The following is a 57,671-nucleotide window of genomic DNA, read 5'->3' as shown; positions in this document are numbered from 1 at the left end:
CGAACCTTTGAAGCTGATGCCATTCAAACACAAAGAATTCCATCAGGCGAGACTGTGATTCTTCTTGTTCGATGTGATAGCTTTCCTGAATAAACATCTCCGTCATCTTTTTTAAAAGTTCTGCATATGGAGAAACTTGTTTTGGATCACCGGTAATTCCAATTACACAAACGGCTTCCTGATTAAAAAAAATGGGCAGGTTGATTCCCGCCTTTACCCCTTTCCAATTTTGTTCATCTTGTTTATTGATGATCAGTTTCTCACGGTTTTTAAAAGCATGGATGGCTCCTTCATGGTAGGAACCAATACGACTTTTATCTGTGCTGGCGATAATCGTGCCAACATGATTAATAATGATGATTTCCTCATCAATAAGCTTTCGAACCTCATGAACTAATTTTTCTGCTACAGCTGCTAAATGCATGAGATGTCCCCCTTCGCATAAGATCATAAAAACATAGAGGACTCTCCCTTTCAATAGGGAGAGCCTCATTCAAATTATGGAATCATCCAGGATAGGACGCCATTTTGCAAGAAGGTAATCATACAAATAAGAAGCAATAAGAACAAGCTATGCTTAATCGTGAATCTCAATAATTCTGATTCCCTACCTGCCAACCCTACAGCAGCACAAGCAATGGCAATCGATTGAGGCGAGATCATTTTACCGGTAACCCCTCCTGATGAGTTCGCCGCAAGTGCCAGAACCGGTTCCATCCCTACCTTAAGAGCTGTAACTTTCTGAAGACTGCCAAATAAGAGATTAGCAGATGTATCGGATCCTGTAATAAACACACCTAACCAACCGAGAACCGGTGCGAAGAACGGAAACAAATCCCCTGATTTTGCAAGTGTCATTCCTAATGTTGTAGACATACCAGAAGCATTCGTTACGTACGCAAAAGCCACAACCGAAGAAATCATCAAGATTGGTTTTGTCAACTCTTTCATCGCTTCAGCAAAGGTGTTAAAGAAAACTCTTGTAGACATGTGTGCAATAAACTTCGTAACGATCGCAGCCAGTAATATGGCTGTTCCCGCTGCTCCGAGCAGTTCTATTTTAAAGAAAGCGGCAATCGGTAATCCATTGCTCCCGATAATCTCGTTATGCAGGCCTGGTACTTCAATTTGGAAGGTTAATAGTTTTCCAATTTCATTGATTCCGCTTAGCAACATATTGTCACCTTCATAATGCCCAGAGAGCGCAGGTTTTATCGGATTCATCCCCCATATCGTTATGAAAAGCGTTAACAAAAGGAATGGTGACCACGCATGGAATATTTGCCATTTCGTATACCTTTTTTCCATTTCCATTTCCACTGAATCATTCAATGGTTCAACAGCTGCTGCAGTTTCTTCAGACGCAAACCTGAAGATTGTTTTAGGCTTCCAAAATTTCAGGAAGATTGCTAAAGCAAAAAGTGACACTAGAGCAGAAAGGATATCCGGTAACTCAGGTCCAAGAAAATTCGAGCTAAAATATTGGGTAATTGCAAAGGATAGACCAGAAACCAAGATAGCTGGCATAACCTCAAGCGATCGTTTCCACCCAGTCATTATTAAAATGAGGTACAGTGGTATGAATGCTGAAAGGAATGGCAGTTGGCGGCCGACCATTTTCGAAATCTCCATGGCAGCAATCCCCGTAGGCCCTTCCATAGCAATAATCGGTATTCCAACGGCCCCGAATGCGACCGGAGCTGTGTTGGCAATTAAACAAATGCCGGCTGCATATAGCGGATTAAACCCTAGACCTACTAAAAGTGCAGCGGAAATCGCAACCGGTGCTCCAAATCCAGCGGCACCTTCTAAAAAGGCCCCGAAAGAAAACGCAACCAATAAAGCCTGAAGGCGGCGGTCTTCGGTAAGCGAAAGAACCGAAGATCGAATAATATTAAATTGTCCGCTTTTAACAGTCATTTTGTACAAAAATACGGAAGTGATAATAATCCATCCGATTGGCAACAGCCCGTACACCGCCCCTTGCGAAGCAGACATTATGGCCTTTCCTGCTGGCATTCCATACACAAAAACGGCAACTGCAAGGGCCACTAGCAACGTTGTAAGACCAGCAATGTACCCTTTCATTCGCTTGATCGTAAGCGCCCAGAAAAAGTAAAGAATTGGGATAAGTGCTACAAGAGAAGATACAACTAAATTATCGATAATCGGCGTAAAGTTTTGTGTCCATGTCATTCATTTCGACTCCTTTTACTAAATTTTTTAAAATTTCAGAAATTATGTACCAGGTGAAAACCCTTACATGACTAAATATTCAAAGTCATCAGATGACTTGATGATCATTTATCTAAATTAAATGATAAAAAATATAAAATCAAGATTTATTTTTGATTTTTACTCTTCGACAAGTGAGAAAGATCGTTTGTGTTATATAATATTAAACAGAGAAACTCATAGAAAATAGAGGTGTTTACAACTTGGTATATAAAAAAATAAAACCGAAAAAAATTTATGAAGAAGTCAGCGAAGAACTTTATGAAATGATTCGGTCAGGCACCCTGAAACCTGGTGAACAATTAGACTCCATTCAACAGCTTGCGGAAAATTTCCAAGTCGGACGACCGGCAATCCGTGAAGCATTAAGTGCATTAAGTTCAATGGGACTCATTGAAATCAAACAAGGGGAAGGAACATTTGTTAAAACATTTGACCCTAGCATCATGAATTTCCCCTTAACTACTGCTCTTTTAATGGACAAGGACAATATCAAGCATTTGCTAGAGGTTCGGAAAATCCTTGAGTCGGGAGCCGCTGAAGTAGCTGCAAAGAAACGAACAAATGAAAACCTTGCTGAGCTTAAGGTCAGGCTTTCTGAAATGGAAAAGGTGACTGAAGATGAAGAACTGAGTGATAAAGCTGATATAGCCTTCCACGTTGCAGTCGCAAACGCTTCCCAAAATGAATTGCTCATTACACTGATGCATCACGTTTCAGAATTAATGACGGAAAAGATGCGTGATATTCGGCGGATTGCTCTATATTCCGAAGAAATGACACTTAAACGACTTTACCAACAGCATGCTAAGATTTATGACGCCATTGTCGCACAAGACGAAGCCGGAGCGCGCAACGCTATGCTTTTTCACCTTCAAAACGTTGAGGAATCATTGGATAAAGTCATCCTCACTAATCAGCAAACAAATAATTGATTATTCATTAAATTTCAAAAATACTCTATACAACCAAGGAGAAAATTGGTATATTATTTTGAAAACGATTTCTTCATTTAAAATCTTGGAAATTGGTATTTTCTCAAAACCATTTCCTTTTTCTATTATTTAGTCATCAGATGACCTGTTAACCTATTTGAAAAAGGAGGAGACTAAATTGAAAGTAACTCTCTTTGCAACATGTTTAGTTGATTTGTTTCAATCCAATGTTGGAAAAGCAACAGTAGAACTACTCGAGAGATTAGGCTGTGAGATTGATTTTCCAGAATCGCAGATTTGCTGTGGACAGCCGGCATACAATAGCGGGTATACAAAGGAATCAAAGGAAGCTATGAAAAAGATGATCCAAACGTTCGAGGATGCTGAATATATAGTAACCCCCTCCGGTTCCTGTGCAGCTATGTTCAAAGAATATCCAGTCCTTTTTAAAGGAGATGCCGAATGGGAACCGAAGGCTGCAGCAATAGCGGCAAAAACATATGAATTGACCCAATTCATCGTGAACGTTTTAAAGGTAACTGATGTTGGCGCAACATTTGAAGGAAAAGCGACTTATCATACCTCCTGTCATATGACTCGGCTGCTTAAAGTGAAAGAAGCCCCAGCCATTTTGTTAAGCCATGTTAAGGGACTTGAAATGACACCTCTTCCGGACGCTCAAAATTGTTGCGGATTCGGGGGAACCTTTTCAGTTAAGATGGGTGATATATCCGGACAAATGGTCGAGGAAAAAGTCTGCAATATTGAGGATACCGGAGCTGACTTTTTAATTGGTGGCGATGCAGGCTGTTTAATGAATATCGGCGGACGTATCCAACGGAAGGGTCAACCTATTAAAGTTCTCCATATTGCCGAAGTTTTGAATAGTATATAAAAAAAGCGAGGAGGGAAAAACCATGGCTATGAAAACCAGCTCTGCCAAGTTTAAAGACCGAGTGGATGAAGGAATACATAATGATTTTATGCGACTGGCGGTATCGAGTGCCCAAGAGCGATTACACGGACGACGGTTGACTGCCGTTGATGAATTGGGAAGCTGGGAGGATTGGCGCTCCCTTGGGGAAGAAATCCGACAGCATGTACTTAGCAACCTTGATTTCTATTTGCATCAGCTTGCAGAAAACGTTTCGAAAAGGGGAGGTCACGTCTTTTTTGCTGAAACAGCTGAAGAAGCAAGTGGATACATTAAGGACGTTATCGTAAAAAAGAATGCCAAAAAAGTCGTGAAATCTAAATCGATGGTCACAGAAGAAATTAATTTAAATGCCACTCTTGAAGCTGTTGGACTTGATGTCGTTGAAACAGACCTCGGTGAGTACATTTTACAAGTGGATGATCATGATCCACCTTCCCATATCGTCGCGCCAGCTCTTCATAAAAACAAAAAACAAATAAGGGATGTTTTTAAAGAGAAGCTAGCTTATACGAAAACCGAAAATCCGGAAGAGCTTACCGCTCATGTCCGTGGCATTCTAAGGAAAGATTTCTTAAGCGCCGATATCGGCATTACCGGCTGTAATTTTGCGATTGCAGAAACCGGCTCGATTGGTTTGGTAACGAATGAAGGAAACGCAGATTTAGTCACAGCCCTACCAAAAACGCAAATTACCGTGATGGGGATGGAACGGCTTGTACCTACATTCGATGAATTTGAAGTTCTTGTCAGTTTATTGACAAGAAGCGCGGTAGGTCAAAGGTTGACTAGCTACATTACCGCACTTACCGGCCCTCGTGATGAAGGGGACGTCGATGGACCTGAGGAATTCCACCTTGTCATCGTCGATAATGGACGCTCTTCTATTTTAGGAACTGAGTTTCAATCTGTTCTCCAATGCATTCGCTGTGCAGCCTGTATCAATGTCTGCCCGGTCTATCGCCAGGTTGGCGGCCATTCCTATGGTTCCATTTATCCGGGTCCAATCGGCGCTGTGCTTTCACCATTACTCGGTGGCTATGATGATTTCAAAGAACTACCTTATGCATCAACTCTTTGTGCAGCTTGTACCGATGCCTGTCCGGTAAAAATCCCTCTGCATGATCTGCTAAGAAAGCATCGTGAAGTCATCGTAGAAAAGGAGAAAATGGCTCCATTCTCTGAAAAGATGGCCATGAAGGCCTTCGGAATCGGCGCCGCTTCTCCAATGCTTTATAAGTTTGGTTCAAAAATGGCCCCTTCAGCTATGTCCCCTTTTAAAACGGGAGATATCATCTCAAAAGGACCTGGACCACTTAAAACTTGGACAGAAAGCCGTGAATTCCCTGCTCCTAGTAAAGAAAGCTTTCGGGACTGGTTTAAAAATCGTGAGACAGGAGGTAAACCATCATGACTGGAACTATCCAAAATGAAGTCACGTTTTTAAATAAAATTGCCAAAAACCTAGGAAGAGCTCCTATAACGGAAGGCATAGACCGTCCTATTTGGAAGCACGCTCCCCAAAACGAGGTCTTGAAATATGCGACACCAGATGATCTCGTCAACGAATTACAGGAGCAGTGCAAACGGGTCCATACGCAGTTCCACCTTACTGACTCAAAGCAAGTTGCACACCTTTTAAAACGGGTGATTGAGGAACTTGGAAATGGGCCATTAATCATTCCAAAAGATGATCGATTCTCTGACTATCAGTTAGTTGATGTGTTGACTGAAAAAGATGTCCACGTTTGGGACCATCAAGCAGGGAAAAAAAATATCGCACTGGCAGAAAGTGCTAATGTCGGAATCACATTCAGTGAAATAACACTTGCGGAATCAGCGACCGTCGTTTTATTTAGCAGCAAGAACCACGGCCGTTCCATCAGCTTCCTGCCTGCTTGTCATGTTTCCATTATCCCAAAGAGCACCATCGTTCCGCGAATGACACAGGCAGCAGCAGCCATTCGTTCTAAAGTTAACCACGGTGAAGTCGTTCCGTCCTGCATTAATTTCATAACCGGACCGAGCAATTCCGCTGATATCGAAATGGACCTTGTCGTTGGCGTTCATGGTCCAATTAAAGCCGTCTATATAATTGTCGAGGATAAGTAACTATCAATGAAAAAGGAGAGGCCCTTTTATAGGAGCCTCTCCTTTTCTACATTTCTCTATGTTATTCGTAAATAATACGGTCCACTGTTTCACGGTCAAGGCGTTTGATCACTTCGACAATAAGTTTAACTGCATTTTCATAATCATCACGATGAAGCATTGCCGCATGTGAATGAATGTAGCGCGTTGCAATCGTAATTGCCAACGCTGGAACCCCATTTGCCGTTAAGTGAATGGAACCTGCATCCGTTCCACCGCCTGGCATCGATTCATATTGATAAGGAATATTCATTTCGTCAGCCGTGTTGGTAACGAAATCCCGCAATCCTTTATGAGCTACCATAGATGCATCATAAATAACGATTTGTGGACCTTCACCCATTTTGCTCAACGCTTCTTTATCGGTTACACCTGGTGTATCACCAGCTATACCAACATCAACGGCAAAACCAATATCCGGCTGAATTTTGAACGTTGAGGTTTTAGAGCCGCGCAGACCAACCTCTTCTTGTACCGCACCAATTCCATATACCACATTCGGATGATCGCTATCTTTCAACTGTTTAAGAACATCAATAGCGATTGCACAGCCAATTCGGTTGTCCCAAGCTTTAGCAAGCAACATTTTTTCATTATTCATGACTGTGAATTCAAAATACGGCACAACCATATCGCCCGGTTTAACGCCCCATTCCTTAACTTCTTCCTTGCTTGTGGCTCCAATGTCAATAAACATATCTTTAATCTCAACCGGCTTTTTCCTTGCTTCTGCTGATAAGATATGTGGCGGTTTTGAACCGATAACACCAGTTACATCGCCTTTATTTGTGACGATTGTCACGCGTTGGGCGAGCATGACCTGTGACCACCAGCCTCCTACAGGCTGAAAACGCAAAAATCCTTTATCATCTATTTGGGTAATCATAAAACCGACTTCATCCAAATGTCCAGTAACGACAATTTTCGGACCGTTTTCATCACCAGTTTTCATAGCGATCAAACTTCCCAAGCCATCAGTCGATATTTCATCCGCGAAAGGGGTTATGTATTCAGCCATCACTTTTCTTACTTCACTTTCATTTCCAGCAATGCCTTTAGCATCTGTTAAGTCTTTCAGCATCCTTAATGTTTCATCCAATTGAGCCACGTTATTGCCTCCCTCTTTTTTACACTATAAGAATAATTATACAAAATATCGTTTGCACAAACAATTAGTAACCTTGTTTTTGTCGTTCGTAATTCACTTCATTTTTGCTGACGTATGCACCTTCCACATCCTTAGCGGAAAATCCGAGCAACTCCCCTAAATGTAGATATTCAGCAAAAACCTTTTGAAAAGCAGGCTCTGATAATTGCACACGAAACTCGTTGATGTACCCGTATATCAACGTGAATTGCGCTGTTAAATCAACATGACCCATTTTGAAAGACGATGGAACTTTTGGTACAAAACCCTGTTCAATCCCAAGTGACAAAATAAAGTGAATGCCATCCACGTATTCAGCCAAAATCGTTTCTTTATCCGAAGGGCCTTTAAGACTCCAGAATTTAAAACATCTTGTTTCGTTAGCCAGCTCCCCAAGCTCCACTAAAAGAGCAAGAGTCTTTCGCTCGACCAAGTTTTCTGCACCCAAATCGTGCTTTGTTTCTATATGCTTATCTAAGGCCGCCTGCATATCCATCAATTTTGCTATGTTCACTTTTATCACTACTTTCTACCTTAATCCCTTAAATTATAACAAATAAATGAAACTTATTAAAAACCCATACGTAAAGAAAAGGAATCACTCTGTTTAGGGAGGTAGCTACATGGTATTAATTTTGCGGTTCTTTCTTTTGGCTCTCATCATCTTCTTAATATATACAGCTATCAAATACCTATTAAATCCGAAACGAAAATTAGAGCTGGCACATGAACAGAAAAAGTTCTTTTTGCTCGATGATACAAAGAATATACACAAGAATTTTTTATTGACGTACAATGGGGTCATGTTTGAAGGGGAAAAGTATTTAGGAACGACGGAACGCTCCTTCGAGGTTATCTCCATCTTCATTTGGCCTAAGAAAATAGCCAATTTGAAAGGTTTGAAGCGCAATGACTTTTTAAAAATTGAAGCATCCATAAAAAAACAATATCCGGATGCCATGATTGATTGGAAAAGCCCTGTAAAGGAATTTTTGGATAACTAAAATATTATCGAGTGGTGTAACAACTGCGTACTTAAGAGCCTTGAGGAAAATGCACTCAAGGCCTTTTATTTTTCATGTGAGCGGAAAAATTCTTTCCAGGGAACGACCGTCTGCTTTTCTCTTAATAAATAAAGCAATAAGGTTAATGATAGTAAAATAATGACGATTAATGTCGGGCTAAAGTCTGCAATATAATGGCCAAACACCGTATATACGAAGGCTACAGGAATATTAGTCATGAAGGATAAATAAAAATAGTTTTTTAACCCTTTATTGGATTCCAACAAGCAAAGCGACAATAAATAAAAGTGTATAAACGGAATAAGCCTTAGCACTGCAATTTGCCTGCTATTAAGCTTTCGGTTTCCAAACAGCTTATTTTTAAGACGTAGCAACTTATCCTTCGTTTTCGGAAATTTACCTATTACAAAATAAAAGGCCATACTGGACAATGTCAAACCGATTATGGAATAGATAGTTCCAAATGCTGCACCGAACAAAACGCCGCCAGACATGCAAACCACGATAACTGGAATGAATAAAAATTGCCGTAATAAATGAAAGGTAATAAAGATTAATGGCGCAAACACGCTGCCGGATTGAACGTAGCTCATCACAAGTGTCAGTTTATCATTCATGTTCTCCCCCCAGCTACTCTTTGCTGCTTCTACAAGCATATACACTAAACGAGCTACATATGACTATCGAATTAAGATCTTGATAAGTAACCCTATTTGGATGACCATCAAAACCGGCAGTCCCCACTTAAAGGAGTTATGCCTCGTTTTATGATGGAAATGCCTCATTCCAAAAAAGGTCCCAGTTCCTCCACCTATGAATGCCCAAAACCAGAGTGTCTTTTCACTGATGCGATACTTCCCATTACGTGCTCTCTTTTTGTCGACTCCCATTATGACAAAGCCTACGATGTTAATGATAAACATAAAGGCAAGAATAATCCAAACTCCTTGCATTCCTCTCTCCCCCCTTATGTAAAAAGCCACCCTCTTGAAAAAGAGAGTGGCTGATATCAGTCAGACTTATTTGTCTAATTGTTGTTTAGCAGCAGTTGCTAATTGAGCAAAAGCTTGTTCGTCAGCAACAGCAAGATCAGCAAGCATTTTGCGGTTTACTTCGATACCAGCAAGCTTTAAGCCATGCATTAAACGGCTATAAGAAAGACCGTTGATGCGAGCTGCAGCGTTGATACGAGTAATCCAAAGTTTGCGGAAATCACGTTTTTTCTGACGACGGTCACGGAAAGCATAGTTTCCTGACTTCATTACTTGTTGGTTAGCTACTTTGAAAAGAATATGTTTCGCGCCATAGTAACCTTTAGCTAATTTTATTACCTTTTTACGACGTTTGCGAGTAACAGTACCGCCTTTTACACGTGGCATGTTATTTCCCTCCTATTTAACTCGATAAATCGAACTTATTTAATATTGTCTAACATATGACGAATACGTTTGAAGTCACCTTTGCTTACAAGGCTAGCTTTGCGAAGCTTACGCTTTTGCTTAGTAGATTTGTTAGCAAATAAATGGCTTGTGTAAGCGTTAGAACGCTTAAGTTTGCCGGATCCAGTCTTTTTGAAACGTTTAGCAGATCCGCGGTGAGTTTTCATTTTAGGCATAAGGTATTCCTCCTCATTACAAATTACTTTACAATTACTTTTCGGCTTTTGGTGCTAAGATAATGAACATGCTGCGTCCGTCCATTTTTGGATGTTGCTCGATTGTAGCCACTTCTTTACATGCTTCAGAAAAACGAACGAGTACACGTTGACCAATTTCCTTATGTGTAATAGCACGTCCTTTGAATCGGATAGAAGCTTTTACTTTATCGCCTTTTTCAAGGAATTTAATACCGTTGCGAAGCTTAGTATTGAAATCATGTTCTTCAATCGTCGGGCTCAAACGAACCTCTTTAAGACTGATAACTTTTTGATTTTTACGTGCTTCCTTGTCTTTCTTTTGCTGCTCGAAGCGGTGTTTTCCGTAGTCCATAATCCGGGCTACCGGAGGCTTTGCATTTGCAGCAACTAAAACTAGATCAAGATTTACACGAGCGGCAATTTCCAATGCTTCGAATTTCGTTTTAATTCCAAGTTGTTCTCCGTTTTGGTCAATAAGACGAACTTCACGGGCTCGGATGCCCTCGTTTACCATCGCGTCTTTACTAATAGTTAGCCACCTCCAAAGATATTGGCGAATACGAATATTTGAATCAATTCGGTCACGCTCACAACTCGCTTACAGGATATAATCATAATAAAAAGTGTGGATGCATGCTGCACCCACACTGATAGACTAATTCAGAAAGATCCAAATAATCAAATCATGACCTGTTAACTGCATCGTTTGCGTCAACCAGGTGAGAAGCGGGTGCTTCTTCTTTTCCTCAAACACGTATTCAATTCACTTTAGAAATATATCATAAACACTGATGACTTGTCAAATGCTAATTTATTCGTTTTTCACAACAGAATTAATCTTATCAGACATTTTGTTATTTGACAATACGTTTTTTTAAAGTAATTTAGACAAATAGTATTCGTCATGATACTTTTTATCGAAAAATAATGAGTCCCGCTTCGTTCCTTCTAGTTCAAAACCCATCTTTTTATAAAGGGAAAGTGCTGGTTCGTTATTAGCAATAACGGTCAATTCCAGGCGCCGGATTTCATATTCCAGTGCTTGCTCCTCCATTTTTTGAAACAGCTTCGTACCGACTCCTTTTCCTCTCTCTTGTTCGGAGATGCCGATAACAATTTTGGCAGAATGCTTTGTTCTGCTAAGTTTATTGCCCAACAATATGAGATACCCTATCAAGTCGTCGCCGCTTGCTGCAACGAGGAAAATGGAGCGGGGGTTACTTTCAATTTGCTCGATTTGTCTCTCCAATTTGTTCTCCGTTGCTTTTCTTTCCCCCGGATTGTACAACATGAACCCGGAATCTTCAACATGATTGATCAGAGCTGCCAATTTTCCCGCATCTTGCTTTGTAGCCTTCCGAATCTCCATTTCTCCCCACTCCCTCATATAATTTTTTTTTGAGAATTAGCTGAATCTACTTCTTGGGTCTATTAATTAGAGTCTTTGTTACGGGTTTTCTTTTGCCTTTTTCTTTTTCTCAATAGCATCCCACCCAAATAGAACTATCCAAAACAGCAGGACCGGGACAATAGCATATTGTCGATAATCATCCAGTAACAATAAGATGATGACGACAAGAAATGTTGGCCCGAATAGATAGGAAAATTTCTTATTCATGCTGACCACTCCTCTTCATTGTTGTCTATATTTTCACATGCTGTTGTTATTAATCATGCCTTATGCAAAAGAGAGACACAACAATATGTGTCTCTCTTTTGATGTTAACGACTTACTTCTGCTTTAATCGCTGAAACAAAGTCTTCAAAAGCGACTGTTTCTGATTTTTGTTCACCGTATTTACGTACGTTCACACTGCCTTCTTTGGCTTCATTATCACCAACAACCAGCATGTAAGGGATTTTCTGCATTTGCGCTTCACGGATTTTATAACCAATTTTCTCATCTCGTGTATCCAAATCAACACGGATGCCTTCTGCTTTAAGTTTTTCCTGCACTTCTTTCGCATAATCCAAATGCACTTCTGGTGAGACCGGAATCACTTGTGCTTGGATAGGTGCCAGCCAAGTTGGGAATGCCCCCTTGTATTCTTCGATTAAGTAAGCAACGAAACGCTCCATTGTGGAGACAACTCCGCGATGGATAACGACCGGACGGTGCTGCTTACCGTCTTCACCGACATAGTTAAGATCAAACCGTTCTGGTAGCAAGAAATCAAGTTGAACAGTTGAAAGAGTTTCATCTTTTCCTAAAGCCGTACGTACTTGAACGTCAAGTTTCGGACCGTAGAATGCTGCTTCACCCTCTGCTTCGAAATAATCTAGTCCAAGTTCGTCCATCGCGCTTTTCAGCATGCTTTGTGCTTTTTCCCACATTGCGTCATCATCAAAATACTTCTCTGTATCCTGCGGATCGCGGTAAGACAGACGGAATGAATAATCATTAATATCGAAGTCTTTATATACTTCCAAAATCAAATTCACAACACGTTTGAACTCTTCTTTAATTTGATCTGGACGGACGAAAATGTGAGCATCATTCAATGTCATTCCACGTACACGCTGCAGACCAGAAAGCGCGCCTGACATTTCATAGCGGTGCATCAAGCCAAGCTCAGCAATCCGAATTGGTAGCTCGCGGTAGCTGTGGATGCCGTTTTTATATACCATCATGTGATGCGGACAGTTCATCGGACGCAGGACCATCTGTTCGTTTTCCATCTCCATGACCGGGAACATATCATCCTGGTAATGATCCCAGTGTCCAGATGTTTTATAAAGGTCAACGCTTCCCATTACAGGTGTGTATACGTGGTCATAGCCCAAACGTTCTTCCTTGTCAACGATATATCGTTCAATTGTGCGGCGAATTGTCGCACCCTTTGGTAACCACATTGGCAGACCTTGTCCAACTTTCTGTGAGCTCATGAACAGGTTCAATTCTTTTCCGATTTTACGGTGATCACGTTCTTTAGCTTCTTCTAGGAAACGTAGGTGTTCTGATAGTTCTTCTTTCTTATAGAAAGCAGTTCCGTATATTCGTTGAAGCATTTTGTTTTTGCTATCGCCTCTCCAGTATGCACCGGCGATGCTTAATAGCTTAAATTCTTTAATTTTCCCAGTGGATGGAACGTGGATTCCACGACAAAGGTCAAAGAATTCACCTTGCTCATAGATCGTTACTTGCTGATCAGCAGGAATAGCATCGATCAATTCCAATTTATACTCGTCACCAATTTCTTTGAAACGGGATATGGCCTCGTCACGACTTACTTCGAGGCGAGCAATTTCCAAGTTTTCATTAACGATCTTCTTCATTTCTTTTTCAATCAACGGAAGATCATCTGGAGTTAATGATTCCTCTAGATCAATATCGTAGTAAAAACCGCCTTCGATGACAGGGCCGACACCGAATTTAGCGTTTTTGTAAAGACGTTTGATTGCTTGTGCCATCAAATGTGCTGTACTGTGGCGAAGCACTTCAAGCGCATCTTCTGCATCTTGTGTGACGATTTCAATTGTACCGTCTTCTTCAATTGGACGTTTCAAATCATATAATTCACCATTGAATTTTCCAGCAATGGATTTTTTTCTTAAACCAGGGCTGATGGATGCAGCAATGTCTTCAGTAGTTGTGCCTTTAGCAAACTCCTTCACCGCACCGTCAGGAAATGATATTTTTAGTAATTCAGACATTCAGTTTCACTCCTTCTTATTTTTAAAACAATCTGTTTTCAGTTATGGTATCCGAGCGACAAATCTAATTACAACACAAAAAGCCCGCCCCTGTATAAAACAGGGACGAGCTTAATAATCATAATCATTAACCCGCGGTTCCACCCTCGTTTCACCTTGCTTTTCACGGCAAAATGACACTTGTAACTTGGTAACGGCAGCTTCCCGTCAACTCATAGTCGCAATCTAATTGCTTTCCGAGTCGAAGTTTAAAGGCGGTAAGTGTTCTATGCGAATAGGAAGCTTACAGCCTGTTGGCTCCCCTCTCTGAAAATCGGCGACTAGAATACCCGTGTCCTCATCATAACTTTTGTTTTTAATAGTATGTAGGAAATTATAATTTGTTATACGGTGAAAATCAAGGTTAAATTTCTGTTTTGTTCATTATCACCCAAAAAGATCATTCAAACGACTCCGAAAATGCTGAGAGCGGCAGGACAGTCGCCCGCTCCTCGAAAATCCGCGCCATTGTTTGAATCAGACCTTCTTCCTTGTCGTCGGTATAGATGTACAAGTTTTCCGGGGCAATCGATAACAGCGGGGCAAGTATCACCGTATCGAGAAAAAGTGAACTTTTGGCAAGGAGCCGCCTGTCAATCATACTATTGATTTTTGGTCGGTCAAGCTTGCTGAATTCCTGATCATAGAATTGAAAACCGTCTCGATTGACGAGATGAAGCTTTGGTAATTTCGACTCCTGCCCATGCAGGCAATCACGGAGCGTAGCAATGAAATTTTGATAGTCTTGTTCCAACTTATATTCATCAATCGCCCTGACCACATACTTTTCCAACGTGTGCTGAAAAGATTTTAAACGGAAAGTCGTAAAAGAATCGAATGAAAAAGACACCTTCCCCGCCAAAATGCTTTGAAGCCCTTCCTCAATCAATTGTTTTTCCGTACTGAATAACATCCCCTGACACCTAGCTCTTTCTCCTTCAATAATCGATGATGCAATTTCCGTAATGGCTTCAATTTCTTCGCGTTCTCTATAAAAGAATTTACCGATAATGATTTGTTCAATCACAGGAAGCATCTTTTCTTCCAACAAAAAAGAATGAAATACATCACTGAGCAGAATTAGCCATTTGTCACCTACTGACTCTGTCATATCCACATACATACCTTGTTGTGGAAGAAATCGAATGTATGGTTGAAATTCTGCCCCTAACGGATGGACAGAAACTAAATTCAGTAATTTTAAAGCCTCTGAATCATTTTGAAACGAAATTTGCACTACGACATCCCCCCTTCCCCCTTGCTTCTTTTTTCATGTATATGGGGATAGGGACTTGTTTAGAAGTAGGATAAGGCTTGTAATAGAAAAAAGTGACCTCTAATAAGAGACCACTTTCCACTATCTTCTCCGATTTACACCGTCAAGCTTAACCGGTTCTGCTAAATATTGAATTCTTTCCAATACTCTGGCCGCTTTCACTTCTTCCTTCTCACCGCGCTGTGAAAAGGTTAAGTGATTTTCAAGGCCATTCATGTCAAAATTCGAAGTGAAAAACGTTGGCAGGTTTTCCAGCATCCTAAATTGCAAAATTGGTCCAAAGACTTCATCGCGTCCCCAGCTTGTCATTGACTCCGCTCCGATATCATCCAGCATAAGAACAGGCGCCGTTTTGACCATTTCAATTTTCTCATTGACGGTATTATCGCCAATTGAGCCCTTTAGTTCTCTTAAGTAGTCCGGTACATAGACGATTAGAGAGGAGATCTGCCTTTCAGCGAGTTCATTGGCAATTGCTCCTAATAAATACGTCTTGCCAACGCCGAATTTCCCATAAATATATAAGCCTTTCTGTCTTTTACCTGGCTCATACTCCATAATGAACGACATCGCTTTACCTAAAACGCCTAAACGTTTGTTTTCATCATCCTTTTGTGAAAAGTCTTCAATCGTCGCCTTTAAAATATCCTTTGGCACATATAGACTGCGAATCAATTTTTCGCGTTTTCGCTTTTCATCCTCTGCCAATTTCCGCGGACAGATTTCATAATTCAAATTAAGGGCCTTTCCTTGAACAACCAGTTTGGGATAATAGCCATGCATCATATTGATACAACCATCCAAACTTGGACATTTATCACACTTATTGCTTTGAGAAGTAAATTCATAAAGCTTCCCTAAGTTTTTATCGATCATTTCCTTCGTGACAGTCGAACTATTGGCATTCAAAAATTGCCTCACCTGTTCGTCTTCAAAAATTTCCTGTTTTAACTTTTCATAGCGCTGCTGAAATTGGTCTGTATTAGCCAATTTATTAAGGGAACTATTAATCTTTTCCATCGTTCATTTCACCTCCAGCTTTCCACTGCTTCCATTTCTCCTGAAGCTCGCGTTTCTGTTCATTCAATTCGGGCTGATCCACTTTCTGTTCCTGCTGTGTTTCTTCTTTTTTCTCAAGCCATTCCGGAACCACTTCTTCCCGAATCGTCTTTTTCCGGCCGCCTTTTGCAACGTTTCTGCTTCCCTGAGCCCAATCCTGATATTTCCGGTGCTCATTTTTAGCTAGTTCCATCGCTTCGATGACAGTAGACACCTTCAGACGTGCCCAATGGCCCGCCAGTTTTTCCACATAGCCCTTTGTGAATTTCATATCCGTTTTGAGCATAACATATTCAATTAAGACATTGACGACCCCCGGATTTAGCTTTTGGTTTATCATCACGCCTTCTACCACTTTCAAATCACCGCTGGACGGCTCCGCACCGCCTGATAACTGCATCAGCCGCTCGCGCGGGGAAATAGTCTCCAAATGACGGATTAGCTCTTGTTCCTGCGTTTTCGGTTCATCTTTTTGTGTTCGTTCACGTATCGGCTGCACGCGATTGACAAGGGAAGGCATATCGGCCTGTCGTTCGATTTGGTACCAGTCCCTTGCCGCCTTTCTTAATATTTCCTCATCGATCTCATCATCCAATGAAACGGCATCCATAACTAGTTTTTGCATTTCAAGCGGATCAATGCCATATAAAAAGGCAAGTTTGGCAATCGTACTTTTAATTTTCGGAGTAAAGGCCTTTTTCGGCACGATTGAGGATTTCATTCCGGCTAACAAAAGATCAAAATCAAATAAGCCCTCAAATCCCGATGGCTCGACTCCATCCGCTTGATTGATAAATTGCTGTTCGGGCATCGGTTTCCATTCGTTTTTCGCTTCATCCGTTACATATAAGGAGTCCAAATGATCTGATGAAAACACCTCTGCAAAAGATTTTGTCGCACTTTCATACTGATCCGTTAAAATGTGATCATCGCAAAAGAATCTCTTTAACCGGTTAAATTGTACTTTGCCAATCTTTTTGTATAAGTATATATTCAGCATCCCATCCGTAAAAAACTGCTGAGGGGACAGTGGCGAATTTAATTCGTAAATAAATTCCTTCGCATCACCCTTCGATTTCTTATACACATTCAGCAGACCAATTCCCTCAAGCAAAAGACGTGCTTCGTAGATATCGCCTAATTTAAGGCCAATGGTGTTCATTAATTGATAATGTGAGGAAGCCTCCGACCAAAGCCGATTTTCCTCTAACTCACTCCATAACGTCATGTATAGGCTAATACAGATCGGTCCAATAAGAGGTTGATATAGGCGGGTTAGTATTTTCCGATCATAATCATGAAGCAGCCCCGCAGATGAAACCAAATATGAATCCGCTGGAAGCAATTCTTGCCAATGCATTGACATCTCCATTCAAACCTTTCAAAAGATGTAGTGAAAAAAGAGCCAAAGTAAATCTTCAGCTCTACTTTCTTTCTTTATTTATTAAATCTTTCAACTCATCAATAAAGACATTAATATCTTTAAATTGTCGATATACGGATGCGAATCTCACATAGGCAACCTCATCGACTTCTGCCAGCTTGTCCATTACCATTTCGCCGACATTGTCACTTTTCACTTCTGCGATGCCCTGGTTGCGTAATTCTTTTTCTACATAACTGGTAATTTGCTCCAATTCCTTTAATGGAACTGGACGTTTTTCGCAGGCCCTGATTAAGCCACGTAGGATTTTATCACGACTGAACTCTTCCCGTGTCCCGCCTTTTTTTACTACTATCAGCGGCGTTTCCTCTACCTTTTCAAATGTCGTGAATCGAAAACCACATGCCTCACATTCACGGCGTCGTCGAATTGATTTACTTTCATCGACTGGCCTGGAATCGAGCACTCTTGTTCCATTATATTGACATGATGGGCATTTCATCATTATCAGCTCCGTATTTTATGTAGGACTCCCCTATCTAAATGTTCCCCAAGGAATTACTCTTCTATCTTAATCTTATATTAAAAGGAACGACCAGTACAAGTAAAAAGTGTAACTTCCAACAGTAGGCACTTGTATGTCGGACACTTTAAGGAACCTTATCAGAGTATTTCTGCTTTTTACTAGTCACAATCCTTAGATTAAAGCGGACTAGCTAATTTATTGCATTAAAAAAGAGATGCACCCATGGCATCTCTGTGTATACGTTTTTTATAGGGCACTTATATTGGCTTTTTTCATTTGTACCGGACCTAATCCACGTGGAAGTTCAATGTTTTCACGTGTTTGCGCATTCAAAGCTTCAGCAATATAATTAGCCGCAATATTCGGATCCAAATTACCACATGTATAGACATCAATGCTTGCATAGCCGTGTTCTGGAAAACTGTGAATCGTTAAATGTGATTCAGAAATGATGACAACCCCGCTTACTCCTTGTGGAGCAAACTTGTGGAATGCTACTTCGCGAACCTCTGCACCTGATTTCAAGGCAGCATCGACAAAAATCTTTTCAATCAAATCAATATTGTTCAGTTTTTCAAAGTCACAACCCCAAAGTTCAGAAATGACATGTCTACCCATTGTTTCCATAGTGTAAGCTGTTTCCATATTAAGCTTCCCCCTTACCATGATTAAAAATTACTTAACTTCTAACAACTACCACGGGGGAAAGTTAGTCCAAAGAGGTCCTAACCCTTTAAGTAGCCATCATGCAAACTCTCTTTTGAAGAAGTTCACGATTCATAGTATATATTGTTTGAATTTTTTTTGCAACTGCCATTTTTGAATTTTTGGAAAGATATTGTTTAACCCAAAATATGTAAGAGTTCTCTAAGGGAGTCCTCCTCCTCTGAATCATTTCATGTCAGTTTGTCACTTCGCAAAAAAAATTTTTACCCGGTCTAAAAAAACCGCCAAGAATAAAATTAGAAATCCGCTAAAAATAAACCCGAGCCCGCTAACTCAGCAGACTCGGGTTTATCACCTAATTAGCAGATAATTGAACTTCTGAAGTTTTTTTCAACTCTGAAGCTACTAATTTTACAAGATCCACTACACGGTTTGAGTAACCCCACTCGTTATCATACCAAGCAAGGACTTTCACTTTTCTGTTCCCAATCATCATCGTTGATAGACCATCGATTATTGCAGAGTGTGGATTAGTTTTGAAGTCACTCGAAACAAGAGGTTCTGTCGTGAATTCCATAATCCCTTTAAGTTCATTTTCTGAAGCGTCAATGAATGCTTGGTTCACTTCATCAATCGTTACATCATGATTTAAGTCCACAACAAGATCGACTAAAGAAACGTTAGGTGTTGGTACACGTATCGCCATACCGTGAAGCTTACCTTTTAATTGAGGTAACACAAGAGAGATGGCTTTAGCTGCTCCTGTAGTCGTAGGAATGATACTTTCTGCAGCAGCACGGGCACGTCTTAAGTCTTTGTGCGGGTTATCGATATTATTTTGGTCATTTGTATAAGAATGAATCGTTGTCATTAAACCGTTGTCAATGCCGAATTTTTCATCGAGCACTTTCGCAACTGGTCCAAGGCAGTTAGTTGTACAAGATGCATTGGATATAACAAAATGCTTGTCAATTTCTAGCGCTTCCTGATTGACGCCCATTACAATGGTAACGTCTTCATTTTTACCCGGTGCGGATAAAATCACTCTTTTTGCCCCTGCATCTAAATGAAGAGCCGCTTTAGAACGATCATTGAATTTGCCCGTAGCTTCGATTACAATATCTATATTCATCTCTTTCCAAGGCAATTGCTTTGGATCGCGGTTATTTATTAGTTGTACACGGCGGCCATTCACTACAAGTGAATCATCTTCCGCTACAATTATACCGTCGAATTTACCATGGATCGTATCATATTTTAGTAAATGAGCTAAAGTTTCAGCAGGATAGCTTGCATTAATGGCAACAATGTCCAAACTCTCATCTAATATGGCCTTTCGGAAAACCATTCTTCCAATTCTCCCAAATCCGTTAATCGCTATTCTTGAATTCATTGTTCGGACCCTCCTGAAAATATTAATGTTATACTTATTACCTCTCACATGTAATTAGTATAACATATTTGAGTGGAATTGTGCTAATAAAATTGCGGATTGTTCTTATTTTTTCAAAATAAAAGGAAGAAACCATTAAGGTTTCTTCCCTTTTTCTCATTTATAAGACATTCCAATTGCAAAGTACGGTTTTAACCTGCTTCTTTGTTTCCTCAAGATTCCCATTATTATCAATGACCGCATCAGCTAAAACTTTTTTATCAGCTAACGGCATCTGCGAATGAATTCTTGCCAGTGCATCTGTTTCTGATAATCCATTCCGGTTCATTAAGCGTTCCAATTGAATCCGCTCATCTACATATACTAATAAAGTCTTTTCAACCATGAATGTTAACTTACTTTCGAATAGGAGCGGAATATCCATAAATACCGTTTCTTCTCCTGCAGCGAGTGCCTTTTCCGTTTTTAGACGCATCCAATTCCTAACAGCCGGATGCACGATACTGTTTAAAAGCAATCTCTTTTCTTGATCATGAAATATAATAGACCCTAATTTCACCCGATCAATATTGCCATTTGCTAATAAAATTTCTTCACCAAAAGCTTTTACTACTTGATGATAGGCTTCTTCACCTGGCTCTACAACTGCACGGGAAGCCACATCTGCATCTACAATCGTAAAACCGAGTTCCTGTATATAAAGGCTGACGCTGCTTTTCCCGCTGGCAATCCCCCCGGTGATTCCAATGATTTGTCCCATAAGCTCCCCCTTTTAAATCAATTATTATAACTTAAATACACCAATTAAAATCAATAGTACGCCCGGAAGAAAGGTCAAATGCTGTACAATTTTATTATTCGAAAGCGATTTCCCACTTTGAAGTCCGCTCCAAATGAAGATTGAACTCATTACAGCGATGGATATTGCGAGAATAATCGGTGAAATCCCGATCATAGCTGCTCCAACTCCAGCTCCGAACGCATCAAGCGAAAGTGCAAACCCGAGAACAAGTGCTTCAACACCAGTAATTGTTCCTGATTTATCAAAATCGGCATTCAGTGGTTTTTGTAAAATATTTATGACTAATCCAAGTGATTTAATTTCAAAGTTAAAGATGATTTTTTCATGATATCTCTCGTCGTTCAAATCCTTTTCAGGCTTAAAATACTGGTATACCATCCAGGCACCAAGAAAAATGAGAATGATCCCCCCAGTTTTTTCAGCCGCACCGACAGAAATAAGCTGACTGATGAATTGCCCGATGACCATCGCAATGCCTAGACTCAGTGCCGAACAAAATGAGATGACTGCTATTGACTTTAAGGGAATTTTCATCTTTCGCATACCAAATGTCAAACCTACGCCAAAACCGTCAATACTTACTGCAAAAGCAAGAAAAATAATTTGTAGCCACATCGGAATTATTACTCCTTCCCTTCTCGTTGCTACCCTAGTATATGGAAGGAGCCCATCCGATGTGTGTGAAAAAACATTGACTACTTAAGTGGCTGACACAACGGGCATATATGTGTGCCGCGTCCCGCTACAACTAGCTTTTCAAGTGGTGTACCGCACGTTTTGCAGTTCTCTCCTTTGCGTCCGTAAACATTAAGTTCTTGCTGAAACATGCCGATTTGCCCTTGAGAGTTAATGTACGAACGAATCGTACTTCCCCCTTTTTCCACCGCTTCACCTAATGTTGCAATGATATCGGAATGCAGCTTTTTAATTTCATCTAACGTAAGTGAAGAAGCTTTTCTCTCTGGATGAATCCCGGAACGGAATAAAGACTCGTCCACATATATATTTCCAATTCCAACGACAACAGTTTGATCTAGAAGAACTGGCTTGATCTTCCTATTAGTTCTTGCCAGCTTTGCACTAAGATCCTCGACTGTAAACTCTTCTGATAGAGGTTCAGGACCTAGATGCAATAGTGGCATCTGCTCAAGTTCTTCCCCTTTTGTAAATAAATGCATCGTCCCGAATTTCCGGACATCCCTGTACCGAAGTTCACTGCCATCCGTAAAGGTAAAAATGACATGAGTGTGCTTATCATACGGCTCTTCTTTTGGATGCACTCCGTATTTCCCTTCCATCCTTAAATGCGAAACCATAGCATAATCATCCAGTGTGAATATGAGAAACTTGCCCCGACGACCTATTCGCTGAATGGTCTGCCCTCTTAAAGCATCCTGAAACTGTTCGACAGGTTCAGGTGCTTTAATGATCTTAGGCCAGAAGACGGACACTTCCTTAATTTCTTTTCCAAGTACGAGCTGTTCTAACGTTCTTCTGACTGTTTCTACTTCAGGAAGTTCTGGCATTACTAATCACCTATCTTTTATTATTTGGCATCAAACCATGTTGGCCCGTAAGCATAATCCACTTTAAGAGGCACGTTTAATTCAATAGCATTCTCCATTTCCTCTGGCACGATTTTCTTAAGGAGTTCGAGTTCTTCCGGCGGCGTTTCAAAAATTAATTCATCATGTACCTGCAGAAGCATTCTCGTTTTTAGCCCCTCTTTTTTCAGACGCTTATTCATATTTATCATGGCAAGCTTGATGATATCTGCTGCACTGCCTTGGATTGGTGTGTTCATCGCTGTCCGTTCCGCAAAACTTCTGATGTTGAAATTACGGCTTGTAATCTCAGGAATATAGCGCCTTCTTTGCAGCAAAGTCGTACTATATCCTTTTTGACGGGCTTCATGTATGCTCTCTTCCATATATTCCTGTACACCAGGAAAGCTTCTTAAATACTTCTCAATGAACTCTCCCGCTTCTTTTCTAGTAATGCCAAGGCTTTGTGAAAGTCCGTAGTCACTTATACCATAGACAATCCCGAAGTTAACCGCTTTTGCTTGGCGCCTCATATTCGAGGTGACTTCCTCTGCTGATACATGGAATACATCCATAGCTGTTTTTGTATGGATATCCATCCCAGCCTGAAAGGCTTCTACGAGTCCGCTATCATTAGCGATATGCGCAAGCACACGTAACTCGATCTGAGAATAGTCAGCAGCAAAAATGATCCAATCCTTTTCAGAAGGGATAAACGCCTGCCTGATTTTCCGGCCTTCTTCGAGTCTGATGGGAATGTTTTGCAGGTTAGGATCTGTCGAGCTTAATCGGCCAGTTTGAGTCAATGCTTGGTTGAAACGAGTGTGTACCTTATCTGTTTTCCTATTGACCACTTTGAGCAAGCCTTCAATATAGGTGGATTGCAACTTACCAAGCTGACGGTACAGTAAAATTTCTTTCACAATATTATGCTGGCCCTCCAATTTTTCCAGCACATCAGCTGACGTAGAATAGCCTGTTTTAGTTTTCTTCAATACTGGGAGCTCCAACTTTTCAAAAAGAATGACCCCAAGTTGTTTCGGTGAATTGATATTGAAGGCCTCTCCAGCCAAATCAAAAACTCGCTCTTCGATGGTTTTTAATCGAATAGCTAATTCCTGCCCCATGTTTTTCAGTCGTCCAATATCTACCTTTATACCCTGCCACTCCATATTAGCCAAAATAATGGACAAAGGCAGCTCAAGTTCCGTTAACAAATGGTATTGCTCAAACTCCTGCAGCTTTTCAACCATAGGTTCTTTTAAAGAAAAGATTGCCTTCGCTTTTCTGGCGATATGCTCTCTCAATTCAGCTTCTTCAGGTACCTTGCGTTTTGCCCCTTTACCATAAAAAACATCATCGATTTCAAGTCGTATGGTTCCTTGAGTTTTCGTGATTTCGGCCACTTCATCCACTGACTCTGCAGGATCTAGAATATATGATGCTAAAAACACATCAAAATCAATGCCTTTTATTTCGACTCCTCGATGGCGCAGTGCTACAACCGTGCGCTTTGCGTCAAAAACCGTTTTCTTTTTTGTTTCATCTTCTGCCCAAGATTTAAATACATCTGAAGTCAGCGCCGTCTCTCCATGGAAGTAAAAATGCCCATGTTCATTGCTGACTGCTATTCCAATAATGTCTGCATGATGATAATTATCTTCTAAGATTTCAACATATAAAGAACTTCCATCAGCAAACAACTCTGCTGTCATTTCCGAAGTGTGAACCTCAATTTTTTCTTGTTCAATCGGTACACTTTCTGAAACATCCAATTTATCAAGCAGAGTCGAAAAACCCAGTTCTTTATAAAATGAAATAACCCTATCCTGGTCCATTCCGTTGTACTCGGTCTCGTTGACCATAACTTGAATTGGCGCTTCCCTAGTAATCGTCGCAAGCTCTTTGCTTAACAAAGCAAGGTCTTTATGCTCTTCAATTTTTTCCTTCAATTTTTGACCGCTTACCTCATCAATCGAACGCAGCAGGTTCTCAACCGTTTCAAATTGGTGCAATAATTTAAGTGCCGTTTTTTCACCGACACCCGGTATGCCAGGAATATTATCGGAAGCATCACCCATCAATCCTTTTAAATCAATGATTTGCAGGGGTGAAAGGCCGTATTTTTCATGTATATGCTTTGGTGTATATTCCTCAATTTCAGTGATTCCCTTTTTCGTGATGGAAACCGTCGTACTCGGGGAAGATAATTGGGTTAAATCTTTATCACCGGAAATGACTTTTACCTCAAAACCATCTCTTTCCGCCTGTAGCGACAGCGTACCGATAATATCATCAGCTTCGTAATTTTCCAATTCATACCTTTGTATTTGGAAACAGTCGAGCAACTCGCGGATAAAGGGGAATTGCTCAGATAATTCAGGTGGCGTTTTCTGGCGTCCACCCTTGTATTCTTTATATGTCTCATGTCTGAATGTCGTTTTACCGGCATCAAAGGCCACAAGAATATGCGTTGGCTTTTCTTCTTCAAGAATACGATTAAGCATCATGGTAAATCCGTACACAGAATTCGTATGTACCCCTTTATCATTATTCAAAAGCGGAAGCGCAAAAAATGCGCGGTAAGCAATACTATTTCCATCTATGAGAACTAACTTTTTATTCAAATTCGTCTTCCTCCAGTCATACAGGGTTATGTAGCTTCTATTTATAAACGCAAAAAGCCGTTCATTTTCTTCCTCTATTCTACCATGAGTAGAAGTGGAAAGAAAAATGACGGCGACTAAGCTATTTTGTGTTTCCCATTAACAAGCTAGCATAGGGTGAATCTGATGGCAGAATGATGACCGTTTGATCTCCAATCGTTTTTTTATAAGATTCAAGTGTCCTGTATAGTTTATAGAAATCAGGATCTTTGGAAAACGACTTATTATAAATTTTCGCTGCTTCCCCTTCTCCCTCAGCCCGAATCACTTCTGCATCTGCCTCTGCAGTCGAAAGCAATTCTTTTACTTTTCGATCTGTATCCGCAATAATTCGGTTTTTCTTCGCATCTCCCTTGGACAGGTACTCTTGTGCTTTCGATTCTCGCTCGGAAATCATCCTTTTAAAGACGGATTCTTCGTTTTCCGCAGGCAGATCCGTCCGTTTTATCCGAACATCAGTTAGGCTGATCCCGTAACTGTCCTTTTGTAGCAGTTCGTTAACTTTCTCCGTAATGCGGTCGTTCAAGCTTCCCCTCGATGACTTCTCATCATTAATAATTTCATCATAATTCAACTGGCCCAACTCTGAACGTACCGCCGAATAGATGAACTCTTCCATTCTCGTTTCCGCATTCTCGAGTGTTCTTGCATTGGTAATCAATTTTTTCGGGTCCTCTATCCTCCAGACAGCATAGTTATCAATCAACATCCGCTTTTTATCTTTTGTATTGATTTCAGCCTCCGAAACATCAGAACTCATTTGATATTTTGGCAGGGTTACCACGCTTTGAATGAATGGTACCTTCGCCTTTAATCCCGGGGTTTTATCGATTCTAACCACTTCACCGAATTGGCGGACGACTTTATATTCACCCTCCTTGACGATATACACATTGGTAAAGATAATCAGCAGCAACGCGATAAATATTATGAGGAAAATCCCTATTTTAACATAGCCTCCCCAGTGAAAATTACCTTTCTTCATCTCATTAAAATCAATTACTTTTCCGCTCATTGTTTGGTGCCTCCTTCCCCTGTCGCTTTTTCTTCAGGTACAGATTCATTTTTCGTTTCTTCTTCAGGAATAGGCGTTTTTTTCGTTTCATCTTTTTCTAGAGAGCGAAGTGGTAAGTACTTCATTGTATTTCCATCATCATTCATGATATAAATCTCTGCATTTGGTAATACTTCTTCAAGAGTTTCAATAATAAGACGGTCTTTTGTAATACCCTTATTTCCTTTATATTCACTAAATAATTTTTCAAAAACCGCTACATCCCCACGAGCAGCTTCCGTACGAGCGGCTTTATCACCATTTGCCTGTGAGATAATGGCGTCTTTTTCCCCTTCAGCTTCATTAATACGTTTGTTTTCATATTTATCCGCTTCATTGATTTTCGTATTCGCCGTTTCTCTAGCATCTGTGACATTCGTAAAGGCTTTCCGCACTTCTTCATTCGGTAACTCCACATCCTGGAGCTTAACCGCTGATATTGATATGCCTACATCGTATTTCTCCATTAACTGTGATAGCAGTTCCCGGACATCTGCTTCAATTTGTGCTTTTCCGGAAGTGAGTGCATCATCAATTTTCGTGCTTCCGATAATACTTCTTAAAGCAGCGGAAGTCGTGTCAAATAAAATTTTCTCTGGATCATCTGCATTGTACAGGAATTTTGGAGGGTCTGTAATTTTCCATTGAACCACTAGGTCAGCAAGAACAATATTTTCATCACCAGTAATCATCTTAGTCTCTCTCGGATAATCTGTTACCTCTCCATTTTCCTCTTTGTATCCAAATTTAAGACTGAATGTTTCTTTCGATAGTTTTTCAACCGACTGAATCGGCCAAGGCAGCTTAAAGTGAAGGCCTGGCTCTGTAATCGTCTGCTCAACCTTACCAAACGTCATAATGACAGACTGATCGGATTCATCCACCGTGTACCAGGTCGATATCGCAACTACACCAAAAATTAAAATAAGAAATACTAGTCCTGTGATTGTATATATCCTTTTTAAACTAACGATATGTATCACCCCTTATTTGCCGTTATATCTTATTTACGCAAGGAAGGGTCTAAAGTTTCATAATAATCAAATATTTTCCTTATGAGAATAGTAAAGAGGACAGATAAAGGGGTATATAACAAAAAGAAAAGACAGAGACTTAATGTCTCTGTCTTCGCCTAACTCCTTGGATGAGGGGTTGTACAACCATTGTATCCCGCCATTATGAAGTCAGTTTAAAGAAATTGTAAAGGACGTGTAAATTCACCACTTCCTAAACTTTTCCTTTTAAGCTTTTATTTAGCGTGACCGTAAAGGTCGTACCCGATCCCGGTGTACTTTCTACTTTGATTTTACCTTTATGGACTTCTATAATATGCTTGACGATAGCGAGTCCGATGCCTGTTCCCCCTGAATCACGACTCCTTGCCTTATCAATGCGATAAAACCGTTCAAAGATTCTTGGAAGTTCTTTTTCTTCAATACCAATACCGCTATCTTGGACTACAATATCCACCGTTTGTTCATTTTCAGTGACGTTCACGGTGACCCACCCTCCATTTGGTGTATATGTCAACGCGTTAGTAATCAAATTAATGAAAACCTGTTTGATCCTGTCTGATTCCCCTTCAACAAAAACCGACTCCGAAGAAGCTATTATCTCAAGAGTGACTTCTTTTTCCTTCAATTTACCAATAAGCATCTCTTGTATTTCACCAAGCACATTTGTAATATCCACGACGCCTGCTTTTAAAACAAATTCCTGTTGCTCCATTTTTGATAAATTAAGAAGTTCTTGAATGAGTTCTTGCAGCCGATCACTTTCTTTTAAGATAATGCTTAAGAAGTGCTTCAATGTTTTTTCGTCTTTTAAAGCCCCATCGAGCAACGTTTCTGAAAAGCCCTTTATAGAAGTAATCGGCGTCCTCAATTCATGGGATACATTGGCCACAAAATCTTTCCGCATTTGCTCGAGCCTTTTCAATTCGGTAATATCATGGAAAATAAGGAGAATCCCCTTCCATTCGTCATGAGTACCGATAATCGGAGCTCCGTATATCTCAAAATGCTTACGTTCAAGGGCAAGCGGTATTTTCACTTGGCGTTTTATTGTCTTTTCCGTCCGGAAAATTTCTTCTATTATTGAAATGACTTCTTGATCTTTAATGACTGAGTAAAATACTTGAAACAAAAACGTAGCCGAGTTTACACCGAAGCTTTTTTTGAATTCCCGGTTTATTAAGGTCGTATAGCCTTTACTGTCGATTAATAGAACTCCACTACCGATATTTTCAACCAGTGTTTCCAAACGATCCTGATTCATTTCCCTCGCGGTTTCTGTTTCCTGTAAATTCCTCGCTAATATGTTAAGCGAAGTCGTCAGCATCCCTGTTTCATCAGAATGCTGATCGAATGTCCGAGTTCTATAATTCCCCTTTGCCAATTCAATGGCTGCCATCGTCGCTTCCTCAATCGGCCGGGTATAATAAGTAGTGATTTTACTCGCAAGCATGAGGATAATGATCAAGGCTACCCCTAAACAAATGATCAATATTTGCCACATTTGCTTATTAACTTGGTGGATGGCCTCTATTTCGTTGCTATGAACAACAAATCCTTCAATTTCTCCATCCTTTTCAACCGTTTTCCAATAATAATGGAGATCCGATTCTCCCTCGACAACTTCATATCCTTCTTCTTGCTTAATCCCTTTTTCCAAGATGATTTTTCGAAGGACATTGGCATGGTTTTTATGTAGCTCATTTGAAGATGTTGAATCGTATAAAATCTCTCCACTCGCTGAGAGGATGGTTAAATTGGAATCTAACAGGGGTGTTAATTTTGCTGTTTTCCCTTCTTCCAAAAAGGCTGTGATCCCCCCATGCTCTTGAATATATGTAGAAATGAAAAATGTTTCGTTCTGTATACGCTCATTAAATGTTTTAATATAATAACTTTTGAACAAATGTCCCAATAAAAAGCCAACGGCCATCATGACGACCATCACCAACATGATGAGGGTATAAAGAAGCTTTTTACGATAGGTGGTCATTCTTTTTTGGCTCCTCAAGCTTATAACCTAAGCCTCTGATCGTTTTGATATAAATAGGTTTTCTTGTATCCTTCTCTATTTTTTCACGAAGATGGCTAATATGGACATCAACGATTCGCGAATCTCCCGCAAAATCATAATTCCAAACCGCACTTAAGAGCTGATCTCTTGTTAATACTCTTCCTTTATTCTTTGCAAGGTATAAAAGTAATTCAAATTCCTTTGGAGTTAATTCTAATTGTTGTTCATCAAAGAATGCTTCGTAACGTTCCGGATAGACTTTCAGACCGCCTAATTTTAGGAATCCATCTTCCTGATCAAGACTTGTTTCACTGCCATTCGATTGAAGCTGGGATCTTCTTAGTATTGCCTTAATTCGGGCAACCACCTCACGTGGACTAAAAGGTTTGGTTAAGTAATCATCCGCCCCTAGTTCAAGACCAAGCACTTTGTCAAATTCATCGTCCTTAGCTGTCAGCATCAAGATTGGTATATTGATTTTTTGCTGACGAAGCTGTTTACACACTTCAAGCCCATCCATTTTAGGCAACATCAGATCCAATACGACTAAATCCGGGCGTATATCCACAGCAGCCTGCAGCCCTTGTTCCCCATCTAGAGCCGTGACTACCGAATAGCCTGCTTGTTCTAAATTATACTGAAGTAAGGTAACTATTGATTGTTCATCATCCACTACGAGAATTTTCTTTGACATTAGATCCTCCTGAATTATGTATTACCCCTGAGACTTTTTTCAGTCTACTCATCCAACTCTATTATAAAGAATATTATATGAAATTTACACATAAAAAAAACATCACTGAAAAGTAATCTTACTATTAGCAGGGGTCATCGTCCCAATTATGGTTATTAAACATGGATTATTTAAGTCCCGCTTAGAATCGGCCAGAAAAAAACTGCCCGGTTGGATGGAGGGATCAGGCCTTAGCCTTCCCTTCCATTCTTCCAGGCAGTCTTATTTTTGAATGTCTCTTATTGTAAAACTTGCATTACTGCTTTAACTGATTCAACTGATTTAGAAAGTGCTGCTTTTTCGTCTTCAGTCAATTCAAGTTCGATGATTTGTTCGATACCATTTGCACCTAGTACAGTTGGCACGCCAAGGTAGATTCCTTCGAATCCGTATTCGCCTTCAAGGTAAGCGATAGAAGGTAGAACGCGACGTTGGTCTTTAAGGATAGCTTCAGCCATTTCTACTAGAGAGGCAGCGGGTGCATAATACGCACTTCCATTTCCAAGAAGGTTAACGATTTCTCCGCCACCAGTACGTGTACGGGCAACGATTGCTTCTAAACGATCTTGAGGAATCAATGTTTCCAAAGGAATTCCGCCAGCGTATGAGTAACGTACTAGAGGAACCATATCGTCACCGTGTCCACCAAGAACGAAACCAGTTACATCTTTAACAGACAGGTTTAATTCTTGAGCTACGAAAGTACGGAAACGAGCTGTATCAAGAACACCAGATTGTCCAATTACACGTTCTTTAGGGAAACCTGATTCTTTGTATACAGTGTAGGTCATTGCATCTACTGGGTTAGTTAAAACGATGATTGTTGTATTTGGAGAATGTTTAACCACTTCTTTAGTTACAGATTTCATAACTTTTTGGTTAGTTTGAACTAAGTCGTCACGGCTCATACCAGGTTTACGTGCGATACCAGCAGTGATGATGACTACGTCAGAATCAGCTGTATCTGCATAGTTAGAAGTACCGATGATGTTAGCGTCAAAACCTTGAACTGGAGCTGCCTCCGCCATATCTAGTGCTTTACCTTTTGTTGGGTTTTCAGCTTGTGGAATATCAACTAAAACGATATCACCAAGTTCTTTTTGAGCTGCTAGAAATGCTGCTGTAGCACCAGTGAAACCTGCACCAACTACTGTAATTTTTTTGCGTTTAGACATATTATTTTCCTCCTTAAAATATGCAAATATTTTTGGAAACTTTTAACGTCTTTATCCACACATATATATAAAGCCCTCTGAAAAAGAAGACCGTATCGGCTCTTTTCCAGAAAGCATCATAAGTAAAAATTATTTAAGGTTTTTGATAAGTTCGTCAGCGAACTCAGAACATTTAACTTCTGTTGCACCTTCCATTAGGCGGGCAAAGTCATATGTAACGACTTTAGAAGCAATTGTTTGTTCCACTGATTTTGTGATGCTGTCTGCAGCTTCGTTCCATCCAAGGTGTTCAAGTAAAAGAACGCCTGAAAGAAGTACTGAAGATGGGTTAACTTTATCAAGACCAGCATATTTAGGAGCTGTTCCATGAGTTGCTTCGAAGATAGCATGTCCAGATTCGTAGTTGATGTTTGCTCCTGGAGCAATACCAATTCCGCCAACTTGTGCAGCAAGTGCATCAGAAATGTAATCTCCGTTTAAGTTCATTGTTGCAACAACATCAAACTCTTTAGGACGAGTTAGGATTTGTTGTAAGAAGATATCAGCAATAGAATCTTTAACGATGATTTTGCCTTCAGCTTCAGCAGCAGATTGTGCTTTGTTAGCAGCTTCAGTGCCTTCAGCTTCTTTAATTTGATCATATTGGTTCCAAGTGAACACTTTCTCAGCGAATTCTTGTTCTGCAACTTCATAACCCCAAGTTTTGAATGCGCCTTCTGTAAATTTCATGATGTTACCTTTATGAACAAGAGTTAATGATTTACGGCCTTCTTTGATCGCATAGTTAAGTGCAGAGCGAACAAGACGTTTCGTTCCTTCTTCAGAAATTGGTTTAATACCAATACCAGAAGTTTCAGGGAAACGAATATTTTTAACACCGAATTCATTTTGTAGGAATTCGATTAATTTTTTCGCTTCGTCAGAACCTTTTGCATATTCGATACCAGCATAGATGTCTTCAGTGTTTTCACGGAAGATAACCATGTCAGTGTCTTCAGGACGTTTAACTGGTGAAGGAACACCATCAAAGTAACGTACTGGACGTAGACATACGAATAAGTCTAATACTTGACGCAATGCAACGTTCAATGAGCGGATTCCGCCACCGATTGGAGTTGTAAGAGGTCCTTTAATAGCGATTAGATATTCATTAATGACATCAAGAGTTTCTTGTGGAAGCCATTCGCCTGTTTGGTCAAATGCTTTTTGTCCAGCTAAAACTTCTTTCCATTCGATTTTCTTTTCGCCATTGTAAGCTTTTTCAACTGCTGCGTCTAAAACGCGTGAAGCTGCTGCCCAGATATCAGGACCGATTCCGTCTCCCTCAATAAAAGGAACGATTGGGTTGTTTGGCACGTTAAGAGCACCGTTAGTAACTGTGATTTTTTGGCTTTGTGTCATGTCTCTTTACCTCCGATTCAAATTCAAAGGTTAGCTGGCCGCTTTATTTAAGCAGAACCACTAACCCTTTTTACTCACATCTATTAATTTACTACAAAATCGTTGAAATAAAAAATAAATTTTTGAAAAAACTTTTATTTATTCAAAAATTATCTGTTTTCAATCGGTACGTATTTTTGCATACCTGGTCCAACATACTCTGCACGTGGACGGATCAGACGGTTGTTTGAATATTGCTCTAGGATATGAGCAATCCAGCCTGAAGCACGGCTTACTGCAAAGATTGGTGTAAATAGGTCATGCTCGATGCCTAAACTGTGGTATACAGAAGCAGAATAGAAATCAACGTTTGGTGGAAGATTTTTTTGACCCGTTACAATTTCATGAATTTTGATGGACATATCGTAGTATTGTGGTTGACCAGTAAGTTCAGTCAATTTTTGGGACATTTCTTTAAGGTGTTTAGCACGTGGATCACCTTTACGGTATACACGGTGGCCAAAGCCCATGATTTTTTCTTTATTAGCTAATTTTTCGTTGATATAAGGCTCAACGTTTTCTACAGAACCAATTTCTGTAAGCATTTTCATAACTTGTTCGTTAGCTCCGCCGTGAAGAGGGCCTTTTAATGCGCCGATAGCAGAAGTCACGCCAGAATAGATATCAGATAATGTAGCTACACATACACGTGCAGTGAATGTAGAAGCGTTTAATTCATGGTCAGCATGTAGAACTAATGCTTTATTGAATGCTTCTTCTTCGATTGCCGTTGGTTCATTACCGCTTAACATATATAAGAAGTTAGCAGCAAAGCTTAGATCAGTACGTGGTGCAACCGCTTCTTTTCCTTGACGGATACGAGCGAAAGTTGTTACCAATGTAGGGATTTTTGCTTGGATGCGAATTGCTTTAAGGTAGTTTGCTTCTTCACTCATTACATCTGCTTCTTCATCATATAGACCAAGAAGAGAAACTGCTGTGCGAAGAGCTCCCATTGGATGTACTTTATCAATTGGGTATGTTTTGAAATGATTAACTACTTCCGCTGGAATTTCAGCATTTTCAGCAAGTTGTTTAGTTAATTCTTCTAATTGGCTTTTGTTTGGAAGTGCTCCATGCCATAAAAGATAGATTACTTCCTCGAATGTTGCATTTACAGCCAAATCATCGATATCATAACCTACATACGTTAATGTATCATCGATAATAGAGCTTACTGATGAAGTTGTTGCTACCACACCTTCAAGACCTTTTGTTGCTGTCATACTAAATCTCTCCTTTTCCTAAATATTCCCCTATGCCCTTGCTTATAGCGTATAAATATAGCGCTTCCAAGAAATTAGCTTTAACTCCAACCATCTATTTTTTAGCAGAAGACATACACCTTACTATTGAAAGCGTTCACAGAATATGACCACAACATAGTAATATGCACGATAATCTTTTATACGAAATTCTAAAAATTAATGCTTGTAGCTATTCCTCGTGAGCGCTGCTCAATAACTACATCTTTTTTTAAGATTCCTCAAAATATCAATGATATTCTGAATCCTATTTTTAATAAATCAGAGCAGTTACATGATTATTATAAACAATAAACACTTTTTTGGGAATGAAAAGCACCTAAAATGTGAAAAAATTATTATTTTATTAGAAAAATTAGCTACATATTCCCTTGCATTTTTTAGAGAAATGATTATCGTTTTTTTGAAAATTTGATACTAAGCAGAATAAATGAAACATTAAATAGAATTTTTTTATTCCCACCCTCTCAAACCATTCTATTATTTACCATTTTTTTTATTTGAAGAAATCGAAGATTTGCATGCATAGATAAGCAATTCCTGCCCCAATTAACGGGCCAACAGCCACACCTTTGAATAATGCGACCGCAAGAATCGTCCCAAAAACAAGAGCCGTAGTAATATGCGGATCATGTGAAAGGAGGGTAATTCCATTTTTCGCAATAAGGGCAACTGCTATTCCTGATGCGAGCGCAATCCATGCATAAGGTGACTTAATCGCATCTCCGAGTTCCTTGAAACCAATCGCTCCATTTGCAATCGGGATTAGCACTGAAATCGTAATGATCGTGACTCCTAAGTTGATCCCTTTCGCTTCTAAATATGGAAACACTTTCGCATCAAGGCCGATGAGTTTCATGATTAAAAGAAAACCCGCAGCCGCAATCAGTGATGTGTTTTTTCCAACCCAGCCGATAGCTGCAAGTAAAATTAAAAATACGACAGGACCGTTTATCATTCTCCCTTCACCTTCTTTCTTTTTGTTATTTTAACATAACAACCTCCACTCTTTCTCAATAGGAGATTGATTTAGAAAACGATACAAAAACGGAAAAAAAACAAGCAGAAAGACGAAAGAATCTTTCCTTTCTTTTCCAACGTCGTTACAATTATAATACAAAGTTTATGTTAGAAGGAGGGTATGTCTTGAATCCTGTTTATATTTATCGTTTCATTCGTTTTTTACTGGTCATCGGAGGCATAATTTTAGGTGGTATTGCCTTGTTCTATTTATCTAAATATACATATCCATTCATAATTGCCATGATTATTGCGTTCTTGATGAACCCTTTGGTTACTTTTTTTGAAAAGAAAGGCCGGTTACCAAGGGGATTGGCTGTGTTCGTTTCCCTTTTACTCATTTTTCTTTTATTTGCAGGACTCATTACCCTGTTAGTTACCGAAATTATTTCAGGTACCAATTACCTTGCTGGTGTCATACCTGAACATATTGAAACTATAGTAGATTATATCGAAACATACATCGCGACCACTATCATCCCTTTATATAATCAAACAGCCGCTATGTTCAATAATTTAGATATCGAACAGCAAGACACCGTACTCAAGAATATCCAGAATATTGGCGAATCCATCACTACCGGCGTCAGTAGTTTTATCCAAGCGTTCTTAAAAAATATTCCCACAATAATCGGCTGGTTTCCAACTACAGCAACAGCACTCCTCTTTACCCTGCTGGGCACTTTCTTCATTAGCAAAGATTGGGATCACTTCGGCCGTATAACGGGAAAGTTTTTACCTGACAAGATTTTTGCAGGTGCAAAGCGTTTATTCCGGGATTTAAAACGAGCTTTATTCGGGTTTATCCGGGCACAATTCACACTTGTTTCATTGACAACGGTTACGATTCTGATTGGTTTACTCATTTTAGGAGTGAACTATTCAATTACAATTGCCTTAATTTGCGGCTTGGTTGATATCATTCCCTATTTGGGTACCGGGACCATATTTATTCCATGGATTATTTTTGAATTCATTACAGGGAATACTAGCCTTGCAATTGGTTTGTCAGTGCTCTACATTATCGTAGTTGTCCAGCGTCAATTAATTGAGCCCAAAGTTCTTTCTTCTAGTATCGGATTGGATCCACTTGCTACTCTCGTTGCCTTATTCATCGGTTTCAAATTAATCGGTTTTCTAGGATTGATTGCAGGCCCTGTGGTCCTTGTCATATTTAATACACTTCAGCGCGCTCATGTCTTTAAGGCCATTTGGGCATTTATTATCGGGGCGGATACAAAAAAAACCACCTAAAGCTCTAGAGCTAACTTTTTTCAGAATTCTCTCGTTCCTATAAAAAGAATCCGCCTCAAACTCGAGGCGGATTCTTTTTATAGTCTATCTATTATTTTGAAGTCTCAAATTGTTCTGCTTCAGTAGAGCCAGCAAGTGCTGTTGTAGATGATGTTCCACCAGAAACAACTTGTGCTACTTCATCAAAGTAACCAGTTCCGACTTCACGTTGGTGACGAGTTGCAGTATAGCCGTCAATTTCACTAGCGAATTCTGCTTGTTGAAGTTCTGAGTATGCAGCCATTCCACGGTCTTTATAACCAAGAGCGAGGTTGAACATACTGTGATTCAATGAGTGGAAACCAGCAAGAGTTACGAATTGGAATTTATAACCCAATTTCCCCAATTCAACCTGGTAGTTAGCAATTTCTTCATCACTTAATTTTGCTTTCCAGTTAAATGATGGTGAGCAGTTGTAAGCAAGTAGTTTACCAGGGAACTCTGCATGAATCGCTTCAGCAAATCGGCGAGCATCTGCTAGGTTTGGTTCAGAAGTCTCGCACCAGATAAGATCAGCATATGGTGCATATGCTAGACCACGTGCAATCGCTTGGTCAAGACCTGCGTTTGTACGGTAGAACCCTTCTAGAGTTCGCTCACCTGTGATGAAAGGTGCATCAACCGGATCGATATCATCCGTGATCAAGTCTGCAGCATCTGCATCTGTACGAGCAATCAAGATAGTTGGTGTTCCCATTACGTCTGCTGCTAAACGGGCGGATACTAAATTACGTACTGCCGTTTGCGTTGGAAGAAGAACCTTACCGCCTAAATGACCACATTTTTTCTCGGAAGAAAGTTGGTCTTCAAAGTGAACGCCTGCAGCTCCAGCTTCAATCATACCTTTCATTAGTTCGAATACATTAAGAGCACCCCCGAAGCCTGCTTCAGCATCCGCTACGATTGGAGCAAACCAATCAATATCATCTTTTCCTTCCGCAAAGCTGATTTGGTCAGCACGTTGCAGTGTTTGATTAATGCGTTTAACAACCTGTGGTACAGAGTTAGCAGGGTATAAGCTTTGGTCAGGGTACATTTGTCCAGCGATATTAGCATCAGCAGCTACTTGCCATCCGCTTAAGTAGATTGCTTTTAAACCAGCTTTTACTTGTTGCATTGCTTGGTTACCAGTTAATGCTCCTAGTGCGTTAATGAAATCCTCTGTATTTAAAAGGGTCCATAGTTTTTCAGAACCACGGCGAGCTAATGTTTGCTCGATATCGATAGAACCTCTTAATTTGATAACTTCTTCAGCGGTATAAGGCCGTTTAATTCCAGTCCAGCGTGCGTCATTTTCCCAGCTTTGTTGTAGTTTTTGCGCTCTTTCATTAGTCATTATAATTTCCTCCTAATTTATATTAAAATATATTAATTAACTAAATATTAAGATAATTGTTCGTATGCCGGATTTGTTAAGAAATCCGCAAAGTCATCTGCTGCAATCAATTCTTCAAATAGTTTAGTAGACTCTTCAAATTTCCCTGATTTGAAAGCTTCTTCTCCTACTTCTGATTTAATGACTGCTAATTCTTCTTCTTTAATCTGATGGAATAATTCTTCGGTAATTTTTCTACCATCTTCTAGAATCCCTTTTGGATGACGGATCCACTGCCAAACTTGAGCACGTGAGATTTCAGCTGTTGCCGCATCTTCCATTAAGTTATGAATAGGAGCTGCGCCTCTACCACTTAGCCAGGATGCAATATACTGGATGCCTACGTTAATGTTCGTCCGTAATCCAGCTTCCGTTATCGTTCCTTCTGGTACTTCTAGCAATTCTTCTGCTGATACTTGAACATCTTCACGCTTCCGATAGATTTGATTCGGTTTTGGAACAAGGAGGTCAAACACCTCTTTTGCTGTACTTACCATGCCTGGGTGGGCAACCCATGTCCCATCATGACCGTCTCTCGCTTCGCGTTCTTTATCAGCGCGTACCTTAGCAAACGCCTCGTCATTTTTGACCGGGTCATTTTTGACTGGAATTTGTGCAGCCATACCGCCTATTGCCGGAGCATTACGAGTGTGGCATGTTTTGATTGCTAGTAAGGAATACGCTCTCATGTTCGGGACAGTCATCGTAACCTGTAATCTATCAGGGAAGATAACATCATCCGAGTGACGGAATTTTTTCAAGAAGCTGAAGATATAATCCCAGCGGCCACAGTTCAGGCCTGCAGAATGTTCTTTCAACTCGTACAGAATTTCATCCATTTCGAATGCTGCAAGAATCGTTTCAATCAAGACAGTTGCTTTTATAGTTCCTTGCGGGACTCTTAAATCGTTTTGTGCATAAACGAAGACATCATTCCATAATCTAGCTTCGAGATGGCTTTCCATCTTCGGTAAGTAGAAGTATGGACCGCTTTCTTTTTCGATTAATGCTTTTGCGTTGTGAAAAAAGTATAGTCCAAAGTCGAAAAGGCTAGCTGATATTGGCTGTCCATTTAAAAGAACATGCTTTTCTTCTAAGTGCCAGCCGCGAGGCCTTACTTTTAAAACAGCTGTTTTTTCATTTAATTCGTATACTTTTCCATTTGGATTTTCAAATGAAATGGTACCGCGAATTGCATCGCGTAGATTTAGTTGACCATCTATACAATTTTCCCAAGTGGGTGAATTGGCATCTTCAAAATCAGCCATAAAAACATTGGCACCTGAGTTCATAGCATTAATGATCATCTTACGGTCAACCGGTCCAGTGATTTCAACCCTGCGGTCTTGCAAGTCATTCGGGAGGGGCGCAATTGTCCAATCACTTTCACGAATATGCTTCGTTTCTTCAAGAAAATTAGGCAGCTTGCCTTGATTTAGGTCCTCTTGAACGATTTTACGATGTTCCAAAAGTTCTTTTCTTTTTTCACCGAAATGCCGTTCAATTCTTTCGATAAATTGAAGAGCTTCAGTTGTAAGTATTTGTTCATATCCGGGCTTAACAGTACCTGTAATTTGTAAGCCTTTTGCTTCAGTAATCATGTTGCTTCTCCACATCCTTCCAAGCTCTTTTATGTTATAATACAGTTGTTTTACTTCTTGTTTGTATTATATAACACACTGCGTAAATTTGTCACCAGTTTTTTCTAAAAAAGATCAAAAAAGAGAATATTTAACTTGGGAAAGCCTGGTATAACAACGTTTCTCTAAGAAAGTAATTAAAATATTCTGTTATTTAATACAAGTTTTGCTTCCGAAAATCATTTCGTGATCAGTGAAACAGGTGAAATCTCAACTATAAAAATACTCTCAAGATTGGCTCCTATAATTAAAAACTTAAACAATGAAAGAGACTTTTCAGGAAAAACAAAAAGCATCCTTGGAAAAACCGAGGATGCTAATGATAAATTCATTTCTCCAGACCAAAAGAGGCTGTCTAAAAAGTTTAGCTTTTAGACAGCCTCTTACTATTTATGGCGAATAATTGTTACTTTTCCTTTATTCATCCTGTTCATAATAAACCGGATAACGATCGGTTTGAGGAGATTCCGGGTTGGCGGAAATACTAGGATTAACCCTATGATATCCGAGATAAGTCCCGGTAACAGCAACAAAGCAGCTCCAATAAAGATACAGATTCCATTAATGATTTCATTTCCTGGCATCATTCCGTATCGAATCTGTTCCTGCGCCTTTTTCCATGTTTCCATTCCTTGCCGCTTGGCCAAATAGGCACCGATTAAACCGGTGGCTACAATCAGAAACAGCGTTGGCCAAAAACCAATCACATTGCCTGACAACAATAGGACACTTATCTCAATGACCGGCATCGCAATGATAAACAATAAAAAATATTTCATCTACATTCCTCCTGCACAGCCCACGTATGGTGCGGTACACTCATCTTACCTCATTGGATCGAAATCATCCAAAATTTCGTTCTATAAAACGTTAGCATGTCCATCATAAATGACTCCGCGACTAGCATCGACTGTAATTCTTTGTTTATCCTTAAAGATTTTGGTCGCATTTTCTGCTCCAACGATAACTGGAATGCCCAAAGTGACTCCCACAACAGCTGCATGGCTTGTCAAACCGCCTTCTTCAGTAATCAATGCAGCACACTTTTGAATTGCCGGCATCATATCCCGATCAGAACCAATTGTAACCAGTACTGATCCTTCAGTTACTTTTTCCAAAGCTTCCTTGGCATTCCTAGCTATAACCACTTCACCTTTCGCAGATTTCCTGCCGATTCCTTGTGCCTTCAAAAGAACTTCTCCTAGCATATGAATTTTCATTAAGTTAGTTGTACCTGTTTCACCTACAGGCACACCAGCTGTAATGACGACTAGGTCTCCATGGGACACTAATCCGGAATGCAGACTTTCATCGATTGCCGTTTGGAGCATTTCATCCGTCGTCGTCGCTTTTGGTCCAATCTGCGGGTAAACCCCCCAGACCAATGCAAGTCTTCTTGAAACATGATCGTTAGATGTAACAGCGATAATCGGTGCCTTAGGACGATATTTAGAAATCATCCGTGCCGTATGACCGCTCTCGGTAGGCGTAATGATTGCGCCGACGTTTAGATTAAGCGCTGTATGGGCAACAGACTGGCCAATAGCATCAGTGACATTATGACGATTCACTTTGCTTCTTACTGATAATATTTCCCGATAATCAAGGGCTGTTTCTGCACGAGAAGCAATATTATGCATCGTTTGAACGGCCTCAACAGGGTAAGTCCCAGCTGCTGTTTCACCGGATAGCATGATGGCATCGGTTCCATCAAAAATGGCATTGGCCACGTCACTTGCTTCTGCACGGGTCGGCCGTGGGTTACGCTGCATCGAATCGAGCATTTGCGTAGCTGTAATAACTGGTTTCCCGGCATTGTTACATTTTTTGATCAGTTGTTTTTGGACAAGCGGCACTTCTTCTGCAGGAATTTCCACTCCTAAATCTCCGCGAGCTACCATCAAACCATCTGACACTTCCAGGATTTCATCAAGACGGTCAACGCCTTCTTGATTTTCAATTTTAGGGATAATTTGAATATATTCCGCTCCATTCTGTTGCAGAAGTTCACGCACTTCTAGAACGTCAGAGGCCCTACGGACAAAAGAGGCAGCAATAAAGTCAATTCCCTGTTCAATTCCAAATAGGATGTCCTGTTCGTCTTTCTCCGTGATACCTGGTAGGTTAACTGAAACACCTGGCACATTCACACCTTTTTTGTTTTTCAGCGTTCCACTGTTTAAAATTTTCGTATGGATTTCTTTTTTGACTTCATCCACCTTTAAGACTTCAAGACCAATTAAACCATCATCTAACAAAATTTTGGATCCCTTATTGACATCATAGAGAAGTCCCTCATAGGTAATAGAAAATTTTTCAGGCGTTCCAAGGACTTCATTCATGGAAATAGTGACTTCATTACCAGCCATCAACTCTATAGCATCGTTCTCCATATTATTCGTCCTTATTTCCGGACCTTTTGTATCTAATAGGATAGCAACCTGTTTCCCTGCTTTCTCTCCCGCTTCCCTAATATTGCGGATTCTAGCGGCATGCTCCTCATGATTTCCATGAGAAAAATTCAGCCGAGCTACATTCATTCCTGCTTCTATTAATTGAACCAGCTTTTCTATACTTTCACTTGCGGGACCAATTGTACAAACAATCTTGGTTTTTCGCATGGTGTCAACCTCCTTTAAAGAAAACTCGCCGACTGTCCACCTTTTGGCAGACAGGGCGTAGTAATTATAAGCTTACTTTTTCTAATTTTGGAATACTTTCTCAGCACTGATTTTTTTAATTAAACCTAAAACAGTACCAATTAAATTGATAACTCTGCGGATAGATCGTACATTTTCTTGTCAATTGTATGCTCTTTCGCAAGTGCTTCGATGATATCATAATCAACTAGTATATTTTGTTCTATCCCGACTGCCTTACCGCCTTTGCCTTCAAGAAGCAATTCTACAGCCCGTGCTCCGAGTCGGCTTGCCAACACTCGATCAATTGCTGTGGGAGATCCGCCTCGCTGCACATGGCCAAGAACTGTAACACGTGTTTCAAAACCTGCTTTTGCTTCAATTTGTCTGGAAATATCAACGGCACTTCCAACACCTTCAGCGACAATGATAATACTATGCTTTTTCCCTCGGTCATGTCCACGGTTCAACTTTCCAATCATTTCTTCCATATCGTATTTATATTCAGGACATAGAATCGTTTCTGCTCCGCCAGCAAGACCTGCCCAAAGAGCAATATCGCCCGCATTTCTTCCCATAACTTCAACCACATAAGTTCTTTCATGAGAAGTTGCTGTATCCCGAATTTTATCGATAGCATCGATTACCGTGTTTAGGGCCGTATCAAAACCAATTGTAAAATCTGTTCCCGGAATATCATTATCAATCGTTCCAGGAACCCCGATACATGGAAAGCCTCTTTCAGTTAATGCCTTCGCTCCTCGGTAGGAACCATCTCCACCTATAATAACAATGCCCTCAATACCAAACTTATTCAATTGTTCAATAGCTTTTAGCTGACCTTCCTCAGTCTTAAATTCCGGACAGCGAGCTGTATGTAGCATTGTACCGCCGCGATGAATGATATCACCGACCGACCCAAGTTCAAGTTTCCTTATATCTCCATTTATCAGACCTTGATAGCCATGATAAATTCCGAAGACCTCCATCTCATGAAAAATCGCCTTCCGGACAACAGCTCGGACTGCCGGGTTCATACCTGGAGAATCTCCTCCACTGGTTAATACACCTATTCTTTTCATTATTGTCACCTCTCTACAGCACTAATCAAAATTAAGCTCATTTTACCTTTCGTTATTAATTCTACCCTTTTTCTATCTTCAATAAGCAATGACTGTTTCACTTATGCTTACTTGATGTTTTAAGCCTAACCGATTCTCTTCAGAAATTGAAGTAATATGGCGTAAAAATTTGGATTCTTCGCTCAAACAGCTATTTATATGGTACTCGTTTGAATAAGATTGATGTGTATATGCTTCCCAAGTAAGGCTGAAAAAAACGTGTTGCCCTTGGCAGCACGTTTTTTTCATTTGCTAATGCTTATGAATGCTGTTCAACTTCCTTAGGTTTCCCCTCTGGTTGTTTTTCAAATTCATATTCACCAATTTTCTTAAATTTCATATAACGTTGATTGATCAGTTCATCGCTATTCAAAGGAAGCAGCTCGTTAAATGAACGTTTCAGAATATCCTTTATGGCTTCAGCCTGTACATTAGCATCTCGATGGGCGCCGCCTTTCACTTCAGGAATAATTTCATCAATAACCCCTAAGCGATTTAAGTCAGGCGCCGTAATTTGCATTGATTCCGCGGCCCGTTTAGCCTGGGAAGCATCCTTCCAAAGCAAAGCTGCAGCCCCTTCAGGAGAGATTACTGAGTACGTTGAATTCTCTAACATGAAAATTCGATCTCCAACTCCGAGAGCCAAAGCACCACCACTGCCCCCTTCACCGATAACAATACTGATAACTGGCACCTTCAGTCCTGCCATTTCAAAAAGGTTTTTCGCAATGGCCTCACTCTGTCCACGCTCTTCTGCCGCTTTACCCGGGAAAGCCCCCTTCGTATCTATGAAACAAATAATCGGACGATTGAATTTTTCAGCCTGTTTCATTAGACGCAAAGCTTTTCGATAGCCTTCTGGATGGGGCATACCAAAGTTACGACGAATATTTTCCTTCGTATCCTTCCCCCGCTGATGACCGATGATGGTCACGGCTCGTCCTTCAAACTCGGCGATTCCAGCCACAATTGCCTCATCATCCCCATAATAACGATCACCGTGAAACTCAATGAAGTCATTAAATAAAAGCGGAATGTAATCAAGCGTTGTTGGACGGGCCGGATGTCGAGCAATCTGTACACGATCCCATGGTTTTAAATGATTATAAATATCCACTTCTAACTTCTCGAGACGTTTTTCCAAAGTTTCGATTTCAACTGTCAGATCTACATCCGCATCCTTCGTTATTTCCTTCAGCTCTTTAATCTTACTTCGAAGATCTGTAACAGGACGTTCAAACTCTAATTCGTAAATCATAACCATTCACCACCCGGGGCATGGATTTTAAGGATTGTTGTCAATGTTTCTTTTAATTCCGTACGTTTAACTACCGCATCTAATTGCCCATGCTTCATCAAAAATTCAGATGTTTGGAAATCTTCAGGAAGCTCTTCATGAATCGTCTGTTCAATGATTCGACGTCCTGCAAAGCCAATTAAGGCTCCAGGTTCAGCAAGGTTAATATCCCCAAGGGACGCAAAACTTGCTGAAACTCCGCCTGTAGTAGGATGTGTCATCATCGAAATAATCAGACCGCCTTCATTACTGAAAATCTTAAGAGCAGCACTTGTCTTAGCCATCTGCATCAAGCTAAGAACACCTTCCTGCATCCGCGCGCCGCCTGATGCTGTAAATATGATAAACGGAATCTTCAATTCTCCAGCCCGTTCAATCGCCCGGGTAATTTTTTCACCAACGACAGAGCCCATACTTCCCATCCGAAAATTGGAATCCATGATAGCCGTGGAAACTTGATACCCATTTATGCTTCCTACCCCTGTGACCACTGCTTCATTAATCTTGGCTTTCTTTTTATCCTTTTCCAACTTCTCCAGATAATCTGGAAACTGAAGAGGGTTTACTGAAATCATTTCTTTATCAAATTCATTAAAACTACCGGCATCAAATAAAGATTCAATCCGCTCATGAGATGACATCGAATGATGGAATCCGCAATGCAGACAGACTTTCTCATTTTTAACTAATTCTTTTGTATACATGATTTTTTTACAGCCGGGGCATTTAGTCATAATTCCTTCTGGTACATCTTGTTTCTCCCGATCTAAAGGAACCGTTGCATATTTCTTCTTAGACTTCGCAAATAGCTCTTTAAGCAAGCTTAATCCTCCCTTTACCACCAATTATCTATATTATGATACTTGGTCCAAACTATATCAAAAATAAAATTAGTATCGTGTAAAAAGGTGTCACTCGTCCTTCGACATATTTCTAATTCTAATTAGATACGTTTCAATGGCTTTTTCTTCATCTCGTTCGAGCAAATATGTAAGTAATGCAAGATAATCTTCTTTCTTCGTTTTACCCAGTACCAACTCTGATGTTCTTGCATAGCTGTTGACTATGCGCCAAATTCTTTCCAGCAATCGATTACGATTTAATATGGCAATTCTTAAGAAGAATTCGTCATCAAGAAACTCATCAGCTTTGACCCAGGCGATTAATCGTTTGATGTCTTCAGCTGTAGCGAAAAAGGCTACAATTCGTAAACAGTCAATTTCAATCAATCTTTTCGTCTCAGCTAAATCTTCTTGTACCTTTTTGTCTTGCAAAAAAAAGGTTCCCAGAAGCTCTACTAACTTATGCTCCTGGAAATCCCTGATAAAAGTCCCTTCACCACGTCTTGTTTCTATCAATCCTAATAGCTCTAAGGCACGCAATGCTTCACGGACAGAGGAACGACCTACATTCAGTCGATCCGATAACTCCCGTTCAGAAGGAATTTTATCTCCTGGTAAAAGGCTGTCCGCTTCAATCATGCTACGTAGGCTCTCAACTACATCGAGATAAATTTTGGATGAAGAAGTTCGATCCGCCAAATTTATTATTCCTCACTTTTTCCAATGATCGCTAATTTTCTTGTTTTTTCTTTAATTTCTTCTGGATTTACTTGAATTCTCGCCACTCCCGTTTCCATCGCTGCCTTTGCCACAGCAGCCGCGACGGCAGGTGCTACTCTTTCATCAAAAGGAGCAGGAATAACGTAGTCTTCGTGAAGCTCATGTTCTTGTATTAAACCGGCTATTGCCTGAACAGCGGCTACCTTCATTTTTTCATTGATATGTGTCGCACGTACATCTAAAGCTCCACGGAAGATTCCAGGGAAGGCAAGAACGTTATTAACCTGGTTTGGAAAATCCGAACGTCCTGTCCCAACTACCTTGGCACCAGCTTCTTTCGCTTCTCCCGGCATGATTTCCGGATCAGGATTAGCCATAGCGAAAATGATTGCATCCCGGTTCATTGTGGAAACCATTTCTTTGGTTAACGCGCCGGCTGCAGAAACACCGACAAAGACATCCGCATTTTGAATAACTACTTCTAGAGATCCTTCAACCTTATCTCTATTGGTTACTTTGGCCACTTGTTCTTTTATCTCATTCATGCCTAACGCACGGCCCTCATAAATGGCGCCTTTTGTGTCACACATAATAATGTCACGTACTCCATAGCTATAAAGCAATTTAATGATTGCAATGCCAGCAGCACCGGCTCCATTTGCTACCACTTTAATTTCTGATATTGATTTATTTACAAGGCGTAAAGCATTTACAAGACCGGCAACAGTTACAATTGCTGTCCCATGCTGATCATCATGAAAAACAGGGATATTCATTTCTTTCTTAAGCCGTTCTTCAATTTCAAAACAATTCGGTGCGGCAATGTCCTCTAAGTTCACTCCGCCGAATGTAGGCTCAAGTAATTTAACAGTCTCTACAATTTTATCCACTTCTGTCGTTTTTAAACAAATTGGAAAAGAGTCGACTCCTGCAAAACTCTTAAATAAAACGGCTTTACCTTCCATAACTGGCAAAGCAGCTTCTGGGCCAATGTTTCCAAGCCCCAACACAGCCGTTCCATCAGAAATGACAGCCACTGTATTCCCTTTCATCGTATAGTCATAAACAGTTTCTGGCTTCTCGTAAATTTCTTTACACGGTTCCGCAACACCAGGAGAATAAGCCAAGCTTAAGTCTTCGGCATTCCTAACCGGTACCTTTGAAACTGTTTCTAACTTTCCTTGATTCAAGCGATGCATATGTAATGCTTCTTCTCTTAATGTCATATTTTCACTCCTAAAACGAATTGGTCAAACCGAAAACTATATATGCTGAAATCTAGTGGTCAGACCACAGCGGCCTGTTTTCAATATAACACATCTATTAAAGTTGTAAAACAGTTATTCTCTCTTATACACTACATTCCCTTTTCCGACAATGTCAAATAATGCCTGAATTAAACTGTCCGTAGGGCTGACCCAATCCCAATATGATAGCTGTACATAGCGATTTTCCCGCTCATAAAAAAGCATGACCTTCGTTTCACCACTATGCTGCATTAAAATTTTTTTTATTTTTTGAAGAGTATCCTTTGTTTGCTTTTCAGCTTCAATTTTCAAGAATAGTGTTCCATTTATTCCCTGTTTCATCTTTTTCACTTGTTCAAGCGGGTATACATATTGGATAATGAGCTGGGTTTTCCCATCCCGCTCTTCCAATGTTCCTTTAAGCATAACAAGCTGCCCGTGATTCAAGAAAGCAGAATGGTTTTTATACACATTTGGGAACACGACTGCTTCAATGTCCCCCTCTTCATCACTAACGGTCAAAAAGGCCATAACATCGCCTTTTTTTGTTCTAATAGTTTTAACAGCTGTTATATATACTCCGAGCAGAACTTTTGACTCTTTTTTATTAGTTGCTTCATCAATGGTTAAGCAACCGAAATACTGAAAAAGATCTCTGTAGCTTGTCACTGGATGATTTGAAAGATATAGCCCCAGGACACTTTTTTCCAAGGAAAGTTTGTCTTCAACGGGAATAGGGTCGACATGGTTATATTTTGGTTTGAGTGAAAACTCCCCATCCGAAAACATATTAAATAAATCATCGTCTGGATTAACCAATTCGGTATGGCTGATAGCTACGTCCAAACTCGCTAATAATGTAGCACGGTCTTCCCCGAATTCATCAAATGAGCCTGAATGAACAAGCGCCTCCAACACTTTTCGATTGACAATTTTTCCAGAAACTCGCAAACAGAAATCGAATAAATCAGCGAATTTCTTTTGTCTTCTTGCAGCAAATATTTCTTTTAAAACTGTACCGCCTATTCCTTTGATTGCTCCAAGGCTAAAACGGACCCCTTCCTTTTCTGGTAAAAATGGGAATCCACTTTGATTAATAGAAGGAGGCAGAACCTTAATCCCATTCTTTTTGGCTTCACGGGCATATTGGGAAATCTTTTCATCATTCCCAACAACCGATGTCATAAGGGCTGCCATAAAATATTCTGGATAATAGGTTTTTAAGTAACCTAGTTGATAGGCTATGACACTATAAGCCACTGCATGACTCCGGTTGAATCCATAGTTAGCAAAGCGAACAATTAACGTATAAATTTCTTCAGCCGTTTTCTCAGAATATCCTTGTTTCAAAGCACCACTTACAAAATGCTGCCGCTCTTGGTCGAGAACTTCCTTCTTCTTCTTCGAGACAGCCCGGCGTAATAGGTCAGCTTCCCCAAGTGAGAATCCAGCAAGTCGAGATGCAATTTTCATAATTTGTTCTTGATAAACGATGACTCCGTATGTAGGTTCAAGGATATCCTTCAAATCTGGGTGCAGGTAGTCAATTGGCGTTAATCCATGTTTCCGCTCGATAAACAGCGGAATGTTTTCCATCGGGCCTGGACGGTACAAAGCATTGACCGCGACAATATCCTCAAAACGGTTCGGTTTCAGCTTGATTAAAACCTTCCGGATACCATCAGATTCAAATTGAAACACACCGGTTGTTTCACCTCGGCCTAACAGAGATAACGTCTCAGGATCATCCATCGGTATGTTGGCCAAATCCAGCTTTTTCCCGGTTCCTTTTTTGATGTTTTTTAAAATATTATCAATGAGCGTTAAATTACGAAGTCCTAGAAAATCCATTTTAAGAAGCCCTAGTTCCTCTAGGATGTCCATCGGATATTGGGCCAGATGGATGCCCTCATGCCCTCCTTGAATCGGGATATGCTCGGTCAAAGCCTGGTCGCTGATGACGACGCCGGCCGCATGGGTCGAAGTATGACGAGGGAGTCCTTCAAGCAATAATGCTGTTTGAAATAGCTTCTGATTTAGGTCACTTGCATTAACAAATTCCTGAAGACGCTTGGATTCATTGAAAGCTTCAGGAAGCGTGATGCCGAGCCGACCCGGAATCATTTTCGATATAGCTTCCTGCTCCTTCGGATTCAAGCCGAACACACGCCCAGTGTCACGCAACGCAGCTTTGGCTGCCAATGTTCCGAATGTAATGATTTGTGCTACATGAAATTCCCCGTACTTTTTCGCGACATAGGCAATCACTTCTTCGCGACGGTTATCAGGAAAATCAATATCGATATCCGGCATCGACACTCGCTCTGGATTCAGAAAACGCTCAAACAGAAGGGAATGTTCCATCGGATCGACATCCGTTATTGATAATACGTATGCAACCATCGAACCTGCGGCTGATCCCCTTCCAGGGCCGGTCAAAATCTGATTGTCCTTGGCGAATTTCATGAAGTCCCATACGATTAAAAAGTAATCGCTGAATTTCATCTTATTAATAACATCCAGTTCATACCGAAGGCGCTCTTCGTAATGGGCGGATGGTTCAGACAGTCTTTTCTTTAATCCTTGGAAACAGACGGCCTCAAGCATTTCTTCAGCCGTAACTCCAGCTTCAGTAGGGTACTTAGGCAGCAGGGAACGATGAAACGGAATATCGAGATTGCATTGCGTGGCAACATGGAGCGTATTTTCGAGTGCATCCGGCCTGTCATGGAATAATTCTGCCATCTCAGCTCGACTTTTTAAATAAAACTGCTTGGATGCAAGCACCGTCCGTGTCTCATCTGCAAGCTTGTCACCATTTCCGATGGCCAGCAGCACTTCTTGAGCGAGTGCATCACTTTCATTCAAATAATAGACTGGATTCGTCGCTACAATCTTTATCTCTAATTCTTTCGCCAACAGACTGATGGCTTCGTTTTGTTTCTCTTCTTCTGCAATTGAAAGTCTTTGAATGGAAACATAAAAGTTATCTTGGCCAAAAATCTGAAGAAATTGTTCCGCTGCCTTTTGAGCCTCTACCGGCTTTTCTTCCCTCAGAAGGGTTTCTACTTGTCCCTCCGCTCCTGGCGAGATGGCTATTAATCCCCGTGAATAGGCTTTAAGCCAGTTCATTGGAAGTCCTGACGGAGATTTTGTTTTAATGGCACTGCTTATTTTAAGCAGATTTTGATATCCTTGAAGATTTTTTGCTAATAAAAGAAGGCGATGTGCCGCTTCCTGTTCATCAAGAACATCTGCAAGAATGCCGATAATCGGCTTTATCCCCTGTCTCTTACATTCTTTATAAAAATAGACCGAACCGTACATAACATTTCGATCGGTTAAAGCAAGACTTGTACAGCCATCCGCTTTCGCTTTGGCCACTAGTTCACTGATTTTCACCGTACTTGTCAGCAGGCTGTATCCGCTCTGAATATGGAGATGAGTATACACGTTTTTTCTCCCACCTTTGTAAGGCATGTTTCTTTTCATTATAGTGTTTATTTCAAAAAAAGAAAATATGTTCTCATTGCCAGTATCTTTTCATACCTTGATTTTGCCCGACTATCATATTACCTCAGTACTTCCCATATAAATAGAGTAGAAGAATATAAAGCCAAAAGGATGATGATACATGAATGAAGCCTTTGTTCCGGCATTTATCAACAGTTTTTTCATATCGCTAGGAGTTTTGCTTGGCGGGTCGATAATCGGTGGGCTGGCTGCTTTTTTCACGGGACAAGCCCCAATGACGACTGTGTTTCGATTATCAGACAGCCTGCGCATTTGGGCGATTGTCGCTGCCATCGGCGGAACTTTTGATATGGTCTATAATTTTGAACGAGGAATTTTCCACGGTGAAACGAAGGACATCGTCAAACAAGTTCTATTGATTCTTTCCGCACTTGCCGGAGCACAGACAGGAGCGCTGATCATCAACTGGTTCACTCAGGAGCATATTTCATCATGAGGATTCCTCCATATCACCGGTCCCCCACCTGGCAGCGTTTTTTTGCTGGAGCTGCACTTGGGGGATTGCTCAGCTGGGTGATCTTCTTTTATATGTACGGGGTTCAGCAAGAAACACAGATACGGATCATTCATGACCAAAGAGAAAAGATCAAGGATTTGAACGAAAAAATTGGGATCTGGGAGCATGAGTATAAAAAATTAAACCAGCAAAACGAAGAGATTTTAACGATTCAAGAAGTGGAAGTAACCATTACGAATGGAAAAATATACAGTCTCGATCAACTTAGTGTCGCTGAAGCAGAGGATGTGATAGAAGATGACCTCTCCTCTCTTCTCGCCAAGGATGTCGTAAGCGTTTATAACGGAAAAATGCTGTTGAAAAAATCAATTGAAAATAAAATCGTGAATATTAATAAAAAGCGTTATACTCTTGAAGTCGTTGAAATCATGTTTTATACGAAAATGAATATTGAAATCAAACTAAAGAGGACTAGTTCTTAATATGAAGACGAAAATGATTCTGTACGTCTGTTTGGTAGGTGAATGATGAATCCAATTTTAAATATCCACCAAAATAAAGACCAAATCCACATGTGATTTGGTCTTTAAATGTTATTCAATTATTGCTCAGTAAAATAAAACTATTTACTGTTTTTTATTCTGCTTTATTCAACTCTTCTAAATCAGCAAGAATATTGTCCACTTCATCCCAAGAATAGATGGAAGCCCCTGCTGCAAGCGGATGGCCTCCGCCGTTATATTTCCGGGCAATCGTATTGATGATTGGCCCTTTGGAACGGAAACGAACTCGGATTTCTTTTTCCTCTTCGATGAAAAAGACCCATGATTTCACGTTTTTAATCGAACCAAGCGAGGAGACGAGCTGAGAGGCCTCTGATGTCGAAGCATGGAATTTTTCTAGTATATCTTTTGTGATGATCATTTTCCCCGTGCCATATGGAAGGATCTCAAAATGCTGCAGCACATAGCCATTCAACCTGACAATGCTTTCATTGACGTCATACATCTCCTGATATAATTGCGGGCGGGAGAACGAATAGTGAATCAATTCACTGGCATAGGCAAATGTCTTTTCAGTCGTGCTTTGGAATAGGAAACGACCTGTATCGCCAACGATACCTGCATACAAAAGACGGGCTGCTTCATCACTCATTCTCAAGCCTTGGTCTTTACCGAACTGATAAAATTCATAAATCATTTCACTCGTAGAACTTGATGATGTATCGACCCAACGCATATCGCCATATGGATCTTCGTTAGGATGATGATCAATCTTAATTAATTTATCTCCCGTCGTGTAACGTCTATCACAAATCCGGTCTGTATTTGCGGTATCACACACAATGACCAAAGCACCTTGATAGGTTTCATCTGAAATCACATCGAGCCTTCTTAAATAATTCAATGATGGTTCCTCTTTCCCAACCGTGAAAATTTGTTTTTCAGGGAAAGATGCTTTCAGAATTTCCGCCAGTCCCCCTTGGGAACCATAAGCATCCGGATCCGGACGGACATGACGATGGATAATAATAGTATCGTAACGCTTAATATCTGCTAAGATCTCAGCTTTCATATAAATCTCCTTCTATATATGTATTATCGTGCTTAATATAAAGATGATATATTTTATTTAATCAAAAAATCGGAGAAATAGGAAGAGTCATCTTGTTTACGGTGGCATTCTACTAAGTTTCCCGCTACAATAATAAGGTACATATGTTAAATTGGGGGAATTATTAACAATGCCTATTCTTGTCACCTTGATTGTTCTTTCACTAGGGGTCTATTTGTTTTATAAAATTAAATCGGTGCGTACAAAAATGCCGATGGAGAAAAAGTGGATTTCTGGAAAGTCTTCCATTGCCCTCGGTGCTTTTGTTTCTCTATTCGGAGTCAATCAGCTTTTTCTATTCCACACGACAACAACTTATATCATCTCTGCCGTTTTCATCTTCGTCGGAGTATTCAGCATCTGGGGAGGATATAAAATGTATAAATTTTACCTCCCGCATGCGATTGAAGAAGCTGCAAATCAAAAAGGATAATCGAATTCGATTATCCTTTTTGATTTATTTTTTTTACGAACGATCGAGCAATTGGCAAGTTAGCATTGCCTTACCGACAAGTTTGCCTTGGTTAAACACCTCAACATCTACTTTTCCGAATTTACGTCCAACATCAAGAACTCGCGGATGGATTTCAAGCGTACTGTCGATCTGGACTGGCTTGATGAAGTAAATTGTCATATTTTCAACGACTAAGTCACCACGCTTATAGCTTCTAAGTGCCCGGTTTGCTGAATCGGTAACCAAAGTCGTGAAAACTCCGCTTGAAATGGTCCCAAGATAATTGGTCATTTGCGGAGTGACGCCATAGTTATACACTTCCTCGCCCTTCCCGCGATTTGAAGTCATAACAAGCTGACTCGTAATCGTATCGTCAATCGTTTCGCCCACCTGTGGCTGCCTTTGACTCATTTGCAGTGCCTTCAGTACATCCTGCCTGCTCACTATTCCCTTTAGAATATGACTGTCGTTTACGACTGGAATTAACTCGATGCCTTCCCACACCATCATATGGGCAGAAGAAGCGACACTCATCTTATCGCCTACGGTCATTGGATTTTTCGTCATCACCTTTTCAATGAGTGTTAATTCTTCCTGACCCATAATATCTTTTGATGTGACCATACCTTGAACCTTCATATTCTCATCAACAACAGGGAAACGGCTGTGCCCTGATTTCTGATTAAGTTCATGCCAAGTCTGAACCCGGTCACCTACTGTTAAAAAGGTCGTTTCTTGAACAGGAGTCAAAATATCCTCTACCAACAAAATTTCCTTTTTAATCAATTGGTCATAAATCGCCCTGTTGATCATGGTTGCTACGGTAAATGTATCATAACTCGTAGAAATGACTGGCATTTCCAATTCATCGGCTAATTTTTTAACAGGTTCTTCAGTATCGAAACCACCGGTAATCAGCACTGCTGCCCCCGCTTTTAACGCTTGCTCATGGGCCTGGGTACGGTTCCCTACAATCAGCAGATTTCCTGCACCTGTATATCTCATCATTGCATCCAGCTTCATCGCCCCGATGACAAATTTATTTAATGTCTTATGAAGACCCGTTTTCCCACCTAGAACTTGTCCGTCTACAATATTAACTACCTCAGCGAACGTGAGCTTTTCAATATTTTCTTTTTTCTTTTTCTCAATACGAATCGTACCGACCCGCTCAATGGAACTTACATAGCCTTGATTCTCTGCCTCTTTAATAGCTCGATATGCCGTACCTTCACTTACATTCAATGCTTTGGCAATTTGGCGGACGGAAATCTTTTCGCCAACAGGCAGTCCATCGATATGTTTTAATATTTGTTCATGCTTTGTAGCCAAGCGCTTCACCCTTTTCACGGTATTCCTATTCTCCATTATAAGGTCAAAGAGCCTAGTTTATCAAACTACTACTAATATTGACGTAACCTTTTGTATTCCATCTTCCGTTTTGCTTTGTGTTTTTTAGGTGAATATAGAATCCCCGTCAAGTTTCCAGCTACCGCCAATAGCGCAAACAACAACCAAGATCCAGCAAACAGGCTCTCCAAACCGCCGCTTTCAAGCGACAGACGCGGCACCGCATAATACAGCATCACCCCGCACAAAAGCAGACACAACAATAACCTCTGTTTCATCCAATCCCTCCTTTTTTCCATCTATTCATTTTATGCCTGCAAAAGAAAAAAAGAATCTTGACTCATTTGTGAATGAACTAGGTTTAATTTCTCCTTATGTTCATGACTTCTGCTCAAATATAAAATTATTATTATTATTATTATTATGATAAAACATCCTGAGCACTTCCAGTTAATTTCAGATTATTCTCTCCAGCTCCTTTTTTGATACTGATATTATCTAATACCTAATTCCGTAACCATCCATTCGGCTAATTTTCACTCATATAAAAACGGGAGCCCCTGCAGGCTCCCGTTCCTCTTATAATTCGATTTCATCTCCGACTTTCATGACTAGTCCATTTTCCTCTTCAAGCAAGTCAATGAATTTGTTCGGATCCTGTTTAATGACAGGGAAAGTATTGTAATGAATCGGCACGACTTGCTTGGCCTGAAGGAATTCCGCTGCAAGTGCTGCGTCCTCAGGCCCCATGGTGTAATTGTCGCCGATTGGCAGAAATGCCAAGTCAATTGGATGTCGTTTGCCTATCAGTTTCATGTCAGAATAAACCGCTGTATCACCTGCATGATAGATTGTTTTTCCTTCTGCAGTAAGTAATACGCCGGCTGGCATCCCTAAATATATGATTTGGCCATCCTCTGTACTGAAACCTGTTCCATGGAAAGCTGGTGTCAGTTTCACTTTTCCAAATTCAAACTCGAATGCACCACCGATGCTCATTCCGTGGGTCCGAACGCCTTGAGCTCCTAAATAGTCGGCAATTTCGGCAATGCCGATGACAAGTGCATCATGCTTCTTCGCTAATTCAACCGTGTCACCAACGTGGTCATTATGACCATGTGTTAAGATAATCACATCCGGTTTCACATCTTCTACCTTCAAATCCGTTAATTCATTTCCTGTAATAAACGGGTCAAATAAAATTGTTTTACCTTTCGTTTCAACTTTTACAATTGCATGTCCATGAAAAGATACTTTCATTTCTGATACTCCCTTCCCATACCACTAATTTTTAATAGCCTTATTAGGCCTTTCCCATTTACTATACTTTTAAATATTGCTAAGGTAATTATATCTTATTAATGGAGGTATCGTCATGAATGAACGTTTGACAGAACTACAAAATTGGCTTCAGGCCAATGAGGTTGAAGCAGCATTACTTACATCCACAGAGAGCATCTTCTATTTAAGCGGGTTCTTTAGTGATCCTCATGAAAGACTGCTTGCACTTGCCATTTTTGCAAATGCCGACCCATTCCTAGTCTGCCCGCAGATGGAAGTTCCGGATGCTAAACATGCTGGATGGAATGGGGATATCATCGGTTATACCGATATTGAAAATCCATGGGAAAAAGTTAAGCAAGCAGTGGTGAATCGCGGGTTAACCATAAATAAAATGGCTATTGAAAAAGAGCATATGAATGTAGAACGCTATGAAAAGGTCCAACATCACTTCGGAGCACCAAAACTCGTTTCAGCTGAAGAAAAACTTCAAAGGATGCGGATGATCAAATCAGAAGGTGAAATGGTCAAAATCCGTGAAGCATGTCGTCTCGCTGACGTTGCAATCGAAGTGGGTGTCAATGAAATCCATGAGGGTAAAACGGAAATGGAGATCCTCGCGGCTATTGAATTCGAAATGAAAAAGGCTGGAGTAAGCGAAATGTCATTCTCTACCATGGTCCTGACAGGTAAAAATGGCGCTTCTCCTCATGGCACACCTGGGATTACGAAAGTTCAGCGTGGCGACCTTGTCCTCTTTGACTTAGGCGTCGTCTTTGAAGGATACTGCTCTGACATCACAAGAACTGTTGCTTACGGTGACATCAATGATAAACAAGCAGATATCTATGAAACGGTAAGAAAAGCTCAAGAAGCTGCGGTTACAGCCAGTAAACCTGGTGTTTCCTGTTCGGAGATTGACTTGACAGCCAGAAATATTATCAGAAATCAAGGATATGGTGAATACTTCCCGCACCGCCTCGGTCACGGACTCGGCATCAGCGTCCATGAATATCCGTCCTTAACGGAAACGAATTCTCTCAAACTGCAATCAGGAATGGTTTATACGATTGAACCAGGTATATATGTTCCAAATGTTGCAGGGGTCAGGATCGAAGATGATCTGTATATCACCGATACAGGCTGTGAAGTTTTGACGAAATATCCAAAGAGCCTGCAAATCTTAAGATAGCACAAATGAAACATTCGCTAATTTGTTACAATTGAGACAAGTTTCACCTGGTAAATCATTATATAATAAGAATGAAATAGAAGGAGGAGATTCACTATGAATAGTATAGATTATAAAAATATTCTAGTAGCAGTGGACGGTTCGGAAGAAGCAGAGTGGGCCTTAAAAAAGGCAATCTATTTAGCAAAACTCAGTGACGCGACCCTTGTGCTTGCACATATCGTGGACACAAGGAATTTCCCTACTATTGAAGCTTATGATATGACTATCCGTGATCGCTCTGAAACCTTTGCCAATGAACTATTGGAAAAGTATAAAACGGAAGCCATTGCATCCGGGATTGCAAACGTCCAAACTGAAGTAGCCTATGGTTCTCCTAAAGTTCAAATTCCAAGAGATTTAGCAAAAAAACATACGATCGATTTAATTGTATGCGGTGCAACAGGCCTTAATGCTGTCGAACGTTTCTTGATCGGCAGTGTGTCAGAAGGCATCGTTCGTCATTCAAACTGCGATGTAATCGTCGTGCGTACGAATGTTGATAAATAATGATAATAAAAAAAAGCTCGTTCACCGAAATTGGTGAGCGAGCTTCAGTTTGTAGACAAAAGGGGTTCGGAATGTTTTAATTCCGGCCCCCTTTTGAAATTCCCTTTGAATTTTGTTCAAGATTAAGAGATTGGGCCTCTACGAGCCCACTATTTAAGCCATTCTTAGACCTTGCCATGTCCAATTGGCCATCCTCTTTAAATTCATGGCAGCGAAAGTAAGCATCGCCTGCATCGACATTTTTTTAAGTCCCCTTAAAGTGGTCCAACGCATACCATGC

The 57,671-nt window shown here is 40.4% G+C and carries 56 protein-coding genes and 1 other annotated feature (1 of these 57 running past the window's edge); of the genes, 11 read left to right on the top strand and 45 right to left on the bottom strand.

Going from position 1 to position 57,671, the window contains the following annotated elements; translation table 11 throughout:
• Together ACQKMR_RS15545 and ACQKMR_RS15540 are read right to left on the bottom strand one after the other, a co-directional pair.
• On the bottom strand, positions 1-424 hold the 5' end (the start) of the coding sequence (locus tag ACQKMR_RS15545) for a CdaR family transcriptional regulator (protein WP_427698102.1). It extends 692 nt beyond the left edge of the window; only the first 424 of its 1,116 coding nucleotides appear in the window; the start codon lies at positions 422-424; the stop codon falls past the left edge of the window.
• Positions 425-498: 74 nt separating this feature from the next.
• Complete coding sequence (locus ACQKMR_RS15540; protein WP_427698101.1) at positions 499-2,196, bottom strand: L-lactate permease; 1,698 nt, start codon at positions 2,194-2,196, stop codon at positions 499-501.
• 242 nt (positions 2,197-2,438) lie between these two features.
• Here ACQKMR_RS15540 and ACQKMR_RS15535 point away from each other — a divergent pair, with 242 nt between their 5' ends.
• The 4 genes from ACQKMR_RS15535 (at position 2,439) to ACQKMR_RS15520 (ending at position 6,216) form a co-directional block, all read left to right on the top strand.
• Entirely contained in the window at positions 2,439-3,170 is a 732-nt protein-coding gene (locus ACQKMR_RS15535; protein ID WP_427698100.1) for a FadR/GntR family transcriptional regulator, read from the top strand.
• A 178-nt stretch (positions 3,171-3,348) separates the two neighbouring features.
• Complete coding sequence (locus ACQKMR_RS15530) at positions 3,349-4,065, top strand: (Fe-S)-binding protein (RefSeq protein ID WP_427698099.1); 717 nt, start codon at positions 3,349-3,351, stop codon at positions 4,063-4,065.
• 22 nt (positions 4,066-4,087) lie between these two features.
• A complete protein-coding gene (locus tag ACQKMR_RS15525; RefSeq protein ID WP_427698098.1) occupies positions 4,088-5,518 on the top strand; it encodes a LutB/LldF family L-lactate oxidation iron-sulfur protein in 1,431 nt (476 codons plus the stop codon).
• Positions 5,515-6,216, top strand: a complete 702-nt coding sequence (locus ACQKMR_RS15520; protein ID WP_427698097.1) for a LutC/YkgG family protein — start codon at positions 5,515-5,517, stop codon at positions 6,214-6,216. The genes ACQKMR_RS15525 and ACQKMR_RS15520 overlap by 4 nt, the downstream gene beginning before the upstream one ends.
• 61 nt (positions 6,217-6,277) lie before the next feature.
• On the opposite strand, the gene ACQKMR_RS15515 is transcribed toward ACQKMR_RS15520, so the two are convergent.
• Together ACQKMR_RS15515 and ACQKMR_RS15510 are read right to left on the bottom strand one after the other, a co-directional pair.
• On the bottom strand, positions 6,278-7,363 hold the full coding sequence (locus ACQKMR_RS15515; protein WP_427698096.1) for a M42 family metallopeptidase: 1,086 nt from the start codon (positions 7,361-7,363) through the stop codon (positions 6,278-6,280).
• A 64-nt stretch (positions 7,364-7,427) separates the two neighbouring features.
• The gene (locus ACQKMR_RS15510) at positions 7,428-7,925 is read right to left on the bottom strand and encodes a dUTP diphosphatase (RefSeq protein WP_427698095.1); all 498 of its coding nucleotides are present in this window, start codon (positions 7,923-7,925) and stop codon (positions 7,428-7,430) included.
• Positions 7,926-8,025: 100 nt separating this feature from the next.
• Between ACQKMR_RS15510 and ACQKMR_RS15505 the strand changes: the two genes are divergently transcribed.
• Complete coding sequence (locus tag ACQKMR_RS15505) at positions 8,026-8,406, top strand: sigma-w pathway protein ysdB (protein ID WP_427698094.1); 381 nt, start codon at positions 8,026-8,028, stop codon at positions 8,404-8,406.
• A gap of 65 nt (positions 8,407-8,471) precedes the next feature.
• On the opposite strand, the gene ACQKMR_RS15500 is transcribed toward ACQKMR_RS15505, so the two are convergent.
• From ACQKMR_RS15500 to ACQKMR_RS15375, 26 genes are all read right to left on the bottom strand, one after another.
• Positions 8,472-9,044, bottom strand: coding sequence for a TVP38/TMEM64 family protein (locus tag ACQKMR_RS15500; protein ID WP_427698093.1), 573 nt, complete (start codon positions 9,042-9,044; stop codon positions 8,472-8,474).
• Between the two features lie 63 nt (positions 9,045-9,107).
• The gene (locus ACQKMR_RS15495) at positions 9,108-9,380 is read right to left on the bottom strand and encodes a DUF1294 domain-containing protein (RefSeq protein WP_427698092.1); all 273 of its coding nucleotides are present in this window, start codon (positions 9,378-9,380) and stop codon (positions 9,108-9,110) included.
• 66 nt (positions 9,381-9,446) lie between these two features.
• Positions 9,447-9,806, bottom strand: coding sequence for a 50S ribosomal protein L20 (rplT, locus tag ACQKMR_RS15490; RefSeq protein ID WP_034309067.1), 360 nt, complete (start codon positions 9,804-9,806; stop codon positions 9,447-9,449).
• Between the two features lie 35 nt (positions 9,807-9,841).
• Positions 9,842-10,042, bottom strand: coding sequence for a 50S ribosomal protein L35 (gene rpmI / locus ACQKMR_RS15485; RefSeq protein ID WP_034309070.1), 201 nt, complete (start codon positions 10,040-10,042; stop codon positions 9,842-9,844).
• A gap of 34 nt (positions 10,043-10,076) precedes the next feature.
• A complete protein-coding gene (gene infC / locus ACQKMR_RS15480; RefSeq protein ID WP_057911473.1) occupies positions 10,077-10,577 on the bottom strand; it encodes a translation initiation factor IF-3 in 501 nt (166 codons plus the stop codon).
• A gap of 97 nt (positions 10,578-10,674) precedes the next feature.
• Positions 10,675-10,811, bottom strand: a sequence feature (ribosomal protein L20 leader region).
• Positions 10,812-10,937: 126 nt separating this feature from the next.
• Positions 10,938-11,432, bottom strand: coding sequence for an N-acetyltransferase family protein (locus tag ACQKMR_RS15475; protein WP_427698091.1), 495 nt, complete (start codon positions 11,430-11,432; stop codon positions 10,938-10,940).
• Positions 11,433-11,510: 78 nt separating this feature from the next.
• Positions 11,511-11,681, bottom strand: a complete 171-nt coding sequence (locus ACQKMR_RS15470) for a hypothetical protein (RefSeq protein ID WP_427698090.1) — start codon at positions 11,679-11,681, stop codon at positions 11,511-11,513.
• A 104-nt stretch (positions 11,682-11,785) separates the two neighbouring features.
• Complete coding sequence (thrS, locus tag ACQKMR_RS15465) at positions 11,786-13,717, bottom strand: threonine--tRNA ligase (protein ID WP_427698089.1); 1,932 nt, start codon at positions 13,715-13,717, stop codon at positions 11,786-11,788.
• A gap of 439 nt (positions 13,718-14,156) precedes the next feature.
• A complete protein-coding gene (ytxC, locus tag ACQKMR_RS15460) occupies positions 14,157-14,993 on the bottom strand; it encodes a sporulation protein YtxC (protein ID WP_427698088.1) in 837 nt (278 codons plus the stop codon).
• A gap of 120 nt (positions 14,994-15,113) precedes the next feature.
• Complete coding sequence (gene dnaI / locus ACQKMR_RS15455) at positions 15,114-16,052, bottom strand: primosomal protein DnaI (protein ID WP_427698087.1); 939 nt, start codon at positions 16,050-16,052, stop codon at positions 15,114-15,116.
• Positions 16,039-17,457 (bottom strand): replication initiation and membrane attachment family protein, encoded by a 1,419-nt coding sequence (locus ACQKMR_RS15450; RefSeq protein ID WP_427698086.1) that lies wholly within the window; start codon positions 17,455-17,457, stop codon positions 16,039-16,041. Before ACQKMR_RS15450 ends, dnaI begins: the two co-directional genes overlap by 14 nt.
• Positions 17,458-17,515: 58 nt before the next feature.
• On the bottom strand, positions 17,516-17,977 hold the full coding sequence (gene nrdR / locus ACQKMR_RS15445; RefSeq protein ID WP_053347258.1) for a transcriptional regulator NrdR: 462 nt from the start codon (positions 17,975-17,977) through the stop codon (positions 17,516-17,518).
• A gap of 270 nt (positions 17,978-18,247) precedes the next feature.
• Complete coding sequence (gene speD / locus ACQKMR_RS15440; RefSeq protein ID WP_053348147.1) at positions 18,248-18,628, bottom strand: adenosylmethionine decarboxylase; 381 nt, start codon at positions 18,626-18,628, stop codon at positions 18,248-18,250.
• A gap of 394 nt (positions 18,629-19,022) precedes the next feature.
• Positions 19,023-20,060, bottom strand: coding sequence for a glyceraldehyde-3-phosphate dehydrogenase (locus ACQKMR_RS15435; RefSeq protein WP_427698085.1), 1,038 nt, complete (start codon positions 20,058-20,060; stop codon positions 19,023-19,025).
• A gap of 160 nt (positions 20,061-20,220) precedes the next feature.
• On the bottom strand, positions 20,221-20,820 hold the full coding sequence (gene coaE / locus ACQKMR_RS15430; protein ID WP_427698084.1) for a dephospho-CoA kinase: 600 nt from the start codon (positions 20,818-20,820) through the stop codon (positions 20,221-20,223).
• Between the two features lie 24 nt (positions 20,821-20,844).
• Positions 20,845-21,477 (bottom strand): sporulation membrane protein YtaF, encoded by a 633-nt coding sequence (gene ytaF / locus ACQKMR_RS15425; protein ID WP_427698083.1) that lies wholly within the window; start codon positions 21,475-21,477, stop codon positions 20,845-20,847.
• A gap of 80 nt (positions 21,478-21,557) precedes the next feature.
• Complete coding sequence (gene mutM / locus ACQKMR_RS15420; protein WP_427698082.1) at positions 21,558-22,388, bottom strand: DNA-formamidopyrimidine glycosylase; 831 nt, start codon at positions 22,386-22,388, stop codon at positions 21,558-21,560.
• Positions 22,389-22,408: 20 nt separating this feature from the next.
• Positions 22,409-25,033 carry a DNA polymerase I gene (polA, locus tag ACQKMR_RS15415; RefSeq protein ID WP_427698081.1) on the bottom strand — a complete coding sequence of 875 codons (2,625 nt, stop codon included), beginning with the start codon at positions 25,031-25,033 and terminating at the stop codon, positions 22,409-22,411.
• A gap of 121 nt (positions 25,034-25,154) precedes the next feature.
• A complete protein-coding gene (hflC, locus tag ACQKMR_RS15410; RefSeq protein WP_427698080.1) occupies positions 25,155-26,087 on the bottom strand; it encodes a protease modulator HflC in 933 nt (310 codons plus the stop codon).
• Positions 26,084-27,100 carry an FtsH protease activity modulator HflK gene (gene hflK, locus ACQKMR_RS15405; RefSeq protein ID WP_427698148.1) on the bottom strand — a complete coding sequence of 339 codons (1,017 nt, stop codon included), beginning with the start codon at positions 27,098-27,100 and terminating at the stop codon, positions 26,084-26,086. The genes hflC and hflK overlap by 4 nt, the downstream gene beginning before the upstream one ends.
• A gap of 253 nt (positions 27,101-27,353) precedes the next feature.
• A complete protein-coding gene (gene pnpS / locus ACQKMR_RS15400) occupies positions 27,354-29,132 on the bottom strand; it encodes a two-component system histidine kinase PnpS (RefSeq protein ID WP_427698079.1) in 1,779 nt (592 codons plus the stop codon).
• Complete coding sequence (locus tag ACQKMR_RS15395; RefSeq protein WP_427698078.1) at positions 29,116-29,847, bottom strand: response regulator transcription factor; 732 nt, start codon at positions 29,845-29,847, stop codon at positions 29,116-29,118. Before ACQKMR_RS15395 ends, pnpS begins: the two co-directional genes overlap by 17 nt.
• A 278-nt stretch (positions 29,848-30,125) precedes the next feature.
• The gene (mdh, locus tag ACQKMR_RS15390) at positions 30,126-31,061 is read right to left on the bottom strand and encodes a malate dehydrogenase (protein WP_427698077.1); all 936 of its coding nucleotides are present in this window, start codon (positions 31,059-31,061) and stop codon (positions 30,126-30,128) included.
• 129 nt (positions 31,062-31,190) lie between these two features.
• Complete coding sequence (icd, locus tag ACQKMR_RS15385; protein ID WP_427698076.1) at positions 31,191-32,462, bottom strand: NADP-dependent isocitrate dehydrogenase; 1,272 nt, start codon at positions 32,460-32,462, stop codon at positions 31,191-31,193.
• A gap of 149 nt (positions 32,463-32,611) precedes the next feature.
• Positions 32,612-33,727 (bottom strand): citrate synthase, encoded by a 1,116-nt coding sequence (gene citZ / locus ACQKMR_RS15380; protein ID WP_427698075.1) that lies wholly within the window; start codon positions 33,725-33,727, stop codon positions 32,612-32,614.
• Positions 33,728-34,262: 535 nt separating this feature from the next.
• Complete coding sequence (locus ACQKMR_RS15375) at positions 34,263-34,724, bottom strand: DUF441 domain-containing protein (protein WP_427698074.1); 462 nt, start codon at positions 34,722-34,724, stop codon at positions 34,263-34,265.
• Between the two features lie 188 nt (positions 34,725-34,912).
• Here ACQKMR_RS15375 and ytvI point away from each other — a divergent pair, with 188 nt between their 5' ends.
• Positions 34,913-36,040, top strand: coding sequence for a sporulation integral membrane protein YtvI (gene ytvI, locus ACQKMR_RS15370; RefSeq protein ID WP_427698073.1), 1,128 nt, complete (start codon positions 34,913-34,915; stop codon positions 36,038-36,040).
• 91 nt (positions 36,041-36,131) lie between these two features.
• Here ytvI and aceA read toward each other — a convergent pair whose 3' ends face one another.
• From aceA to dnaE, 10 genes are all read right to left on the bottom strand, one after another.
• Positions 36,132-37,415: an isocitrate lyase gene (gene aceA, locus ACQKMR_RS15365; protein WP_427698072.1), complete on the bottom strand. Its 1,284-nt coding sequence runs from the start codon at positions 37,413-37,415 to the stop codon at positions 36,132-36,134.
• Positions 37,416-37,462: 47 nt separating this feature from the next.
• Entirely contained in the window at positions 37,463-39,055 is a 1,593-nt protein-coding gene (gene aceB / locus ACQKMR_RS15360; RefSeq protein WP_427698071.1) for a malate synthase A, read from the bottom strand.
• A gap of 425 nt (positions 39,056-39,480) precedes the next feature.
• Positions 39,481-39,873, bottom strand: a complete 393-nt coding sequence (locus ACQKMR_RS15355; RefSeq protein ID WP_427698070.1) for an FxsA family protein — start codon at positions 39,871-39,873, stop codon at positions 39,481-39,483.
• 81 nt (positions 39,874-39,954) lie between these two features.
• Positions 39,955-41,715, bottom strand: coding sequence for a pyruvate kinase (gene pyk, locus ACQKMR_RS15350; protein ID WP_427698069.1), 1,761 nt, complete (start codon positions 41,713-41,715; stop codon positions 39,955-39,957).
• 140 nt (positions 41,716-41,855) lie between these two features.
• Positions 41,856-42,815, bottom strand: coding sequence for a 6-phosphofructokinase (gene pfkA, locus ACQKMR_RS15345; protein WP_427698068.1), 960 nt, complete (start codon positions 42,813-42,815; stop codon positions 41,856-41,858).
• Positions 42,816-43,113: 298 nt separating this feature from the next.
• Positions 43,114-44,112: an acetyl-CoA carboxylase carboxyl transferase subunit alpha gene (gene accA, locus ACQKMR_RS15340; RefSeq protein ID WP_427698067.1), complete on the bottom strand. Its 999-nt coding sequence runs from the start codon at positions 44,110-44,112 to the stop codon at positions 43,114-43,116.
• A complete protein-coding gene (gene accD, locus ACQKMR_RS15335) occupies positions 44,109-44,972 on the bottom strand; it encodes an acetyl-CoA carboxylase, carboxyltransferase subunit beta (RefSeq protein WP_427698066.1) in 864 nt (287 codons plus the stop codon). Before accD ends, accA begins: the two co-directional genes overlap by 4 nt.
• Positions 44,973-45,062: 90 nt before the next feature.
• Positions 45,063-45,692: a FadR/GntR family transcriptional regulator gene (locus ACQKMR_RS15330; protein WP_427698065.1), complete on the bottom strand. Its 630-nt coding sequence runs from the start codon at positions 45,690-45,692 to the stop codon at positions 45,063-45,065.
• 5 nt (positions 45,693-45,697) lie between these two features.
• Complete coding sequence (locus ACQKMR_RS15325; protein ID WP_427698064.1) at positions 45,698-46,939, bottom strand: NAD(P)-dependent malic enzyme; 1,242 nt, start codon at positions 46,937-46,939, stop codon at positions 45,698-45,700.
• A gap of 114 nt (positions 46,940-47,053) precedes the next feature.
• On the bottom strand, positions 47,054-50,413 hold the full coding sequence (gene dnaE, locus ACQKMR_RS15320) for a DNA polymerase III subunit alpha (RefSeq protein ID WP_427698063.1): 3,360 nt from the start codon (positions 50,411-50,413) through the stop codon (positions 47,054-47,056).
• 181 nt (positions 50,414-50,594) lie between these two features.
• On the opposite strand from dnaE, the gene ACQKMR_RS15315 reads away from it, so the two are divergent.
• Both ACQKMR_RS15315 and ytrI read left to right on the top strand, forming a co-directional pair.
• A complete protein-coding gene (locus tag ACQKMR_RS15315; protein WP_427698062.1) occupies positions 50,595-50,930 on the top strand; it encodes a YtrH family sporulation protein in 336 nt (111 codons plus the stop codon).
• A complete protein-coding gene (gene ytrI / locus ACQKMR_RS15310) occupies positions 50,927-51,433 on the top strand; it encodes a sporulation membrane protein YtrI (protein WP_427698061.1) in 507 nt (168 codons plus the stop codon). The genes ACQKMR_RS15315 and ytrI overlap by 4 nt, the downstream gene beginning before the upstream one ends.
• A 154-nt stretch (positions 51,434-51,587) precedes the next feature.
• On the opposite strand, the gene ACQKMR_RS15305 is transcribed toward ytrI, so the two are convergent.
• Positions 51,588-52,526 carry a DHH family phosphoesterase gene (locus ACQKMR_RS15305; RefSeq protein WP_427698060.1) on the bottom strand — a complete coding sequence of 313 codons (939 nt, stop codon included), beginning with the start codon at positions 52,524-52,526 and terminating at the stop codon, positions 51,588-51,590.
• A gap of 169 nt (positions 52,527-52,695) precedes the next feature.
• Here ACQKMR_RS15305 and ACQKMR_RS15300 point away from each other — a divergent pair, with 169 nt between their 5' ends.
• The gene (locus tag ACQKMR_RS15300) at positions 52,696-52,998 is read left to right on the top strand and encodes a YtpI family protein (protein ID WP_053347284.1); all 303 of its coding nucleotides are present in this window, start codon (positions 52,696-52,698) and stop codon (positions 52,996-52,998) included.
• Positions 52,999-53,031: 33 nt separating this feature from the next.
• Here ACQKMR_RS15300 and ACQKMR_RS15295 read toward each other — a convergent pair whose 3' ends face one another.
• The 3 genes from ACQKMR_RS15295 to ACQKMR_RS15285 form a co-directional block, all read right to left on the bottom strand.
• On the bottom strand, positions 53,032-54,351 hold the full coding sequence (locus tag ACQKMR_RS15295; RefSeq protein ID WP_427698059.1) for a DRTGG domain-containing protein: 1,320 nt from the start codon (positions 54,349-54,351) through the stop codon (positions 53,032-53,034).
• A gap of 71 nt (positions 54,352-54,422) precedes the next feature.
• Positions 54,423-54,647, bottom strand: a complete 225-nt coding sequence (locus ACQKMR_RS15290) for a hypothetical protein (RefSeq protein ID WP_427698058.1) — start codon at positions 54,645-54,647, stop codon at positions 54,423-54,425.
• Positions 54,648-54,948: 301 nt separating this feature from the next.
• The gene (locus ACQKMR_RS15285; protein WP_427698057.1) at positions 54,949-55,629 is read right to left on the bottom strand and encodes a metal-dependent hydrolase; all 681 of its coding nucleotides are present in this window, start codon (positions 55,627-55,629) and stop codon (positions 54,949-54,951) included.
• A gap of 115 nt (positions 55,630-55,744) precedes the next feature.
• Here ACQKMR_RS15285 and ACQKMR_RS15280 point away from each other — a divergent pair, with 115 nt between their 5' ends.
• Both ACQKMR_RS15280 and ACQKMR_RS15275 read left to right on the top strand, forming a co-directional pair.
• The gene (locus ACQKMR_RS15280; RefSeq protein WP_427698056.1) at positions 55,745-56,842 is read left to right on the top strand and encodes a M24 family metallopeptidase; all 1,098 of its coding nucleotides are present in this window, start codon (positions 55,745-55,747) and stop codon (positions 56,840-56,842) included.
• Positions 56,843-56,938: 96 nt separating this feature from the next.
• A complete protein-coding gene (locus ACQKMR_RS15275) occupies positions 56,939-57,391 on the top strand; it encodes a universal stress protein (RefSeq protein WP_427698055.1) in 453 nt (150 codons plus the stop codon).
• Between the two features lie 153 nt (positions 57,392-57,544).
• Here the strand turns inward: ACQKMR_RS15275 and ACQKMR_RS15270 are convergent.
• Positions 57,545-57,671: transposase (locus ACQKMR_RS15270; RefSeq protein WP_427698147.1), on the bottom strand; the 127-nt coding region annotated here is incomplete at its 5' end.

The sequence above is a fragment of the Peribacillus sp. NPDC096540 genome (assembly GCF_050278525.1).
Lineage (GTDB): Bacteria > Bacillota > Bacilli > Bacillales > DSM-1321 > Peribacillus.
Note: the sequence above shows the minus strand (reverse complement) of the source record. Positions and strands in the feature narration are given on the sequence as shown.

Bases quoted from the DNA above. Each gene is read 5' to 3' on its own strand.
- ACQKMR_RS15470 (WP_427698090.1), bottom strand. From the start codon at position 11,681: ATGAATAAGAAATTTTCCTATCTATTCGGGCCAACATTTCTTGTCGTC.
- pyk (WP_427698069.1), bottom strand. From the start codon at position 41,715: ATGCGAAAAACCAAGATTGTTTGTACAATTGGTCCCGCAAGTGAAAGT.
- aceB (WP_427698071.1), bottom strand. From the start codon at position 39,055: ATGATTACTGAAGCAAAAGGCTTACAAATTACAGGTACTGTTAAGCCC.
- aceA (WP_427698072.1), bottom strand. From the start codon at position 37,415: ATGACTAATGAAAGAGCGCAAAAACTACAACAAAGCTGGGAAAATGAC.
- ACQKMR_RS15505 (WP_427698094.1), top strand. From the start codon at position 8,026: ATGGTATTAATTTTGCGGTTCTTTCTTTTGGCTCTCATCATCTTCTTA.
- accA (WP_427698067.1), bottom strand. From the start codon at position 44,112: ATGATTTACGAATTAGAGTTTGAACGTCCTGTTACAGATCTTCGAAGT.
- ACQKMR_RS15355 (WP_427698070.1), bottom strand. From the start codon at position 39,873: ATGAAATATTTTTTATTGTTTATCATTGCGATGCCGGTCATTGAGATA.
- ACQKMR_RS15395 (WP_427698078.1), bottom strand. From the start codon at position 29,847: ATGTCAAAGAAAATTCTCGTAGTGGATGATGAACAATCAATAGTTACC.
- ytrI (WP_427698061.1), top strand. From the start codon at position 50,927: ATGAGGATTCCTCCATATCACCGGTCCCCCACCTGGCAGCGTTTTTTT.
- citZ (WP_427698075.1), bottom strand. From the start codon at position 33,727: ATGACAGCAACAAAAGGTCTTGAAGGTGTGGTAGCAACAACTTCATCA.
- ACQKMR_RS15290 (WP_427698058.1), bottom strand. From the start codon at position 54,647: ATGAAACAGAGGTTATTGTTGTGTCTGCTTTTGTGCGGGGTGATGCTG.
- coaE (WP_427698084.1), bottom strand. From the start codon at position 20,820: ATGGGACAAATCATTGGAATCACCGGGGGGATTGCCAGCGGGAAAAGC.
- thrS (WP_427698089.1), bottom strand. From the start codon at position 13,717: ATGTCTGAATTACTAAAAATATCATTTCCTGACGGTGCGGTGAAGGAG.
- ytaF (WP_427698083.1), bottom strand. From the start codon at position 21,477: ATGTGGCTACAAATTATTTTTCTTGCTTTTGCAGTAAGTATTGACGGT.
- ACQKMR_RS15520 (WP_427698097.1), top strand. From the start codon at position 5,515: ATGACTGGAACTATCCAAAATGAAGTCACGTTTTTAAATAAAATTGCC.
- ACQKMR_RS15315 (WP_427698062.1), top strand. From the start codon at position 50,595: ATGAATGAAGCCTTTGTTCCGGCATTTATCAACAGTTTTTTCATATCG.
- pfkA (WP_427698068.1), bottom strand. From the start codon at position 42,815: ATGAAAAGAATAGGTGTATTAACCAGTGGAGGAGATTCTCCAGGTATG.
- rpmI (WP_034309070.1), bottom strand. From the start codon at position 10,042: ATGCCTAAAATGAAAACTCACCGCGGATCTGCTAAACGTTTCAAAAAG.
- mdh (WP_427698077.1), bottom strand. From the start codon at position 31,061: ATGTCTAAACGCAAAAAAATTACAGTAGTTGGTGCAGGTTTCACTGGT.
- pnpS (WP_427698079.1), bottom strand. From the start codon at position 29,132: ATGACCACCTATCGTAAAAAGCTTCTTTATACCCTCATCATGTTGGTG.
- ACQKMR_RS15300 (WP_053347284.1), top strand. From the start codon at position 52,696: ATGCCTATTCTTGTCACCTTGATTGTTCTTTCACTAGGGGTCTATTTG.
- mutM (WP_427698082.1), bottom strand. From the start codon at position 22,388: ATGCCAGAACTTCCTGAAGTAGAAACAGTCAGAAGAACGTTAGAACAG.
- ACQKMR_RS15450 (WP_427698086.1), bottom strand. From the start codon at position 17,457: ATGTCAATGCATTGGCAAGAATTGCTTCCAGCGGATTCATATTTGGTT.
- ACQKMR_RS15275 (WP_427698055.1), top strand. From the start codon at position 56,939: ATGAATAGTATAGATTATAAAAATATTCTAGTAGCAGTGGACGGTTCG.
- rplT (WP_034309067.1), bottom strand. From the start codon at position 9,806: ATGCCACGTGTAAAAGGCGGTACTGTTACTCGCAAACGTCGTAAAAAG.
- ACQKMR_RS15305 (WP_427698060.1), bottom strand. From the start codon at position 52,526: ATGAAAGCTGAGATCTTAGCAGATATTAAGCGTTACGATACTATTATT.
- nrdR (WP_053347258.1), bottom strand. From the start codon at position 17,977: ATGAAATGCCCATCATGTCAATATAATGGAACAAGAGTGCTCGATTCC.
- ACQKMR_RS15540 (WP_427698101.1), bottom strand. From the start codon at position 2,196: ATGACATGGACACAAAACTTTACGCCGATTATCGATAATTTAGTTGTA.
- ACQKMR_RS15325 (WP_427698064.1), bottom strand. From the start codon at position 46,939: ATGACATTAAGAGAAGAAGCATTACATATGCATCGCTTGAATCAAGGA.
- ACQKMR_RS15475 (WP_427698091.1), bottom strand. From the start codon at position 11,432: ATGGAGATTCGGAAGGCTACAAAGCAAGATGCGGGAAAATTGGCAGCT.
- ACQKMR_RS15375 (WP_427698074.1), bottom strand. From the start codon at position 34,724: ATGATAAACGGTCCTGTCGTATTTTTAATTTTACTTGCAGCTATCGGC.
- ACQKMR_RS15500 (WP_427698093.1), bottom strand. From the start codon at position 9,044: ATGAATGATAAACTGACACTTGTGATGAGCTACGTTCAATCCGGCAGC.
- ACQKMR_RS15280 (WP_427698056.1), top strand. From the start codon at position 55,745: ATGAATGAACGTTTGACAGAACTACAAAATTGGCTTCAGGCCAATGAG.
- icd (WP_427698076.1), bottom strand. From the start codon at position 32,462: ATGACACAAAGCCAAAAAATCACAGTTACTAACGGTGCTCTTAACGTG.
- ACQKMR_RS15525 (WP_427698098.1), top strand. From the start codon at position 4,088: ATGGCTATGAAAACCAGCTCTGCCAAGTTTAAAGACCGAGTGGATGAA.
- infC (WP_057911473.1), bottom strand. From the start codon at position 10,577: ATGGTAAACGAGGGCATCCGAGCCCGTGAAGTTCGTCTTATTGACCAA.
- hflC (WP_427698080.1), bottom strand. From the start codon at position 26,087: ATGAGCGGAAAAGTAATTGATTTTAATGAGATGAAGAAAGGTAATTTT.
- speD (WP_053348147.1), bottom strand. From the start codon at position 18,628: ATGGAAACAATGGGTAGACATGTCATTTCTGAACTTTGGGGTTGTGAC.
- dnaI (WP_427698087.1), bottom strand. From the start codon at position 16,052: ATGGAAAAGATTAATAGTTCCCTTAATAAATTGGCTAATACAGACCAA.
- ACQKMR_RS15495 (WP_427698092.1), bottom strand. From the start codon at position 9,380: ATGCAAGGAGTTTGGATTATTCTTGCCTTTATGTTTATCATTAACATC.
- ACQKMR_RS15285 (WP_427698057.1), bottom strand. From the start codon at position 55,629: ATGAAAGTATCTTTTCATGGACATGCAATTGTAAAAGTTGAAACGAAA.
- ACQKMR_RS15435 (WP_427698085.1), bottom strand. From the start codon at position 20,060: ATGAATTCAAGAATAGCGATTAACGGATTTGGGAGAATTGGAAGAATG.